This is a genomic window from Rhodococcus sp. IEGM 1318 (assembly GCF_033142465.1).
Lineage (GTDB): Bacteria > Actinomycetota > Actinomycetes > Mycobacteriales > Mycobacteriaceae > Rhodococcus_F > Rhodococcus_F qingshengii_B.
The window spans coordinates 227,561-284,643 of sequence record NZ_JAWLSC010000002.1; the positions used below are offsets into that span (position 1 = coordinate 227,561).

Annotated in this window: 54 protein-coding genes and 1 pseudogene (2 of these 55 running past the window's edge); 21 read left to right on the forward strand and 34 right to left on the reverse strand. The window is 61.4% G+C overall.

The annotated features are described in order from the left end of the window. The 4 genes from R4P65_RS05300 to prpD form a co-directional block, all read right to left on the reverse strand. Positions 1 to 568, reverse strand: the 5' portion of a protein-coding gene (locus R4P65_RS05300; protein WP_317825715.1) for an enoyl-CoA hydratase. The gene continues 215 nt to the left of window position 1, outside the view; 568 of the gene's 783 nt are visible here — the first part of the coding sequence; the start codon lies at positions 566 to 568; its stop codon lies off the left edge, out of view. Between the two features lie 188 nt (positions 569 to 756). Continuing rightward, entirely contained in the window at positions 757 to 1,878 is a 1,122-nt protein-coding gene (locus tag R4P65_RS05305) for a bifunctional 2-methylcitrate synthase/citrate synthase (protein WP_019745266.1), read from the reverse strand. Beyond that, on the reverse strand, positions 1,875 to 2,792 hold the full coding sequence (gene prpB / locus R4P65_RS05310) for a methylisocitrate lyase (protein WP_317825716.1): 918 nt from the start codon (positions 2,790 to 2,792) through the stop codon (positions 1,875 to 1,877). Before prpB ends, R4P65_RS05305 begins: the two co-directional genes overlap by 4 nt. After that, a complete protein-coding gene (prpD, locus tag R4P65_RS05315) occupies positions 2,792 to 4,294 on the reverse strand; it encodes a 2-methylcitrate dehydratase PrpD (protein ID WP_317825717.1) in 1,503 nt (500 codons plus the stop codon). Before prpD ends, prpB begins: the two co-directional genes overlap by 1 nt. Positions 4,295 to 4,461: 167 nt before the next feature. Here prpD and R4P65_RS05320 point away from each other — a divergent pair, with 167 nt between their 5' ends. Beyond that, positions 4,462 to 5,883, forward strand: a complete 1,422-nt coding sequence (locus R4P65_RS05320; RefSeq protein ID WP_317825718.1) for a short-chain fatty acyl-CoA regulator family protein — start codon at positions 4,462 to 4,464, stop codon at positions 5,881 to 5,883. Between the two features lie 67 nt (positions 5,884 to 5,950). Continuing rightward, positions 5,951 to 6,946: an endonuclease/exonuclease/phosphatase family protein gene (locus tag R4P65_RS05325; protein ID WP_317825719.1), complete on the forward strand. Its 996-nt coding sequence runs from the start codon at positions 5,951 to 5,953 to the stop codon at positions 6,944 to 6,946. Positions 6,947 to 7,016: 70 nt separating this feature from the next. Here R4P65_RS05325 and R4P65_RS05330 read toward each other — a convergent pair whose 3' ends face one another. The 6 genes from R4P65_RS05330 to R4P65_RS05355 form a co-directional block, all read right to left on the reverse strand. Beyond that, positions 7,017 to 8,255 (reverse strand): HNH endonuclease signature motif containing protein, encoded by a 1,239-nt coding sequence (locus R4P65_RS05330; RefSeq protein WP_317825720.1) that lies wholly within the window; start codon positions 8,253 to 8,255, stop codon positions 7,017 to 7,019. Positions 8,256 to 8,369: 114 nt separating this feature from the next. Next, positions 8,370 to 10,274: an alkyl/aryl-sulfatase gene (locus R4P65_RS05335; protein ID WP_317825721.1), complete on the reverse strand. Its 1,905-nt coding sequence runs from the start codon at positions 10,272 to 10,274 to the stop codon at positions 8,370 to 8,372. A 67-nt stretch (positions 10,275 to 10,341) separates the two neighbouring features. After that, on the reverse strand, positions 10,342 to 10,653 hold the full coding sequence (locus R4P65_RS05340; RefSeq protein WP_230815350.1) for an SHOCT domain-containing protein: 312 nt from the start codon (positions 10,651 to 10,653) through the stop codon (positions 10,342 to 10,344). A gap of 24 nt (positions 10,654 to 10,677) precedes the next feature. Further along, positions 10,678 to 11,103, reverse strand: a complete 426-nt coding sequence (locus tag R4P65_RS05345; protein WP_317825722.1) for a DUF6325 family protein — start codon at positions 11,101 to 11,103, stop codon at positions 10,678 to 10,680. A gap of 70 nt (positions 11,104 to 11,173) precedes the next feature. Continuing rightward, positions 11,174 to 12,445 carry an MFS transporter gene (locus tag R4P65_RS05350; protein WP_317825723.1) on the reverse strand — a complete coding sequence of 424 codons (1,272 nt, stop codon included), beginning with the start codon at positions 12,443 to 12,445 and terminating at the stop codon, positions 11,174 to 11,176. A gap of 45 nt (positions 12,446 to 12,490) precedes the next feature. Continuing rightward, positions 12,491 to 13,486: an aldo/keto reductase gene (locus R4P65_RS05355; RefSeq protein ID WP_019745276.1), complete on the reverse strand. Its 996-nt coding sequence runs from the start codon at positions 13,484 to 13,486 to the stop codon at positions 12,491 to 12,493. Between the two features lie 101 nt (positions 13,487 to 13,587). Here R4P65_RS05355 and R4P65_RS05360 point away from each other — a divergent pair, with 101 nt between their 5' ends. After that, complete coding sequence (locus R4P65_RS05360) at positions 13,588 to 14,145, forward strand: TIGR03086 family metal-binding protein (RefSeq protein ID WP_317825724.1); 558 nt, start codon at positions 13,588 to 13,590, stop codon at positions 14,143 to 14,145. Here the strand turns inward: R4P65_RS05360 and R4P65_RS05365 are convergent. The 3 genes from R4P65_RS05365 to R4P65_RS05375 form a co-directional block, all read right to left on the reverse strand. Then, positions 14,142 to 15,416 (reverse strand): alkaline phosphatase family protein, encoded by a 1,275-nt coding sequence (locus R4P65_RS05365; protein ID WP_317825725.1) that lies wholly within the window; start codon positions 15,414 to 15,416, stop codon positions 14,142 to 14,144. The two genes, R4P65_RS05360 and R4P65_RS05365, sit on opposite strands and share 4 nt — an antisense overlap. Then, positions 15,413 to 17,101 (reverse strand): alkaline phosphatase D family protein, encoded by a 1,689-nt coding sequence (locus R4P65_RS05370; protein ID WP_317825726.1) that lies wholly within the window; start codon positions 17,099 to 17,101, stop codon positions 15,413 to 15,415. The genes R4P65_RS05365 and R4P65_RS05370 overlap by 4 nt, the downstream gene beginning before the upstream one ends. Before the next feature lie 103 nt (positions 17,102 to 17,204). Then, positions 17,205 to 17,546, reverse strand: a complete 342-nt coding sequence (locus R4P65_RS05375) for a hypothetical protein (RefSeq protein WP_317825727.1) — start codon at positions 17,544 to 17,546, stop codon at positions 17,205 to 17,207. A gap of 142 nt (positions 17,547 to 17,688) precedes the next feature. Here R4P65_RS05375 and ilvD point away from each other — a divergent pair, with 142 nt between their 5' ends. Next, on the forward strand, positions 17,689 to 19,383 hold the full coding sequence (gene ilvD, locus R4P65_RS05380) for a dihydroxy-acid dehydratase (protein WP_317825728.1): 1,695 nt from the start codon (positions 17,689 to 17,691) through the stop codon (positions 19,381 to 19,383). A gap of 13 nt (positions 19,384 to 19,396) precedes the next feature. Here the strand turns inward: ilvD and R4P65_RS05385 are convergent, their stop codons facing one another. Next, the gene (locus R4P65_RS05385) at positions 19,397 to 20,053 is read right to left on the reverse strand and encodes a S1 family peptidase (RefSeq protein ID WP_317825729.1); all 657 of its coding nucleotides are present in this window, start codon (positions 20,051 to 20,053) and stop codon (positions 19,397 to 19,399) included. Positions 20,054 to 20,127: 74 nt separating this feature from the next. After that, positions 20,128 to 20,856 (reverse strand): DUF6319 family protein, encoded by a 729-nt coding sequence (locus tag R4P65_RS05390; RefSeq protein WP_317825730.1) that lies wholly within the window; start codon positions 20,854 to 20,856, stop codon positions 20,128 to 20,130. Between the two features lie 326 nt (positions 20,857 to 21,182). On the opposite strand from R4P65_RS05390, the gene R4P65_RS05395 reads away from it, so the two are divergent. Further along, positions 21,183 to 22,163, forward strand: a complete 981-nt coding sequence (locus R4P65_RS05395; protein ID WP_317826128.1) for an adenylate/guanylate cyclase domain-containing protein — start codon at positions 21,183 to 21,185, stop codon at positions 22,161 to 22,163. A gap of 3 nt (positions 22,164 to 22,166) precedes the next feature. Here the strand turns inward: R4P65_RS05395 and R4P65_RS05400 are convergent, their stop codons facing one another. Then, on the reverse strand, positions 22,167 to 22,802 hold the full coding sequence (locus tag R4P65_RS05400; RefSeq protein WP_317825731.1) for a TetR/AcrR family transcriptional regulator: 636 nt from the start codon (positions 22,800 to 22,802) through the stop codon (positions 22,167 to 22,169). A gap of 56 nt (positions 22,803 to 22,858) precedes the next feature. Between R4P65_RS05400 and R4P65_RS05405 the strand changes: the two genes are divergently transcribed. Then, the gene (locus R4P65_RS05405) at positions 22,859 to 24,403 is read left to right on the forward strand and encodes an MFS transporter (protein WP_317825732.1); all 1,545 of its coding nucleotides are present in this window, start codon (positions 22,859 to 22,861) and stop codon (positions 24,401 to 24,403) included. Here the strand turns inward: R4P65_RS05405 and R4P65_RS05410 are convergent. Next, positions 24,391 to 24,903 (reverse strand): Lrp/AsnC family transcriptional regulator, encoded by a 513-nt coding sequence (locus R4P65_RS05410; protein ID WP_269590737.1) that lies wholly within the window; start codon positions 24,901 to 24,903, stop codon positions 24,391 to 24,393. The genes R4P65_RS05405 and R4P65_RS05410 overlap by 13 nt on opposite strands. A 195-nt stretch (positions 24,904 to 25,098) precedes the next feature. Between R4P65_RS05410 and hppD the strand changes: the two genes are divergently transcribed. Continuing rightward, on the forward strand, positions 25,099 to 26,304 hold the full coding sequence (gene hppD / locus R4P65_RS05415; RefSeq protein WP_317825733.1) for a 4-hydroxyphenylpyruvate dioxygenase: 1,206 nt from the start codon (positions 25,099 to 25,101) through the stop codon (positions 26,302 to 26,304). A gap of 6 nt (positions 26,305 to 26,310) precedes the next feature. On the opposite strand, the gene R4P65_RS05420 is transcribed toward hppD, so the two are convergent. The 5 genes from R4P65_RS05420 to R4P65_RS05440 all read right to left on the reverse strand — a co-directional run bounded on the left by R4P65_RS05420 (position 26,311) and on the right by R4P65_RS05440 (position 31,264). Beyond that, positions 26,311 to 26,961, reverse strand: a complete 651-nt coding sequence (locus R4P65_RS05420; RefSeq protein ID WP_317825734.1) for an NUDIX hydrolase — start codon at positions 26,959 to 26,961, stop codon at positions 26,311 to 26,313. After that, positions 26,958 to 28,247: an adenylosuccinate synthetase gene (locus tag R4P65_RS05425; RefSeq protein ID WP_411742513.1), complete on the reverse strand. Its 1,290-nt coding sequence runs from the start codon at positions 28,245 to 28,247 to the stop codon at positions 26,958 to 26,960. The genes R4P65_RS05420 and R4P65_RS05425 overlap by 4 nt, the downstream gene beginning before the upstream one ends. 9 nt (positions 28,248 to 28,256) lie before the next feature. After that, entirely contained in the window at positions 28,257 to 29,243 is a 987-nt protein-coding gene (locus R4P65_RS05430; protein ID WP_317826130.1) for a hypothetical protein, read from the reverse strand. A gap of 5 nt (positions 29,244 to 29,248) precedes the next feature. Continuing rightward, positions 29,249 to 30,280 (reverse strand): hypothetical protein, encoded by a 1,032-nt coding sequence (locus R4P65_RS05435; RefSeq protein ID WP_317825735.1) that lies wholly within the window; start codon positions 30,278 to 30,280, stop codon positions 29,249 to 29,251. An 84-nt stretch (positions 30,281 to 30,364) separates the two neighbouring features. Next, positions 30,365 to 31,264, reverse strand: a complete 900-nt coding sequence (locus tag R4P65_RS05440) for a LysR family transcriptional regulator (RefSeq protein WP_317825736.1) — start codon at positions 31,262 to 31,264, stop codon at positions 30,365 to 30,367. A 188-nt stretch (positions 31,265 to 31,452) separates the two neighbouring features. Here R4P65_RS05440 and R4P65_RS05445 point away from each other — a divergent pair, with 188 nt between their 5' ends. Then, positions 31,453 to 32,091 (forward strand): hypothetical protein, encoded by a 639-nt coding sequence (locus R4P65_RS05445; RefSeq protein ID WP_230815323.1) that lies wholly within the window; start codon positions 31,453 to 31,455, stop codon positions 32,089 to 32,091. Beyond that, positions 32,088 to 32,864 (forward strand): SDR family NAD(P)-dependent oxidoreductase, encoded by a 777-nt coding sequence (locus R4P65_RS05450; RefSeq protein ID WP_007732641.1) that lies wholly within the window; start codon positions 32,088 to 32,090, stop codon positions 32,862 to 32,864. Before R4P65_RS05445 ends, R4P65_RS05450 begins: the two co-directional genes overlap by 4 nt. A 15-nt stretch (positions 32,865 to 32,879) precedes the next feature. Here R4P65_RS05450 and R4P65_RS05455 read toward each other — a convergent pair whose 3' ends face one another. Continuing rightward, positions 32,880 to 33,641 carry an SDR family NAD(P)-dependent oxidoreductase gene (locus R4P65_RS05455; protein WP_020909130.1) on the reverse strand — a complete coding sequence of 254 codons (762 nt, stop codon included), beginning with the start codon at positions 33,639 to 33,641 and terminating at the stop codon, positions 32,880 to 32,882. A gap of 198 nt (positions 33,642 to 33,839) precedes the next feature. Between R4P65_RS05455 and R4P65_RS05460 the strand changes: the two genes are divergently transcribed. Beyond that, positions 33,840 to 34,616, forward strand: a complete 777-nt coding sequence (locus tag R4P65_RS05460) for an SDR family oxidoreductase (RefSeq protein WP_003940546.1) — start codon at positions 33,840 to 33,842, stop codon at positions 34,614 to 34,616. Between the two features lie 110 nt (positions 34,617 to 34,726). Here the strand turns inward: R4P65_RS05460 and R4P65_RS05465 are convergent, their stop codons facing one another. The 6 genes from R4P65_RS05465 to R4P65_RS05490 are packed head-to-tail and all read right to left on the reverse strand — an operon-like array spanning position 34,727 to position 40,391. Beyond that, positions 34,727 to 35,548, reverse strand: coding sequence for a MaoC/PaaZ C-terminal domain-containing protein (locus R4P65_RS05465; RefSeq protein WP_317825737.1), 822 nt, complete (start codon positions 35,546 to 35,548; stop codon positions 34,727 to 34,729). 14 nt (positions 35,549 to 35,562) lie between these two features. Beyond that, positions 35,563 to 36,741: a lipid-transfer protein gene (locus R4P65_RS05470; protein ID WP_230815313.1), complete on the reverse strand. Its 1,179-nt coding sequence runs from the start codon at positions 36,739 to 36,741 to the stop codon at positions 35,563 to 35,565. Next, positions 36,741 to 37,169 carry a MaoC family dehydratase gene (locus R4P65_RS05475; RefSeq protein ID WP_317825738.1) on the reverse strand — a complete coding sequence of 143 codons (429 nt, stop codon included), beginning with the start codon at positions 37,167 to 37,169 and terminating at the stop codon, positions 36,741 to 36,743. The genes R4P65_RS05470 and R4P65_RS05475 overlap by 1 nt, the downstream gene beginning before the upstream one ends. Next, a complete protein-coding gene (locus R4P65_RS05480; protein ID WP_030537002.1) occupies positions 37,166 to 38,281 on the reverse strand; it encodes an acyl-CoA dehydrogenase family protein in 1,116 nt (371 codons plus the stop codon). Before R4P65_RS05480 ends, R4P65_RS05475 begins: the two co-directional genes overlap by 4 nt. Continuing rightward, positions 38,281 to 39,228: a bifunctional MaoC family dehydratase N-terminal/OB-fold nucleic acid binding domain-containing protein gene (locus R4P65_RS05485; protein ID WP_317825739.1), complete on the reverse strand. Its 948-nt coding sequence runs from the start codon at positions 39,226 to 39,228 to the stop codon at positions 38,281 to 38,283. Before R4P65_RS05485 ends, R4P65_RS05480 begins: the two co-directional genes overlap by 1 nt. Beyond that, positions 39,225 to 40,391: an acyl-CoA dehydrogenase family protein gene (locus R4P65_RS05490; protein ID WP_317825740.1), complete on the reverse strand. Its 1,167-nt coding sequence runs from the start codon at positions 40,389 to 40,391 to the stop codon at positions 39,225 to 39,227. Before R4P65_RS05490 ends, R4P65_RS05485 begins: the two co-directional genes overlap by 4 nt. A 130-nt stretch (positions 40,392 to 40,521) precedes the next feature. Between R4P65_RS05490 and R4P65_RS05495 the strand changes: the two genes are divergently transcribed. From R4P65_RS05495 to R4P65_RS33115, 4 genes are all read left to right on the forward strand, one after another. Then, positions 40,522 to 40,980 (forward strand): nuclear transport factor 2 family protein, encoded by a 459-nt coding sequence (locus tag R4P65_RS05495; protein ID WP_317825741.1) that lies wholly within the window; start codon positions 40,522 to 40,524, stop codon positions 40,978 to 40,980. Between the two features lie 238 nt (positions 40,981 to 41,218). Further along, positions 41,219 to 42,148 carry a hypothetical protein gene (locus tag R4P65_RS05500; RefSeq protein ID WP_317825742.1) on the forward strand — a complete coding sequence of 310 codons (930 nt, stop codon included), beginning with the start codon at positions 41,219 to 41,221 and terminating at the stop codon, positions 42,146 to 42,148. Positions 42,149 to 42,163: 15 nt separating this feature from the next. After that, a complete protein-coding gene (locus R4P65_RS05505; RefSeq protein WP_317825743.1) occupies positions 42,164 to 44,047 on the forward strand; it encodes a hypothetical protein in 1,884 nt (627 codons plus the stop codon). Next, a complete protein-coding gene (locus R4P65_RS33115; RefSeq protein WP_411742514.1) occupies positions 44,040 to 44,423 on the forward strand; it encodes a cytidine deaminase family protein in 384 nt (127 codons plus the stop codon). The genes R4P65_RS05505 and R4P65_RS33115 overlap by 8 nt, the downstream gene beginning before the upstream one ends. A gap of 401 nt (positions 44,424 to 44,824) precedes the next feature. Here R4P65_RS33115 and R4P65_RS05510 read toward each other — a convergent pair whose 3' ends face one another. Next, the gene (locus R4P65_RS05510; protein ID WP_317825744.1) at positions 44,825 to 46,045 is read right to left on the reverse strand and encodes a fatty acid desaturase; all 1,221 of its coding nucleotides are present in this window, start codon (positions 46,043 to 46,045) and stop codon (positions 44,825 to 44,827) included. Positions 46,046 to 46,180: 135 nt separating this feature from the next. Between R4P65_RS05510 and R4P65_RS05515 the strand changes: the two genes are divergently transcribed. Both R4P65_RS05515 and R4P65_RS05520 read left to right on the forward strand, forming a co-directional pair. After that, a complete protein-coding gene (locus tag R4P65_RS05515) occupies positions 46,181 to 47,386 on the forward strand; it encodes an enhanced intracellular survival protein Eis (RefSeq protein WP_317825745.1) in 1,206 nt (401 codons plus the stop codon). A gap of 65 nt (positions 47,387 to 47,451) precedes the next feature. Beyond that, positions 47,452 to 48,015 (forward strand): GtrA family protein, encoded by a 564-nt coding sequence (locus tag R4P65_RS05520; protein WP_317825746.1) that lies wholly within the window; start codon positions 47,452 to 47,454, stop codon positions 48,013 to 48,015. A 77-nt stretch (positions 48,016 to 48,092) separates the two neighbouring features. Here R4P65_RS05520 and R4P65_RS05525 read toward each other — a convergent pair whose 3' ends face one another. From R4P65_RS05525 to R4P65_RS05535, 3 genes and pseudogenes are all read right to left on the reverse strand, one after another. Continuing rightward, complete coding sequence (locus R4P65_RS05525; protein WP_317825747.1) at positions 48,093 to 48,974, reverse strand: LLM class F420-dependent oxidoreductase; 882 nt, start codon at positions 48,972 to 48,974, stop codon at positions 48,093 to 48,095. Next, positions 48,971 to 49,823, reverse strand: a pseudogene (locus R4P65_RS05530) (SDR family NAD(P)-dependent oxidoreductase). Before R4P65_RS05530 ends, R4P65_RS05525 begins: the two are co-directional and overlap by 4 nt. Continuing rightward, on the reverse strand, positions 49,820 to 51,451 hold the full coding sequence (locus R4P65_RS05535; RefSeq protein WP_411742522.1) for an AMP-binding protein: 1,632 nt from the start codon (positions 51,449 to 51,451) through the stop codon (positions 49,820 to 49,822). The pseudogene R4P65_RS05530 and the gene R4P65_RS05535 overlap by 4 nt, the downstream one beginning before the upstream one ends. A gap of 254 nt (positions 51,452 to 51,705) precedes the next feature. Between R4P65_RS05535 and R4P65_RS05540 the strand changes: the two genes are divergently transcribed. From R4P65_RS05540 to R4P65_RS05555, 4 genes are all read left to right on the forward strand, one after another. Next, a complete protein-coding gene (locus R4P65_RS05540) occupies positions 51,706 to 53,367 on the forward strand; it encodes a class I adenylate-forming enzyme family protein (RefSeq protein ID WP_317825749.1) in 1,662 nt (553 codons plus the stop codon). Beyond that, positions 53,364 to 53,834: a nuclear transport factor 2 family protein gene (locus tag R4P65_RS05545; RefSeq protein WP_230815292.1), complete on the forward strand. Its 471-nt coding sequence runs from the start codon at positions 53,364 to 53,366 to the stop codon at positions 53,832 to 53,834. Before R4P65_RS05540 ends, R4P65_RS05545 begins: the two co-directional genes overlap by 4 nt. Before the next feature lie 78 nt (positions 53,835 to 53,912). Then, entirely contained in the window at positions 53,913 to 54,428 is a 516-nt protein-coding gene (locus R4P65_RS05550) for a nuclear transport factor 2 family protein (protein WP_317825750.1), read from the forward strand. 76 nt (positions 54,429 to 54,504) lie between these two features. Beyond that, entirely contained in the window at positions 54,505 to 56,001 is a 1,497-nt protein-coding gene (locus R4P65_RS05555; RefSeq protein ID WP_317825751.1) for a DUF222 domain-containing protein, read from the forward strand. A gap of 42 nt (positions 56,002 to 56,043) precedes the next feature. Here R4P65_RS05555 and R4P65_RS05560 read toward each other — a convergent pair whose 3' ends face one another. Then, a complete protein-coding gene (locus R4P65_RS05560) occupies positions 56,044 to 56,199 on the reverse strand; it encodes a hypothetical protein (RefSeq protein ID WP_230815289.1) in 156 nt (51 codons plus the stop codon). Positions 56,200 to 56,626: 427 nt separating this feature from the next. Here R4P65_RS05560 and R4P65_RS05565 point away from each other — a divergent pair, with 427 nt between their 5' ends. Continuing rightward, positions 56,627 to 57,083, forward strand: partial view of an SHOCT domain-containing protein gene (locus tag R4P65_RS05565; protein WP_317825752.1) — the 5' portion only. The gene runs 143 nt beyond the window's last position; 457 of the gene's 600 nt are visible here — the first part of the coding sequence; it begins with the start codon at positions 56,627 to 56,629; its stop codon lies off the right edge, out of view.

Sequence of the window (57,083 nt, forward strand, 5' to 3'; positions counted from 1 at the left end):
TCTCTGTTGCACAGTCGCTGAGGAAGCCGTTCCGCAGAGCCTCGTCGCTCGACATGACCCCCGCCCGAGCGACCAACGACATCAGACGCGAACTGCCGATCCTGTCCGCCAGCAACGCCACGGAATGGACCGACAACGAGTTTCCGAGTGTGCGCGCGATCGGGAGGCAGAAGCGGGACCCGTGCGTCGCGATCCGCACATCGCACGCTGCCGCTAACAACAGCCCGGCTCCCGCGCACACACCGTCGATGACCGCCAGCGTGGGAACCCGCACTTTCTCGAGTTCGGTCAGCACGCCGACGAACCGACTTTCGTAGTCGAGCCCGTCGTGAAAACTCGAAAAGGTCTGAAAGTGGCGTATGTCGGAGCCCGCCGAGAACGCCTCTCCCCCAGCTCCGCGGAGGGTAAGCAACCGGATCTCGCGGTCGGAATCGGCGCACCGGCAGGCTCCGGCAATAGCGTCGTACATCTGCGGGGTCAGTGCGTTGCGCTTTTCCGGCCGGTTGAACACGACGTCAAGCGTATCGCCATGACGGATGATCGAGATGTCTTCGTGCGTTTCAGTCATGACACTGACGCTATTACCGGCAAGGAACAAACGAAACACATTGCACTCGAGTATCTTTGCGAATATTCGGTGCGAAGTTGCAGATAGTGCGAACGGAGAAGCGTCGACGAGGCCAGGAGACGGTGATGCCAGAACCGAACCTCGCCGACGCAGCATAGTGGGGTGTCATGCCACGACTGCCAAAACTGTCATGCCACAACGGTCCGCTGCGGCACACCGGAGTACTGACTCAGCGGCCTGATCAGTGCGTTCGACTGCCCCTGCTCGATGATGTGCGCCGTCCATCCGGTGATGCGGCTCATCACGAAGATCGGAGTGAACATCTCGACGTCGAAGCCCATGAGGTAATACGCAGGGCCCGTGGGGAAATCGAGATTCGGCTTGATTCCGGTTGCACTGACCATCGTCTTCTCGAGGATCTCGTACATCTGCACCCACTTCTCGCCGTCCGTCGCCGCCGCGACGTCGAGGAGCGCCTGCTTCATGGTCGGAACACGCGAATCGCCGTTCTTGTAGACACGGTGCCCGAAGCCCATGACCTTCTCTTTGGCAGCCAACTTCTCCGACATCCAGGCTTCTGCGCGGTCGGGGTCGTCGATCTCGAGCATGTCGTGCATGACAGCTTCGTTTGCGCCGCCGTGCAGCGGGCCCTTGAGCGTGCCGATCGCAGCCGTCACTGCGCTGTATATGTCCGAAAGTGTGGACGTCACAACACGAGCGGCAAACGTCGAGGCGTTGAAGGAGTGCTCCGCATACAGGATCAGCGAGACCTCGAAGGCCTTCACGATCGCCGGCTCCGGAACAGCACCAAAGCACATGTTCAAGAAGTTTTCGGCGAAACCCAGGTCCGACTGCGGCGCGATGGGATCCTGACCACGCCGGCGGCGGAAATCGGCTGCGACGATGGTCGGCAGCACGGCCGTCATCCGCAGTGCCTTGGCTAGATTGGCCTTCTCGGAGTTGTCGTCCTCCGCCGGATCCTCAGCGCCGAGGTAGCTGATCGCCGTACGGACCACATCCATGGGGTGGCAGTTGTCCGGCATCTTGGTCAGGAGCGAGAGCAGCGATCGATCGGCACGACGGGCCGCACGCTCACGCAGGCAGAGTAATTCGAGCTGCTCGGGAGTCGGCAGTTCGCCGTACCAGAGCAGGTGCGCAACTTCTTCGAAGCTGCAGTTCGCGGCAAGGTCCTGCACTGCGTAACCGCGATACGTCAACGAATTCGTCTCGGGCACTACCTTGGAGATAGCCGTCGTGTCGACGACAACCCCGGCCAAGCCCTTGTAGATCGTCGGAATCTGTTCGGTCATGTCCTACTCCCCTCCAAGCTGAAATTGAAAATGCCACTGTCGAATTCGTTGTAGCGCTCGTACTCGAGAATCTCGTACAACCTGCTGCGGTGCTGCATCTCACCGAGCAACCCTTCTTGCGTGCCCTCCGCAAAAATCTCGCGCAGACCCTTTTCGATAGCGAACATCGCCAACCGAAGAGTGGTCACGGGGTAGATGACGGCGTTGAAACCGATCTCTTCCAACGTCTTCGCCGAAATGAGATTCGACTTCCCGAACTCGGTCATGTTGGCGAGGAGCGGAGTGTCGACTGCTGCGCGGAACTTCTCGAAGTCTGCTTCGGTGGCAAGAGCTTCGGTGAAGATCAGATCGGCACCGGCATCCGCGTAGGCCTTTGCTCGCTCGATCGCTGCGTCGATACCGTCGATTCCGGCAGCATCGGTGCGCGCGCAGATGACGAAGTTCGGGTCACGACGTGCCGAGGCTGCAGCACGAACTCGGCGAACCATGTCTTCGGTAGGCACGATCGCTTTGCCGTCGAGGTGCCCACAGCGCTTGGGGTTGATCTGATCCTCGAGGTGCAGACCGGCTATACCGTCGTCCTCGAAGATCGTGACCGTGCGGGCAGCACTCATGGGTTCACCGAAACCGGTGTCGGCATCGATCAGCGTCGGGAGGTCGGTGACCCGCGCGATCTGCTTGCTGTGGGCGGCGACCTCGGTCAACGTGGTCAGCCCGATGTCGGGAAGCGCCAATCCGGCGGAATACGCACCACCCGAAACGTAGACACCTTCGAACCCGATTTCCTGAATGAGCTTGGCTGTCAACGGATTAATCGCACCGGGGAGTCGTTGAATCTTTCCGGACGTCAGCCCGGCCCGGAAGGCAATCCGCTTGTCGGCTGCAGACGTCGATGCGGCAATGAGACCCGTCATCAGAAGAGTCCCTTGGCGACCTTGGGGGCCAGAGCGAGAACGTCTTCGGAAACGGTGAAGGTCAGCTGATCGAGTTCGCCTGCCTTCAATTCGGCGGTGCGCTGTGCCGCGTCGAGGAAGCGATCCTGTTCGCTCGGCTCGATGACGCCCTCGGCGAGGGTGCGGAACTTCGCGACGTACTGATCGCGAGCGAACGGACGTGCGCCGAGCGGGTGCGCATCGGCCACCGCAAGCTCGTCGACGATGACCTCGCCGCTCTTCAAGGTGATCTCGGCGCGAGCACCGAAAGCCTTCTCGTCGGGATCCGTCGAGTGGTAACGGCGTGTCCATTCGGGATCTTCGCGCGTGGAGATCTTGTTCCACAGCTCGATCGTGTCGGGGCGCTGTGCACGCTCGGGCGCGTAGGAATGCTCGTGGTGCCACGTACCGTCCTGCAGCGCAACGGCAAAGATGTACATCACCGAGTGATCGAGAGTTTCGCGTGACGCGGTGGGGTCGAACTTCTGCGGATCGCCGGAACCGGTGCCGATGACGACGTGGGTGTGGTGACTGGTGTGCAAGACGATCGAGGCGATCTGGTCGAGATCGCCGACACGAGACCGCATCCGACGAGCTAGGTCGATCGGCGCCTGGCTCTGGTATTCCGCGGAGTGTTCCTTGGTGTACGAGTCGAGGATGGCGCGCTTCGCCTCACCCGAACCCGGAAGCGGAACGTGATACTCCTTGTCCGGACCACCTAGCAGCCAGGCGATGACGCCGTCTTCGCCTTCCCAGATCGGTGAAGGTGCACCTTCACCGCGCATCGCACGGTCGACTGCCTCGACGGCAACCTTGCCGGCCAGCGCAGGCGCGTATGCCTTCCAACTGGAGATCTCGCCCTTGCGAGACTGCCGTGTCGCCGTCGCGAGGTGCAGCGCCTGACCGATTGCCTGGTAGACCGTCTCGGTGTCGAGACCGAGCAAAGTTCCGATACCTGCCGCAGCCGAGGGGCCGAGGTGTGCGACGTGGTCGATCTTGTGCTCGTGCAGGCAGATAGCCCGAACCAGGTCGATCTGAATCTCGTAGCCGGTTGCCAGACCGCGAATCAGGTCCTTTCCGTCACGGCCGGTGTGCTGAGCGACGGCGAGGATCGGCGGGATGTTGTCACCGGGGTGCGAGTACTCGGCGGCGAGGAACGTGTCGTGGAAATCTAGTTCACGAACCGCGACGCCGTTGGCCCAGGCGGCCCATTCAGGCGAGAACGTACCGGGGATACCGAACACGGTGGAGCCTGGCGTATACGGATGCGACTGTGCTTGCGCCCGCGCATTCACCACGGGACGGCGCACCAGGGAGGCGGCAGCAACCGCCGCGTTGTCGATGATCCGGTTGACGATCATGTCGGACGTGGCATCGGTGACGTCGACGAAATCCGTCGCAACCTCCGCGATCTTCCACGCGAGGTGGTCTTCCTTGGGGAACTCTTCGGCAGAGCGGTGGGTGCGTACGAGATGCGTCTTCATCGATCCTCTTCTCACGTGCTTCGGTATCTATTTGCACGCTACGCAGCTCATTCACCTCGGGATAGGCCCTCGCAATTGCCTATTTGTGCAATAGCGATCCTGCAATGTTGCGAATGTTGCGAATGGCTCCTCGGTAGGGTGAACGCGATCGGCACCGAGGAGATTCGATGAAGAAGATGTACGCGGGAGCGCGGCTGCGACGGCTGCGGGAAGAACGAAACCTGTCACAGTCCGCACTGGCGAAGGCACTCGAACTCTCCCCCAGCTATGTCAATCAACTAGAGAACGATCAACGACCGCTGACGGTCCCCGTCCTCCTCAAGCTCAACGCCGAGTTCGATCTCGACGTGCAATTCTTCGCCTCCGATTCCGACGCACGCCTGGTTGCAGACGTTCATCACGCCCTGGCCGAAACCTCGGAATCCGGGGACGTATCGCTGGCGGAGGTGGACGAACTGGTGGCACGGATGCCGGCGGTCGGACGCACCCTCGTGATGTTGCACCGCCGCCTTCACGCCGCAACAGAGCAGTTGGACCAGTTCTCGACGCAGTTGTCCGCCGAGACAGCATCTGATGTGTCGCTCGTGCCCATGCCCTACGAGGAAGTTCGGGACTTCTTCTACGACCGAAAGAATCACATCGCCGTACTCGACGACGCTGCTGAGCGGATGTTCGTGGACAACGAATTGTCCGTGGGCGCAGTAGATCTGCAACTGGCACGACTGCTTCGCGATCAGCATGGCGTCACCGTGACGATCCGCACGGACGAACCAGACAAGCTCGGCCCCAAGCGCTTCTACGATCCGGACAAGTCGATCCTCACCCTGGCGCGGCGTCTGTCTGCAGGACAACGCGCGTTCCAGATCGCGATGCAGCTGGCCTTCTTCACACAGGCTGACGTGATCGATACCCTTGTCGCCGAGGATGAATCGTTGAGCGCCGAGTCCGCAGCACTGGCGCGCATCGGACTCGCGCACTACTTTGCCGGCGCACTGCTACTCCCGTACACCCAATTCCTGGAATCCGCCGAGGCCCTGCGATACGACATCGACCTGCTCAGCCTCAAATTCGAGGTCGGCTTCGAAACCGTCTGTCACCGGTTGTCCACCCTGCAGCGACACGGACAGCGCGGCGTTCCCTTCTTCTTCGTCCGAACCGATCGCGCCGGAAATATTTCGAAGCGTCAGTCTGCTACCGCCTTTCACTTCTCCCGAGTTGGCGGCAGTTGCCCGCTGTGGGTCATCCATGAGGCCTTCGCGAGCCCCGGACGTATCCTCACCCAGGTTGCGAAGATGCCCGACGGCCGGACATACCTCTGGGTGGCGCGCACTACCCACAGCGGCGGACTCGGATACCTCGCACCGGAGCGGAACTTCGCCGTCGGGCTCGGTTGCGACATCGGCTACGCCGATCGCATGGTCTACTCACACGGAATCCAGACGGACGACCCCGCGACCATCGTGCCGATCGGGGCTGGTTGCAAGGTCTGCGACAGACCGGCGTGCTCTCAACGCGCGTTCCCCCAACTCGGCCGCTCGATCTCCGTCAGTGAGAACAGCAGCAGCCATCTGCCGTATCCGCAACAATAGGGCGCAAACAATCGGGCGCACCGACTCCACCTGCGGTTCCCCTGAGCTACGACGCTCTTCTGCTTCCATGGACGTCATGCAACCCGATACCGTGCCCCCTCGTCGACTGGTTCTTCGCCGCCTTGCGGCCGTGGTCGGCGTTGCCGGAATCGTGACTGGTGTGGTTGCCTCGATCGCAACTCAGTTGGACGTCGATCACAACATCGTGATCGTTCTGGCGTCGGTGGCACCCTTGTTGATGATTGCTCCGCTGATCGGTGCCGTCGTCTCGGGTATCGGGCGTCAGTGGATCGTATGCGCCGCATCCCTTGTCGTCCTTGCACTGTTCGGATGGTCTGTGAGCCCGCTGTACATCGGCGGAACTGGGGAGTCGACGTCTGCGAACGGTCCATCGATTCGGTTGATGCAGGCCAACTTGATGGTCGGTGCAGCGGATCCGGAGTCGCTTGTGGCGATGGTCCGCGAACGCAACGTCGACGTGGTGACGGTCCAGGAGTTGACGTACCAGGAAGTCGAAGCGCTCGAAGCCGCCGGGCTTGAAGAGGTTCTGAGCCACCAGTTCCTGATCCCCTACGCCGACGGCGGTGGCGGGGCCGGAATCTACAGTCGCTTTCCGCTCTCCAATCCACGTAGCCTCGACGGGTTCTCACCCGAAACGCTGTCCGCAGAGCTGAATGTCGGCTTGGCGCAGCCAGTCACACTATTCGCCGTGCATCCGGCACCTGCGTACATCTCGCCGGCTTCGGTGTGGGCGGCCGAGCAGCGAAGGCTTGGGTCTTACATGGACGAAGCCGCCGGGATGGACAATGTGATAGTCAGCGGCGATTTCAATGCGTCGTACTCGAACAAGCAGTTTCGGAATCTCCTCAGAAACGGATATACCAGCGCCGCCGATCAATTGGGTTCCGGTCTGATCCCAACCTACCCGACCGACAAGTCGTATCCGGCGATGGTCGGTATCGACCACATCATCACCAAAGGCGCTGTGGTGACGTCCCTCGAACGGATCGAGATCAGGGGATCCGATCATCACGGCCTGATCGCCGACATCACGTTGTCTTGAGTAAATACTGGATTGAGCGAGCACCGGGGCACGACTGTGCCCCGGTGCTCGCGTCTTCAGTTGTCGCGGTTCACGCCGCTGTGGGCGGGCTGTTCCCGCCGATCGGATGCTGATACGGGTCAACGGACATCGGCGGATAGAACACCGTCTTTCGATCGGGGCCGATCTCGACCCGCCATTCGGTGTGGTGCAGTGTCCGGTGGTGATGACCGCACAACAAGATCAGGTTGTCGAGATCTGTTGGGCCACCATCATTCCAGTGAACGATATGGTGAGCGTCGCACCACCCCGAGGGTGTTCCGCACCCCGGAAACGCGCACCCGCCATCCCGAACTGCCAACGCCCGCCGCTGCGGAACTGTCGCTGTTCTGGCTTCCTTGCCGCAGTCGAGCGGAACACCATTTTCATCCAACAGAATCCGGGTGACCGTGCAGTCGCAGGCCAGCATCCGGGCAGTGTCGATACTGATGGGGCCCACCCAATCCGTCCACGCAAATCCGAGTTCCTCCGTCGACGGCAGGAGGTCTTTCAAAGCTTGCATATCGGTCATGTCTTTTGCGCTGGCGGTGACCGTGATGTGTGGTTTCACCCCGCCCTCGATTGGACCCAGTCCCGCCCGCTCGTACCGGCGCAACAACTCACAGAACCCGTCCGCACGTCGTAGTGCCGGAGTGCGGGTGTCCTTGACGCCGTCCTTCTCCGGCGTCGGCGCAGACAGACTCGACAGCAACGTGATCAACCGCGCCCCGTTCACAGCATCCAAATCACCCTTCACCGTGACCCGTCCGTACAGGCCTTTCGAAGCGTAGAACTCGTTCCGCTCCGAATCCTCACCGACAGGGACACCGTCCTCGCGTTTTCCGCACTGCTTCTCGATCCGCCGGATCGCCGCCCGCACCGCATCACAATCGGCAATGTTCTTCGACGCCAACCCCAACAGGATCCCGCGAGCTTTGTCGACATCGGCCGGCGTCATGTTCTTGGGTGGATGCTGACAGAACGACGCCACCTGCCGGGCTTTCAACGCATCCACATCACCACGATGAAACGCATCCGCGACAACAGGTTCGAGCATCAACAACCGCGCCAAACCGACCAGCAGACTGCACTCACCGATCTCCAAATTCGTCGAACCATGCAACCACTGCGCGATCGCCCGAAAACCCTTCCCACCGAGAACCTCCCGGGAAAACATCTCCACGATCAGCAACACCATCCGCGACTGCAACTCGTGCCGGACACGCACCAGATCGAGAACCTCGCTCTTGAGGCTCTCACCATCCAGTTGCCACGCATCCCGACTGTCCATTCCCAAAGTTTAATCGAACATACTTTCGATAACCAGAGACAAAACGGACAACTTCAGGAGCGCCCAGAACTCGAGACTCGTTGAAATACATCATCATTGAACTGTCCCACGCTGCTAGGTCGGAGTGACCATCGCAAAGTTCGGGTCCGGCTCGTCGAGGTACCCGGCAAGTTCTGCGAGCTTCGCCGGGTCGCCGGCAACCGAGATAGTTCCATTCGCAATCTCGGCACCCAAGTCCGCACCACCGAGCAGCACACCGAGTAAGTCGCGCCGACTCAGAGCAAAGGTCGCATCCACAGACCCTGCTCTCTCGAGTGGATCGATATCGAAATGAATCAGAACTCCGTTGCTGAGTTCCGTTCGATGAACGATGTTTTCGTCAGTGATGTTCCAATCGATGACGATGTGCGATCCCGCTGCGCGCACTCCGTCCACGCGCAGCGATACTGCATCGAAGACTTGACTCACCGACAGCGCCGCAGTGATGTCGGGCGCCGCGGCAACCGCGGGCGTTCCCACTGAGCCGTTCCGCAGTTCGTATGCACCGGTGAGGTAGAAGTTCCGCCATGTGCCGTTCTCAGCGCCGTACCCGAGTTGCTCGAAGGTATCGGCCTGCAGGTTCTTGGCCTGGACGTTGTCCGGTTCAGCGAACACCACGTAGTTCACCACCTGGGCAACCCAGCGAAAGTCGCCGCGCTCGTATGATTCCCGAGCTTTCCGTAACACTTCTGCTGATCCGCCCATGAACTCCACGTGACGCTTGGCCGATTCGACGGGTGGATGCTCCCACAGATGCGCAGGGTTACCGTCAAACCAACCCATGTATCGCTGGTAGATGGCTTTGACGTTGTGACTGACGGAACCGTAATACCCATGCGTGTGCCAGGCCTGCGCCAAAGCGGCTGGCAGTTCAATCGATTCGGCGATCTCGAGACCGGTCCACCCCTGATTGATTCGACGAAGTGTCTGATCGTGAAGGTACCCGTAGAGGTCGCGCTGCAATGACAGGAACTCGGTGAGCCGCTCCGTCCCCCACGTCGGCCAGTGGTGGGACGCAAACACGACATCGGATCGCGAGGCGTAACGGTTGATCGATTCCGTCAGGTACGCAGACCAGACGTGAGGATCTCGTACCAGGGCACCGCGAAGTGTGAGCAGGTTGTGCAGATTATGAGTTGCGTTCTCCGCCATACACAGTGCGCGCAAATCCGGGAAGTAGAAGTTCATCTCGGACGGCGCCTCGGTGCCTGGGGTCATCTGGAACTCGATCCGGACGCCGTCGATCGTCTCCGTGTGCCCTGTCTTCGAGATCGACACCGTCGGCGAAATGAGCGTCGGCGTGCCGGTTGAGGTGGTCTGCCCCAACCCTGCTCCGACGGCACCGCGAGGACCTCGGGGTAGTGCAGCCCCGTACATATAAGCCGCGCGTCGAGCCATTGCCGTTCCCGCATAGACGTTTTCCTCGACAGCATGCTCCACGAGTCCAGTGGGGGCTACGATTACGCATCGCCCGGCAGCGACGTCGTCTTCGGTGGTCACGCCTTTGACCCCGCCGAAGTGGTCGATGTGCGAATGCGTGTAGATCACCGCGACTACTGGTCGATCACCACGGTGCTCCCGGTACAACGCGAGCCCGGCGGCAGCGGTTTCCCGGGAGATCAGTGGATCGATGACGATGATTCCGGTCTCTCCCTCGATCAACGTCATGTTCGACAGATCAAGTCCGCGAATCTGATAGATCGAATCCGTCACCGCAAAGAGTCCTTGCTTGGCGACCAACCTCGACTGACGCCACAAGCTCGGATTGACCGTTGGCGGGCAGTCCTCATCAAGGAAAGCGTAGGAATCGTTGTTCCACACGACTTTCCCGTCCGAATCGGCAACCAGTCCCGGATCGAGCGCGGCGACAAAACCTCGCTTCGCATCGGTGAAATCGGTGTCGTCGGAGAACGGCAGAGTCTCGGCGACTCGGAAGTTCGCCGCTTCGATTGCGGCCGATGCTGCGCGGGGGTCGATCATGAGCCAGCCTTTCATGCAGAATTACGGCAATGCCGTATTGCCGTTCGAATGGAGGAAAACAGCAGGGCTAGCTCAGCAATTGCGCCTTTGCAGCCGCAAACTCTGCGTCCGTCAACAAGCCGGACTGATGCAGCTGCCCCAGTTCCTGCAATTTGGAGACCAGATCGTCGGCGCCGGAGGGGGGAACGGACTGTACGGGAGCGACCTGGGCCGGCGGGGCCTGTTGCTGCTGGTACTCCTGCTGCTGATCGTCAGCCTTGCGCTGGCTCCGTCGATCCATGGCGTTGGACGTCGCTTTTGCGGTTCCAGCCACTACCGCAGTGCGCGCTACCGTGCCGAGCAACCCCGGCCGCCCTCTGCGTCCACCTCGAAAAACCATGCCGAACTCCTTAGATGATTGTCGCTACTGAAATGCTGCTTCGACCGCTGCGACGACTACCTCGCGCGGGATCTGAACGTGTAGGACTACGTCGCCGCCGCCGCGAACCGTCGACGCGAGTTCACGCGCCCACGTCTGCTCGTAGACGATGACTGCGGCGGACGTGCCTGGTTCGAGTGACTCGCGGACCACGTCCAGATCCTCGTCACTGATCAATGCCTTGGCTTCGATGGACAGTATCGCCAGTCCGATGTCGGTGAGATCTTCGTCGACGTCTATCTGCGACACCTGTCCGTCTGCGTCCTTGGCGATGTAGACGAGGTCGAGCAGAGTGACAAAACCTCGTTCCACCACGTTCTGCAGCGCGGCAACCGCTTCGGGATCCACACTAGAGCCTGGGAATGCCAGCACCACGAGCTCGACCGGTCCGATGTTCATTGCGTCGTTCATCCATCAAGCCTGGTGGCTCGGACGCTTGGGAACCTCACCCGCAGGGGATGAATTACCCGATGCGATCGAGTTATTTGTTGCGACGAATGACTTCACGGATCGGGCGTACGTGTACGCCTTCTGCTGCGAGGGCGCGCCGGGCTTTGCCTCGGGTGACGAGCACGCCGACGATGCCGAGAACCCAGACCGGATATTGCACCATCCAGGCGACGCGGAAACCGTCGAACGTGTATCCGCCCATGTGTCCGAGGATCACGCCCATCACTTGAATCACGATGAGCGAAGCGAGGAATCCGCCGATGTTGACCATGCCTTGCGCTGTGCCCATCGCCGAACTCGGATTGGACGTGCGCGCGTAGTCGAAGCCGATCACCGAACCCGGCCCGCCCACCGAGATGACGACCACCAGGATCGTCAACAACCAGAGCGGAGACGGTTCGCTGCGTGAAAGAACGATCGTCCACATGAGCGCGCTGGCCACCATGATGGTGAGAACCAACCACGATCGACGCATAGGATAGCGACCGGTGAGGATGCCCAGTATCGGACCGGCCACGATTGCCGAGATGACCGACAACGTCAGCAATGAGCCGACCGTCGCAGAATCGAGGCCTTGAGCCGATTTCAGATACGGCACACCCCACAGCAATGCAAAGGTCGTGATCGAGAACTGTGTCCCCATGTGACTGAAGAACCCGAGACGTGTGCCGGGCCGCATCCACACCGTCTTGATCTGTCGCCCGATCTCCCTGGCGCCGGCCGGAACGGCCACCACTTCGGCGCCCGGAGGAGCGTCGCGGATGACGCTCAACGCCAGTGCAAACGCCAACAGTCCGACGGCGGCAGCGCTGCCGTAGGCAAAAGTCCAGCCCGGACCGGACAAAATCAACATGAACGGGAGCGCAGACATCACCTGGCCCAGCTGACCGAGGATGCCCGTGAACTGCGAGACCAACGGCACCTGCCGGGGCGGGAACCACTGCGGTACCAACCGCAGCACCGAGATGAAGGTGAGTGCGTCGCCGGCGCCGACGGCAATACGTGCACCGATCGCGACGGGCAGCGATTCGGTGAAGGCGAGTGCCAACTGCGCGGACATCATGATGAACGCACCGACTGCGATCATGATCCGCGAACCGTAGCGGTCGAGGAGGACTCCCGCCGGAATCTGCATACCGGCGTACACGACGATCTGCAGCACGACGAAGCTCGACAGAACGCTGGGCGAGATCGAGAACCGATCAGCAGCAGACAGACCCGAGACACCGAACGAAGTGCGGTGAAGCACGGCGATCACGTAGGCAAAAACACCGACACCCCAGACCAACCACACTTTTTTCATCGGGTCTGTATGTTACTCCTGTCTTTCGCAAGGCTCAGGACATGATTATTCGCGGCCCTGAGAGACCCAATTCAAATCTGCTGAACGGAAGCCTTCCGTAATCGCGGCGAGGGAGTCGAGGCGAGCGATCTGGTCTTCGCTCAGAACGATGTCCAACGCTCCGGCGTTTTCGGTGACTCGTGCAGCGAACCGCGTGCCGGGAATCGAAACAGAAGGCAACCCGTACTGCCGGCCCTTGGCATCGAGCCATGCCAGGGAAACCTGTGCAGGCGTCGCGCCGAGCTCCTCACCGACGGCGCGGACCACGTCGAGAACCTTCTGATTAGCAGGTAGCGCGGAGTCCGAGAAGCGTGGGAAGCGTCGGCGCAGGTCGTTGTCACCGAGCGTCTCCGCATCGAACGATCCCGCCAGGAAGCCTCGGCCCACAGGTGAGAAGGGCACGAATCCGACTCCGAGTTCCGCGGCGGTGGGTACTACCTTGTTCTCGACGTCCCGACTCCAGATGCTCCATTCCGACTGGATCGCCGCGATCGGATGCACCCCGTACGCACGACGCAGTTCATCGCCGGTCGCCTCGGACAGGCCGATGTTGCGGACCTTGCCCGCCTTCACCTGCTCTGCGATCGCGCCGACGGTGTCTTCGATCGGGACGTTCGGGTCGACCCGGTGTAAGTAGTAGAGGTCGACATGATCGACGCCGAGTCGTCCCAGAGACTCGTCGAGTGCCTGCGGTACGTAGGCCGGGTCTCCGTTGATCCCGCGCTGACCGTTGGCGATGTTGCCGACCAGACCGAACTTCGTCGCCAACTGCACTTCGTCCCGGCGGTCTTTGAGAAGCTCTCCCACCGCACGCTCGCTCGAGCCCTCGCCGTACACGTTGGCGGTGTCGATAAACGTGATCCCGATGTCCACCGCATGGTGCAACGTGGCGAGCGCCTCGGCCGGATCAACGGGGCCGTAGACAGGGGCGACGGACATCGCGCCGTATCCCTGGGCACTGACGGTGAGACCTTCGGCCAGAGTGACGGTGGGGACGGTCATGAAATCTCCTCGATTCGGCTAAGCGACAACCTCGACAGTCTTCACCGAATCGACGCCTCACGCACCGATTAACGTCACGCTGATCGGGTTACCCTCGAGTGATGGCATTCGATTGGCTCGAACTCGTGCTCACCGCCCACCGCGAATTCGGTTCACGACTCGCCGCAGTCGAGGACTGGAACGCACCCACGCCTGACTCCGACTGGCAGGTCGAACACCTTGTTCGCCACGTCATCGAGGAGCAGCAGTGGGTACCGCCGCTCCTGGCCGGACTGACTGTCGGCGAGGCAACTCCGGACATCGTTCCCGTCGGGGACGATCTGTGGACGGAATGGCAGAAGTATTCCGATGCCGCCATCAAGGCGTGGAAATCGACGGACCTCAGTGCCCACGTTCACCTCTCGTACGGCACGGTGAAGGTGGAACCGTATCTACGCCAACAGACCTCGGACGTCACGATCCACACCTGGGATCTCGCGCGAGCGGTCGGCGGGGACGAGCGACTCGATCCCGACCTCGTCGAGGCCGTCTGGTCCGACCTCGACGGGCAGCGCGACATGCTCGCCGAGAGCGGGCTGTTCTCCGCTCCCGTCGAACTTCCTGACGATGCGTCGTTGCAGGACAGGCTGATTGCCCTGACCGGTCGCGACCCTCGCTAGACGTTCAGCGACACACCCGCTGTGCGGGCGACGCCGTCCCAACCACCGGCAGGTGCACCGAGGCCGAGCAGAGCCGCAACCGTCGGCGCGACGTCGATCGTGCGAGCCTGCGTGTCGATCTTCCGTCCGCCGTCGAGAGCGGGATGCCCACCACTGAGGAAGAACGGGATGGGCAGTGTCACGAAGTGACCGTGGTTGCCGGGAATCGGGTTGGACAGTGGAGTCGGATCACTGAATCGCCAACCCTGAGCGCAAAACGCAACGACGTCACCGGCATTGGTACCGAGATCGAATTCGGCCGGAAGGTGGCTGGATTCGACGCCGTCGACTCCGTCCACGATCTGCTGAATCCGGCTGACGGCTTCCACCCGTTCGCCATCGGGTCCGATGAAGTAGATCAGGTCTGCACCACCGTTCTGGGCGATCCGAATCTTGCCTGCCAGCAACGGGTCCGCGTTCAGCGGTCGATCCAGGCCGATGAGCCTCGCGGGCTCCGACCAGTCCATGGAGTGGTCTGCCAACACGATCAGAATGCTCCGATTCCAACGACCGGTGTCGTGAAGGAAGTCGACGAAGCGGCGAACCTGGCTGTCGGTGTTCTGAAGTGCGGCGGTGCGGGCGATACGGATGGACGGACCGGACAGATCAAGGTGGCCGACGCGATCGACGTCACCGAGATTCGTGAACGACAGTCGCGGCGAGTTCCCACCGACGATACGGATCAGGGCGTCGATCGTGAAGTTGTCCGGCGCATGCTCTGTACCAGGAACAAGCGGCTGAGGATCCCACACCAGTGAGGCGCGATCACCGAACAGCCCGTGCAGGTAGCGCTTGGACAGCACACTCGCAGTGGTCAATCCGAGTTCGGTACGCACCCGATCCAGAACCGTCGAGGTCTGCAGGTCGGAAGGCCGATCGAGGTCGCGCTTCTTGTCGATGGACGGATCGTAGACGGAGTTGGCGGGTACGCCCGAACGCGCCGGCAGCACTCCCGTCATCATCGCGGTGTGGTTCGGCAGCGTCTCCGCGATCGGGATGGCGCTGGCGTCCGGGTAGTGAATACCGCCGACCGCAAGCCCGGTCAGCGTCGGGGTGAGCTCCGATCGCAATTCGTCCGGACGCATGCCGTCGACGACGATGACATGCACGTCCAGGTCTGGGATTCCGGCGCTGGTGGGAACACTCGCACGAGCCGGCGTTCCGAGCAAAGCCGTTCCCGCAACAACACTTCCACCGATCAGAACGCTACGACGCGAAACTTCGATACTCACTGGTCGACTCCTGGTCGGTACGAGGCCTGATCGAGGGCGGCCGAGGTGGGTGAGACTCTACTGCCCGCGCCTGCCGGTAGACGGTAGCTCACGGCGTAGTGCGCATTGCTCTGCGGATTGGTGAGATCGTCGACGTAGTACCAGTCCATCTGAGTACCTTCGCGGGCGATTTCGAATACGCCGTAGCCGTGCGAATCCAGTTCGACGTACCGCACATGTCGGTTCACGGCCTTGAATGCCTCTTCTGCCGCAACGGTTACCGTGCGCGGCGGCACTTTCAGCATGTCGTCGATGTTGGGCGAGGTCACCGACGGGACGACGAACTCGGCGCCGACGGTCGTCCCACCCGGATAGTTGGCGGCGTTGGTCGGTAGGTCGCACGCCCACGACGTGTGGATGTCACCGGTGATGAAAACGGTGTTGTCCACACCGTTCGAGGTGATCGCGTCGAAAAGCCTGGTGCGGTCGGCGGTGTACCCGTCCCACTGATCCGTGTTGTACGGGACACCGGCCTGCGGCACTCCCACCAGTTCGGTCAACGCCGAGGTGGTCGCCGGCTCCAGCGGCGGGAACACGCACGGCGTGATCATGACCGGATTGCCGACGATCTTCCACTGCGTCGGGGAGGTGACGATTCCGTTGGTCAACCAATCCATCTGTGCGCGTCCGGTAATGGTGCGCGACGGATCGTCGACCTGCTTCATCGTCGGCTGCTCGTCACGGTAGGTACGCAGATCCAGCATCGAGATCTCGGCCAGATTCCCGAAGCGGAACCGTCGATACAGCTGAACATTCGAACCACTACCCGACGGGCGGACGGGCATCCACTCGAAATATGCCTTGGCCGAGTTCGCCTTTCGATCAGCCCAGTCACCTTCGACACCGGGAGTGTGGTTTTCGGCGCCGTCCAGGTACGCGTTGTCGGCCGATTCGTGATCATCCCACGTGGTGATGAACGGGAGCTTCAGGTGCAGAGCTGCCAGATCCGGGTCGGTCTTGTACTGCGCGTGCCGAATTCGGTAGTCGGCCAGCGAGATGATCTCGTGGGCCGGCTCGTGAAGGCGAACGGATCCGTTTCTCGCGCCGTACTCCCCCTGCCCGTACTCGTAGATGTAGTCACCGAGGTGGATGATCGCGTCGAGGTCTTCGCGAAACGCGAGGTGACGATAGGCACCGAAATACCCCGCCTCCCAGTTGGAGCAGGACACCACGCCGAAGCGGAGACGATCAAGATCTGCCGAGTTCGACGGAGCCGTGCGGGTGCGGCCCACCGGAGAAACGGCCGAACCCGCAGTGAATCGGTACCAGTACGCCGTCGACGAATCGAGGCCGGTGACGTCGACCTTCGCGGTGTGATCGGAATCTGCCGAAGCAGCAACACTTCCGGACGCAACGACGCTCGCGAACCCCTCATCGGTCGCGACCTGCCAATTGAGCGTCACCGCCGGCCCGACGCCGGAACCGGGCGTCGCGTCTGCCGTCGGGGTGATGCGGGTCCAGATGATCACCGCATCCGGCAACGGGTCGCCGGATGCCACGCCGTGCGCGAAGCCCGGGCTGCCACCCGGAACCTCAGCACCGGCGTGGCTCGCCGAAGCGACACCGAGACCTACTGCGCCGGCGAGGGCCGCCGATCCCTGCAGCAGGCCACGTCTGGATATTCGATCGAAGGCATTCGTGTGCACGCTAGGAGTGAACCCGCACCTGAACAGCCGTTCAAGAGAGCTTCGGGATGTTCACCCAGGCTTCGCCTGCGCTTCTCTGGAAGTTTGATCGAGTCGATCCCGTTCACAACCGGTAGTCGAGGGCCGAGCCTCGAACCACACCGACCTTGACTCCGATGTAACCGCCGAGTGCGCCCCCGGCCGCGATCAGGATCCAGAACGCCGGCGGAATCAGAGCCTCGGACCCGTCGACCTCGGAGAACGCGGAATAGCCGGCGATCAACGCACCGAACAGCACGGGCAGTGTCAGCAGTGCAGCAAAGAAAGTCACCCACACCGATACGAAGCGCCCCTTCCACCGGGCAATCTCGTGCAGAACCGTCAGAACGACCAGGAAGACACCACTACCGGTCAAGAAGGCGGCCAGAACTGCAAATCCGAAAGCCGAAGTCGGTTCCGACTCCACGTGAATCCCCCTGTACGTCAATCACCTGCACACTCAGCCCCAACTGCGATGCGACGAGTCTATTCACGACGGACAACGTTTGTGGGCAACTCGAGTCGCTCGTCTGCCGGAAAGACACCCCGCTGACGCCTATGCTTGGAAAATGACCGAACCCGACATCAAGCCCAGAAGTCGTGACGTCACCGACGGACTCGAAAAGACCGCAGCGCGCGGCATGTTGCGTGCAGTAGGAATGGGCGACGACGACTGGGTCAAATCGCAGATCGGCGTCGCCTCGTCCTGGAACGAAATCACGCCGTGCAACCTGTCCCTCGATCGCCTGGCCAAGGCCGTCAAGGAGGGCGTACGGGAAGCCGGCGGGTTCCCTCTCGAATTCGGCACTATCTCCGTTTCCGACGGCATTTCGATGGGTCACGAGGGCATGCATTTTTCCCTCGTCTCTCGCGAGGTGATCGCCGACAGCGTCGAGACCGTCATGCAGGCCGAACGCCTCGACGGATCGGTTCTTCTTGCCGGGTGCGACAAGTCGTTGCCCGGCATGATGATGGCGGCGGCCCGCCTCGACCTGGCCAGCGTATTTCTCTACGCCGGTTCCACTCTCCCCGGCGTCGCGAAGCTTTCCGACGGCACCGAGCGCGAAGTCACCGTCATCGACGCGTTCGAGGCCGTGGGCGCCTGCTCGCGTGGGCTGATGAGCCGCGCCGACGTCGACACCATTGAACGAGCGATCTGCCCGGGCGAAGGCGCGTGCGGCGGCATGTACACCGCAAACACGATGGCCAGCGCCGCCGAGGCCATGGGAATGTCGCTGCCCGGCAGCGCTTCACCACCCGCACCGGACCGTCGCCGAGACGGATTCGCCCGCGAGAGCGGCAAAGCCGTGGTCGAGCTCCTGCGTCGAGGCATCACCACCAGGGACATCCTCACCAAGGAGGCGTTCGAGAACGCCATCGCGGTGGTCATGGCTTTCGGCGGTTCCACCAATGCGGTGCTCCATCTCCTCGCGATCGCGCACGAAGCGTACGTCCCGCTGACGCTCGACGACTTCGCTCGCGTCGGCGCGAAGGTCCCGCACCTCGCCGACGTCAAGCCCTTCGGAAAGCACGTCATGACGGACGTCGACCGTATCGGCGGCGTCCCCGTCATCATGAAGGCATTGCTCGACGCGGGACTCATGCATGGAGATTGCCTGACCGTCACCGGCAAGACCGTGGCGGAGAACCTGGCGCACATCACCCCGCCCGATCCCGACGGCAAGGTTCTGCGGGCGATGAACAAGCCCATTCACCCGACCGGAGGCATCACGATCCTGAAGGGGTCGCTCGCTCCCGGCGGAGCAGTCGTTAAGTCGGCCGGATTCGAATCCGACGTATTCACCGGAACTGCACGGGTTTTCGAACGCGAGCGCGCCGCAATGGACGCACTCGAAGACGGAACCATCACTGGTGGTGACGTTGTCGTCATCCGCTACGAGGGCCCGAAGGGCGGCCCCGGAATGCGCGAGATGCTGGCGATCACGGGCGCGATCAAGGGTGCGGGTCTCGGCAAGGACGTCCTGCTGCTGACGGACGGACGATTCTCCGGCGGCACCACCGGCCTGTGTGTCGGACACGTTGCGCCCGAGGCCGTCGACGGCGGTCCCATCGCGTTCGTTCGTGACGGCGATCAGATCCGGCTCGACGTGGGTACCGGACAACTCGAATTATTGGTCGACGATTCCGAATTGGAAGCCCGCAAGAAGGGCTGGGAGCCGTTGCCGCCTCGCTACACGCGCGGTGTGCTGGCCAAGTACTCCAAGCTCGTGGGATCAGCCTCGGGTGGAGCAGTGTGCGGCTGATCCCAGCCCGCTGCTAGATGGGCCGGTACCCGGCGCCAACTCCTCCGTGGGCATTGATCGTGTCCACGATGGAGGTCATGTTGGTGCCGAGTTCCGGCCCCAGGCACGGCACCCAGAGATAGGCGTTCACCATCGCGACCAGTGTCGTACCGACCGTGACCGGAGCTCCCGAATCACCGTGGTCGACGCAGATCTGAGTCCAGGTGGATGCGTCTGCGCTCAGGTCTCCCCAGACGACGCCGCAGGTGGTGCCCGTCGTACGGCCTTCCTTGCAGGCTGTGGCCGGGAAGCTGGCCGGAGCGCCGATCGAGGTGATGGTGGCCGCGCCCACCGTTCGAACTGGCGTGACCTTGCCCGGATCGAACTGTATGACGCCGTAGTCCAGCTCCGGGTTCGACTCGACGAACGTGCCGACCACGCCCGCGCCCTCATTGCTTTCCGGGATCACGGAAGATCCAGGGCCACCGCAGTGACCTGCGGTGATGCCCACAAGTCTGCCGCTGTTGTCATGACCGATGGTGGTCAACGTACATACCAACTGGTTGTCGATGATGATGCCCGAACCACCGCCCATGGGCGTGGGTGCAGCAACCGCGTTACTGCTGACGATGAAGCCGAGTCCGAGTGCCAAGACCAACGCTGCCAGAGCCGAAACAATTCGCTGCAACATCACAATCTCTCCGCCGGTAATCTCCCCGCTGCAAAAAACGCATACCCCGGAAAGTGGAGACTTACGCAGCGGTTCTAGTCGGTAGCTCCGAGCGCCTCGAGCATCTTGCGAGCCTCTTCGAGTTGACGACTCAACTCGTCGACTCGCGCCGCAGCCATGTCTCGCGCAGCGACGATGATGGACTCGACGGCTTCGATGGCGGTGGGCTCACCCAACTCGCGGACAGCTCGCTCGACTGCATCGGGTGCGACCGGAACCGCTTTGCCCGGACGCTTCGCGCCCTGTGTGACCGTCACACTCCAATCGTTGTCCGCACCCGCATGGATGGTGACGCTGATGCCGGCGGGCAGTTTCTTCGCACGCTTGACGGCCGGGCGAGGTGTCGCGGCAGGAGTAGCCGGGGCGGTCGACACCGGGGCGGGTGCAGACTGTGCCCGGGGCTTGGGCCGAACGGGCTCTACGAGTGGCTCCATCGGCTCCATCAAGGGTTCGGACTCCACAACTGGTTTAGGCCGCGGCGCCGGTTTGGCCGGCGACGCGGACACACGGTTGATGCGCAATTCTTCTGCCTCGAAAGGCAATTCGTCGTTGACACCTTTGGGGCGGATGAGCACGGTATTGCCGTCCACCGACACGACTTTCGCCGAGGTACCGGCTTCGATCCCCAGGCTGGGGGTTGCCTCGCGCAGATAGACGGTGGCGCGCTTGCCTTCGGCGACAGCCGTGGCGAGCGCTGCCAGATTTTCCGCAGTGAGGTGATCCGGCGTTGATGCGGCAGCGCCGGAACGTCTACGGGGTGGCATGCGCAAGTCCTTTCAGAAGAATGTGGTGCATTTCAGTATCGATAGTGCTTTTCTCGGGGCAACTCTTGCACAAGCCACCGACGTGTTCGCTCTCACCGCCCGCATGAGCCCGAGGATTCGGAGGCGGTTCAGCCGATTCAGTACTGTTCTCGGGGCACCGCGTGGAAGATGGTGGACAGTAATTCGTTGCGGCAAGAAGGAGCACGGTGAGCAGTTCGGAGTCAGAGTGGATCGACGAGGTCACCGAACCCGCACCTTCTGAATCTCACGCTGCCGAACCTCACACTGCTGATCCGGTCGACGTCGATGCTCATCTACTCAGCAGAATTCAAGCCGACATCGAGGAGTCCCTCCTCGGCGGACCGCGCTGCTTCACGCAGTCGCAGATCGCGGAATTCGCCGGTGTGACACGCGAGCGTGCCGATCGTTTGTGGGTCGCGATGGGCTTTGCCGTCGACGAGGATCCCGACGCGGTCATGTTCACCCAGCAAGACGCCAACGCACTCAAGACGATCATCGACATGGTCAATCGAGGAGTCATCTCGCAGAACAGTGAGGTGGCAGCCGCTCGTTCTCTCGGACAGTCGATGTCGAGGTTGGCGGAGTGGCAGGTCTCGCTGATCAGCACCCACATCATCGATCAGCTTGCGGACTCGGTGGATCACGAACCCGACGCCATCAGAAATGTCGTTCTACGTCTGGGCGCCGAAATCATTCCCGCTGTCGAATCACTCCAGACGTACGTCTGGAAGCGCCACGTCGCGTCGTCGACGGGCCGCAACGTGGGAAACCCGGGCGAAGAAGTCGCGAGTCGTGTTCTGGTCGTGGGTTTCGCCGACATCGTCGGGTACACCTCGCTGACCCGCGGCCTCGACTCCGCCGAACTCAACGATCTGCTCGAGCGGTTCGAGTCGGCGTCCACCGAAATCATCGGGCGCAACTACGGCTGGGTGGTCAAGACCGTCGGTGACGAAGTCATGTTTGCCGCCGAAAGTCCCCACCACGCCGCCGAGATCGCTTTGCAGATCCAACAAGCCGTCCTCGCCGATCACGACGATCCACAGCTTCGGGTGGGTCTGGCCATGGGGCCGACGTTGGTTCGCTTCGGAGATCTCTACGGTTCGGTGGTCAACAAGGCCGCGCGCCTCACCAGCTCCGCTCGTCCCGGCACCGTGCTGATCGACTCAGAGCTGGCCACCCAGCTCGGCTCGGACGCCAATTTCAAACTGCGACACCTTCGTCCGCGACGAGTGCGCGGCATCGACCGCCTCGAGCAGTACGTGCTACGACGCAACCTGGAGCCGTGAGCGTCAGCTCGACACTCCGCGTGCAGCCAGAAAGTCGTCTACGATCTGCTCACACGCAGCCTCCCCGAGAGGCGTCAGCGTGGCCAGCTTGGTGAGCACCAAAGGTCCGACCAACTGAGCAAGTGCGACGTCGTAGTCGTACTCCCCCAACGCGTCGATCGCGTCCGGCGCGCGCAGGATCCGATCGAACGCGTGACGGTACTGCTCGAAAACCGTCTGGCGCAGCGATCGCAATTCGGGCTTGTCCGTGGACAGGGCATCGACGCTCGAGTAACCCTTCAGCTCCGGCCCCAAGCCGAGCCAGCACATCGCCGTCACCTGGATCGGTGCGCTTTCGATGGCCTTGGCCTGACTGGTCAACAACTCGAGCAATTGCGCGCGGAGATCGCCTTCACCGGACATCTCCGGCACGGGCGGTAGTAGACGTGCAAATGCCGCGGCGAGTAACTCCGTGCCGCTGTCGAAATGGCGATACAGCGTCGCACGGGCGACGTTGGCCAACTTGGTGACGGCATCGATCGTCACGGCGTCGACGCCGCCTTCTGCCAGCAGCTTGGTCGCTGCGTCGAGCAACCTGGACCTGGAACGCTGTTTGCGCGGGTCCTCGTCGTTTCCCTGCTTGTCGATTCCCACCGTCACAACTTCAGTTATACCCACTTGGGGGTTGTGGAACTGCTGGTCTTGTAACAATACTGATGGTCTTGTTTCTATCGGGAGGTTTCGTGAGTAGCGATACGACGCTCGAACAGTCCACGTGGACCATCCGACAGATCTGGATGCTGACGGTCGCGTGCTGCGCCGTCGCGCTGGTCGTCGCAGCGATGGCCGCGCTCAACACGGCCCTTCCCGACTTGGCCCGCGATACCGGTGCAACACAAAGCCAGCTCACGTGGATCGTAGACGGGTACACGCTCACGCTGGCTTGTCTCTTGTTGCCGGCGGGCGCGCTCGGCGATCGTTACGGTCGACGCGAACTGCTCATGTTCGGACTACTTGTTTTTGCTGCCGGCTCGTCGATTCCGGTCCTCGCGGACGAACCGTCGTGGATCATCCTCTCCCGCGTGATCTCCGGCGTCGGCGCCGCATTTGTCATGCCGGCGACGTTGTCTCTACTCACTGCAGGTTTCCCGCCGGCGCAGCGTGCCCGCGCCGTCGGAGTCTGGTCCGGCGTCGCAGGGTCCGGTGCAATCGCCGGACTGGTCGTCTCCGGCCTGCTCCTCGAAAAGTGGTCGTGGCATTCGATATTCGTCAGCCTGGCCGTCGTCTCCGTCCTGATCCTCGCAGTATCGTTCACGATCGTGACGTCGAAGGACTCGGAGGCAACTCCACTCGATCTTCCAGGCACCGCACTGATTGCCGGCTCGATCGGACTGTTTGTCCTGGGGATGATCGAGGCACCCGCCCGTGGTTGGTTCGATCCGGTGGTTCTTGCTCTGCTGATCGGCGGAATTGCCATGACGGCAGTCTTCAGCTGGGTCGAATTACGCACTCGCCATCCACTTCTGGACGTCAGACTGTTTGCCAATCGCGCATTCGGCAGTGGCGCAGCGTCACTGACCCTGCAGTTCCTGGCGACCTTCGGCCTGTTCTTCCTGATCGTGCAGTATCTGCAACTGGTACTCGACTACTCCCCCCTGCAATCGGCGCTAGCCCTCATGCCGATCGCCGTGCCGGTGATGGCCCTGTCCGTGGTTGCGCCCCTGATGATTCCGCGTATCGGTCTACGCGCCCTCACCGCCACCGGAGTCGCCTTCCTCGGAACCGGAATTGCACTCCTGACTCGCTTGGACGCCAATTCGACCTATGCCGAAGTCTGTGTTCCCTTGGTAGTGGCCGCCATTGGATTGGGTTTGTCGACAACCCCCGCAACTGCTGCCATCGTCTCCAACGCACCGGACTCCAAACAGGGAGTTGCATCAGCAGTCAACGACGCAACCCGTGAGATCGGCTCCGCCATCGGCGTTGCACTGGCGGGAAGTATCCTCGCCGCAGGCTACGGAAATCACGTCCAGCCCGCGGTCGACTTGCTACCCGAACCGGCCAAGGAACCGGTCTCCGGTTCTCTGGCCGCTGCTCTCCACGTCGCCGAAGCAGCCGGGCCGCAGGGTGCCCAGTTGGCCGACTTCGCCCGTGAAGCCTTCATCAAAGGCATGGACCAAGGAGCACTCACACTCGCCGCGATCATGTGGGTATCCGCGATCGTTCTGGGATTCTGGGCTCCGGGTCGTCAGCGAGACTGACCGCCTCGTCGATACGCCGGGGCCTTGGTCGCCTGCTTCGACTGCAACGTCTGCAGCAGGGGCATCGACCGGAGCGGTACCACCACCGAGAGAACCATGACGCTGGTCGACCGGGTGGCTATCCCCGACCGATTCAGTTCGAGCAGCGTCGCTTGCAAATCCTCGTGCGAAGCAGCGGCAATCCGGCACAGCACGTCGCCGGAGCCGGTGGTGGCAAAGGCTTCGAGCACACCGGGGATTGCCTCGAGTTCCGCTGTGACGGTGTCGAGCGCCCCCTGGGCGATCTGCAAAGTCACGAATGCCTGTACTCCGAAACCCGCTGCAGCCAAATTGATGTGCGGCGCGTATCCGGCGATGACGCCCGCATCTTCCATCCTTTTCAATCTCGCCTGCACTGTCGCCCGCGCAACCTTGACCTGACGCGAAAGCTCCAACGCACCGGCTCTCGGGTGCTTGTTCATCGCGTCCAACAGAGCCAGATCCACTGCGTCGAGATTCACGTCTGCTCCACTCGTCGTTCAACTATGCAAATTGTCTACAAAATAGTGCCACCATCTTCGCATTCCGGCGCTGTGTCTACTTTCAACTACCTCCGTTGACTACCCAACCTTTGAAGGACTTATCTGTTTGTACTGGCAGTGCCGAACATAACTCGAGCACCGCGCTGTGTACATCGCACTCAGAGGGGACTCATCATGACCGTCGAACAGACTCTCACCGACGACGAACAGTTGGCCGGCCTGGATCTGGAGCAATTGCGCCAGTTGGTCGGCTTGGTCGAGTACGACAGCGATCACGATCCTTTCCCCGTGAGCGGTTGGGACGGCCTCGAATGGATCGTCGGAAATGCCACGCAGACTTCACATTTTTTCCAGTCCGCGTTCGGCATGGAATTGGTGGCCTATTCAGGCCCGTCGACGGGAAACCGCGACCACCACGCGTTTGTACTCAAGAGTGGGGCGGTGCGGTTTGTCGTCAAGGGTGCTGTGGATCCGGCAAGTCCGCTGATCGAACATCACAGCCGTCACGGCGACGGTATCCGCGACATCGCGCTCAGCGTCCCGGACGTGGACAAGTGCATCGCACACGCCATCGCCCAAGGTGCGACAGTGTTGGTCGAACCGCACGACATCACCGACGAGCACGGCACCGTTCGCCTGGCCAGCATCGCGACGTACGGCGAGACTCGGCACACCCTCGTCGACCGTTCCCGCTACACCGGCCCTTACCTTCCCGGATACGTCGAACGGACGTCGTCGTACCGCAAGCGTGACGGCGCGCCCAAGCGAATCTTCCAGGCCCTCGACCACGTGGTCGGCAATGTCGAACTCGGCAAGATGGACCAATGGGTCGACTTCTACAACCGGGTCATGGGATTCACCAACATGGCCGAGTTCGTGGGTGGCGACATAGCCACCGACTACTCCGCGCTGATGAGCAAGGTCGTCTCGAGCGGCAATCACCGAGTCAAGTTCCCACTCAACGAACCTGCCATCGCGAAGAAGCGGTCACAGATCGACGAGTACCTCGAGTTCTACCAAGGTCCCGGCGCTCAGCATCTCGCGCTTGCGACCAACGACATCCTCGGAGCAGTCGACGCTCTCGTCGACGAGGGAATCGAGTTTCTCTCCACTCCTGCTTCGTATTACGAGGATCCCGAACTGCGCGCGCGTATCGGGGAGGTAAGAGTTCCCATCGAGGAATTGCAGAAGCGAGGCATCCTCGTCGACCGCGACGAAGACGGCTATCTTCTTCAGATCTTCACCAAACCGATCGGAGATCGTCCCACCGTGTTCTTCGAGATCATCGAACGCCACGGCTCACTGGGATTCGGGCTGGGAAACTTCAAAGCTCTGTTCGAAGCGATCGAGCGTGAGCAGGCCGCGCGGGGCAACTTCTGAGGTAGGTCAGCTGGCTTGGGTCCATGCCCAGACCACCGCGGGTCGCCCGGTGGCACTGACCCGGACTCGTTCGTCCGTACGTTCCAGCCCTGGCAACGCTTTGAGTGTCCGGTTCAAGTTGCCCGGGTCCGGACGCACACCGGAAAGCTCCTCCGCCACTGCCAGCGCGTACGACGCCGGAAACGACGGTCCCAGTAGTGCACGCGTGAAAGCCTGATCACGCCACAACAGGGTGTCAGCGAGGATCGGGCGGGTATCGGCGACTATCCGATTGTGGTCGAACGCGAGGTCCCCCGGGTTGTCCCAACTCACCCATTCGGCCGAACCCGGCACCTCGTTCGACGAGATCACTGCCCACATGGTCACCGAGAGCGTCGGACCGCGAGGGTCGCGATTGGGCTCGTCGAACACGGTCAGTTGTCCACCGGCCAGGATCTTCTCTTCGGGAATTCCGAGTTTAGTGGTCACCGCTCGCCTGGCGGCATCCTGCAATCTCTCACCGGCGCCGAGAAGTACACCGGGCAGCGCCAATTGCCCGGTGTACGGCTCCGCTTGCCGCGGCGTGACGGCAAATCGCAACATCCCGGGCTCCGGATTGCCGAAGCGGAGCGCGATGACATCGATCGAGACAAGTGACTGGTCCACACTGTCCATCATGCAGGCACTGGGCATCGCACCTGACGATCGGCCCGGTCGGCACCGTCCGCGGTCAGAACCACCGGCGCCCCCATTTCCTCGCTCAGATACCGGGCGAAATCGTCCGGGTCGGCCGGAAGTTCCTTCGGCACGACCCCTACGGCTTTCAAGGAATCTGTCAGCTCCTGTTGGTGATCGAGATCCTTCCACTCTCCGACGGGAACGGACGGCAGTCCTTCGTATGCCTGCACTCCGTGTACCGGGGTGCCGGCAACCCGCGCACGATCCATCGCATCGAGATGAGTGAGCGCCAATCCGTCGACACCGCCGCTCACCTCGATTGCGTAGCGCAACAACAATTCGTCGAGGTGCCCCACCCGGAATCCGCCTTGATACTCACCGGCCCCGTTGTGCAGCTCGGGCAACACCTTCGCCAGCTCCAGATCCTCGGTCGGGAACGGTCCAGCTCCGTGTCGTGTCATGTACGTGCGGGTGACGCCGAGTACATAACTGTCCCGGCCCAACTCATCGATCATCGCTCGCACGTTGGACGGCTCGACAGTCGACCACGTGGTGTGTGGGTGAAACCCCCGCCACTCGTCGAGAAGGACACCTTGTGCCCCCTCGAACACCAGACGACCACCGGCTCCCAACGCAGCCAGCGCATCCGGGTCGGCGATGTCCACTACATCACCGAATTCGGCATACATGTCGACCATGTCGTCGATCGGCGGAAAACCGTGGCGACTCTCCGCGATCAACGGTCCGTAGAATGTGGCCAACGCCGACAACTTAAAACGCAAGGAATCAGGTCGCCGGCAGTCTCCCACCGTAGGCGCATTCGCAACTTCGAGCGCATACGCCGCAGTCTCACCGATCCCCTTGCCACACGAGCCGTGCCGGTTACCGCCGCGAGCATCCTCGCGGGCCCTGTTGGCGGCCACGTGAATCGGCGTCGTCAACAAAGCGCGCGCGTCGATCCGTATCAGATCGAACGGATTTCGAACTCCGAGCGCTTCCAGAGCACGCGTCTCCCGGGCGAGCGCGATGGGCTCGACCAACACGAATCGCGAAAGAAACGTCGGGACGCCGGACAGCGTTCCCGAGCCGAACTGCGAGAACGTGTGGTGGCGCTCGCCGACCGTTACGTTGTGCGCTGCCTGTGCCCCACCGTTGAACCGAACCACTGCGGCCACATCCAGATCGGCTTGATCGGAGCAAAGCCAATCGACCGTTGCTCCCTTCCCTGCATCTCCGAACCCGAGGTCTACGACGACGATATCGCGGTCTTCGAATGGCTCCATCATGATCTCCTTCTAGGCGAAATCGACATCGTCCGTACCGGTTCCGAGATCGTGGGGCAACCCGGCCACCGTCGCGGTGCTGCGCCCTGGAATCAGAGCGAGAGCCTTGCCGACAGTCTCCGCTTCAGCCCTGGAACCGATGTCACGGAGATCCGCCAGTCCATCACGCAGGTCGATACGGTCCTCGCCGATTCCGACCGTCAGCGCGATCAGTTCGCACACCGCGGCGGGGCCATCGAGTTTGACGAAGCGTTCACCGAGCAACTTCTTCCAGTGATCCGCGATTTCCGGATCGTTGAAGTACGACGACTGATCCGGCAGAACGAAGTAAACATTCCATCTTTCTTCGAGTTCACGGTAGATCGACGGTACCGATACGTCCTGACGAACCTTGTCACCGATCACCGAACGGATGTGACGAGTCGAGAGTCTCGGCTTGTTCAACTCGTCGCCGATGACGAAGAGGTAGCCCTTCCGTCCCCGCTTCTCCCAGGCGTCGGTACTCGTGTGACGCGCCATGAAATATGCCGCCAATTCATAGCTTTCCGATTTCTGACCGCCTCCGTTGCCTTCGAGAAAAATGGTGCGTAGCTGTTCGTCCATCGCGTTTCCCGACTCGAACTGTCCCACTTGAAGCGGCACCCGGTCGGAATCTGCGTCGCCGATACCGCCGAACAGAATCTGCGGATCATCCGCATATCCCTTCCGTTGCAGCAGGCCGTGCAGCTTCCCGAGCTTGTCCTGCATGATGCGAGGGACAGCACCCATCGAACCGGTGACATCGAAAAGCACTGCTATCGGCAGAGAATCGGGGTGTCCGTCCGAATCTCGGCATTCACGCTTGTCGACGCCGAAGGGGTCGAGGGTCGGGTCCGCTTTCCAACTGCTTCGTGGACGCGACCGAAGCGAATCGGTGTAGCCGAAGTCATCGACACCGCGCGCGGCACGGAAAGTCTTGCCCGCCAAATAGGTGTTGTCATCCCAGTATCCGTAGCCCATGACGATCACTGTCCTTTTGTGGAGGGGACGGCGAACGGACGAAATGTCCGCCGGCCGTAGAGGAGATCGAGGAGTTCGTCGAACTCGTCAAGTAGGTCGACCGCGTCGGGACGCAGTCTGGGGTTGTCCTGCAGGCAGCCCCGAGCAAAAGCCTTCATTCTCTCGTGAGCCTGCTCGCCCAGCATTCGCAGCATCAAGCGATGAGCCATGTAGACGTCCCACGCGGGAGACGCTGTTTCGCCGACTTCCGTTGGGTAGGAATCACGATCGGAACCGATCGTCGCCACCGGGCGGTTGCCGGTGCGGGTGGCAAAGGACCACCCGACCAGCACCACCCCGTGCCGATCAGGCTCGATCAGCACGTTCTCCGCAGTGATCGCGGTGTGCACCCAACCAGTCGCATGCGCCGCTGCCAGAGCCCGAAGCAGCCGTCGGTGCATCCACGCCCAGTCACGTGGATCGAGGCCCCCTGGATACGCCTCACGAACGTCGGCGAGGCTCACGAAACCTTCGGTCAGATCGTCCAGCACGTCGATCTGGCGTCGCGCGCCGGCGTCCACATGAGTGATTCGGTCGATCAACCGCGGGAAGTACGGCGCTGCCCAACCGGCTTCGCACGAATTCTCGATGTCCGTCAACACATTCCGTTCGGCCTCGATCATCGAGTTCGCCCGAGGGTTTCGCGGAATCTTGAGTACGACACCGGCATCGGACCGGTACAGGTTGGCGACCGAGCCTCGGGCTACCAGTCCACCCAACGAATACTCTCCCCGCTCGCCCACATATACGGGACGAGAATCTGCGGACTCGAACTCTGCCGACCAACTCCGGTACAGCTCGTTCAACCGAGATGTTGCCGCCGAGTACCGCACCCGATCTTCGGGCTTCGCCCGGTCCGGATGAATGGCGGAGGCGATCCGATGAAAACGACGCTTTGCAGAGCGACGGGTGTCGAGATCGCTGGAGTCTCCCCCGAACACATCGGCCGAAACTCGTGCTGCCTCGACGATTTCAAGTGCCGTGCTGATCGTTTTCATAGTTTTAGTCTAACTGACTAAAACGAAGACGGCAAGAATGCGTATTACATCCGAGTACATGCGCATCACATCAGGACACGGCAATCACCTGGCGGCACCGAGGGCTGAAACAGCTTTGCGTAGCTCGATCACTGCCGGACTGCTGTCGCCCTCGCGGGTACACAGATCGATCGAACACTGCTCGATGTCGGAAATGCGCACGAAACTGATATCCGAGCGGGTGTAGTACTCGGCAATGGTTGCTGCCGTTATCACCACCGCCCGACCGTTGGCGACAACCTCGAGCGCTTCGTCCATCGTGCGGACCGAGGGACCGTACCGGACAGGTACACCACTCGGGCGCGGGTCCACCGACCACCATTTCACCCATTCGGGTGGTGCGCCGTCACTCGAAACCTGCACAGTCCCATCTATTTCAGAAATCTCGATGCTCGCGCGACCCGCCAACCGGTGCCCCCGAGGCAGGGCCACCACCCGCGGTTCGACGCCGATCCGTTCGAGCACCACACCGTCGAGCACCGGCAGCGGCGGTCGCACGAATGCCGCGTCGACGGTCGCGCTCGCCACCGCCGAAACCTGTTGGGACCAGTCCAGTTGGACCAGCTCCACCTCCGCATGCAACGAATCGATCACCGCACGCCCCAAACTCCCGGCAGCCCCGTTGATAAATCCGATCCGAAGCCGCCTGGCCCGCCGACGCTCGAGTGCGTCGAGACCGTTCATCGCGCGAACGGCAAACTCGAGAGCGGGCCGCGCATCCGCGACGAACACCTCACCCGCGGCGGTGAGCACCACCGGATGCGAACTGCGATCGACCAACTCGACTCCCACCTGCTCCTCGAGTCGACGAATCTGCTGACTGAGAGCAGGCGCCGTGACGAACAACCGGTCTGCCGCTCGTCCGAAGTGCCCTTCCTCCACGACGACGAGCAACGAGGACACCAACCGCAGATTCAGATCTTCACCTCTCCTCGCCTTTTTCATTACCGTCCATTCGGTTGTTTTTTGCCGCGGTGAATCCACAAAGTGACGACCATCACGGTATCTGAACAGCGGAGTTAAGCAAACCGGCAATTTTCGAACGAAGTTCTACATGTACAGCGAATGCCTCGCGAGGTCACAGTTGTCGCAGATCCGGACAGCCCGCCGAATCTGCGAAACCAGGAGATGTGATGAGCAAGTACGAGCACGAATTCGTCCACATGATGGATGGCGTCGAAAAGCAATTGGAAACCATCGACAATCCGCGGCACCAGAAGATCCTCCGAAACTACCGGCGCCACGCATTGCTCGAGGTCTCCGGTCGTTACAAGGAAATCCTCTCACCCGACATGACCGTCGAAGAACCCGTCTACCGGTTGTTCGAAGACGGGCAGTCGATTGTTCTGGACGGCATGGACGCCGTCACCAACTTCTACCAGTCACTCGCCGAGACGGACACCCTTGTCATGTGGACCGGACAGTCCGACTTCGCGGTCTCCGACAGCGGGTTCTCGGGTGAGACCCTCTTCAGTCAATTCGTCCCAGGATCGATTCTGGGAGACGGGGTGTTCGGCGCGGTGCACGAATCGAGTGGATCCACGCCCGCAGCCCCCGAACAGTCGTCGGACATCGACCCCGACGGTTGGTATCTCGTGCGTCGGACCTTGGCATTCGTTTGGCCGTACGACGAGCAGGGGCGACTCATCGGTGAGCATGTCTACGAAGATTCTGCTTCGAAAGTCGTGACCAAGGTGGACCCGAGCGAAGTCATCACGGCGGCGCGCGCAGCCGAACTGCTTGCCCCACTGCTCGAAACGCACCTGCCGTGAGCGCGCCCGTAGCCATTGTCACCGGCGCAGCTGCCGGGTTGGGCGCCGCTATTGCCGAGCGCCTTGCAGAGGACTTCGGCACCCTGCTTCTCCTCGACATCGAAGAGGCTGCACTCGCCGACACCGCAGCACGCCTGGAAAGCCTAGGCGTAGCAGTCCACACGGCACGATGCGACGTTCGACGTGAAGGTGACGTCAAGAACGCGTTCGACGTGGCTGCGTCGGCCGGAAGTCCGACTGCACTCGTCAACGGTGCCGGAATCGGCGTCTTCACTCCGTTTCTCGAGATCACCGAAGACCAGTGGGACAACACCTTTGCGGTGAACACCAAGGGCAGCTTCCTGATGTGCCGCGAATTCGTGAGTAGAACCGAGGGTCCGGCAGCGATCGTCAACATCGCGTCGATCGGTGCCCGCTTGGGCGGTGACATGCTCGCGCACTACGGACCGTCGAAGGCCGCCGTGATCGAGATGAGTCACAGCGTCGCCCGGATCGGCGCGACTCGAGGACTCCGTTCGAACACGGTCATGCCCGGACTGATCCTCACCGACATGTGGCTTCGAACCATCAAGGAACTGCGTCGACGCGATCCCTCGCTCACAGATGTTTCCGATGCTGACGTCTTCGATTCTTTTGTCGCCCAGATGGTTCCGATGGGTCGAGCTCAGACGCCCGGAGACATCGCCGAGATGGTCGCGTTCTTGCTCAGCGACAAGGCTCGCAACGTCACCGGGCAGACGATTGCCGTCGACGGCGGCGCCGTGATGACCTGATCGGGTCGATGGCGGTCAGCCCCAGCGCGACTGGCCGCCGTCGAGCGGGATCGTGGCACCCGTGAGGTACCCGGCGTCTTCGCTGACGAGGAAGACGACGGCACGACCGATGTCGGTCTCGGGGTCTCCGACGCGTCCCAGCGGGATACCCGCGACAAATGCCGCTGCCTCTTCAGGATTCTTGTCCATCCACCACTGCAGTGCTGGGGTCTTGGCGTGCGGGGCGACGTTGAGAACGCGGATGTTGTCCTTGCCCCATTCGCAGGCCGCGGCGCGGGTCAACGAGCGCATGCCTTCTTTGATGGAACCGTAAGCGCCGTAGTTACTGGCATCCCAGCGCACGGCCGCCGAGGTGACCATGTTGATGATGACGCCGCCCCCACGACTGTTCATGTGCGGGTACGACGCCTGCATCATGCGCAGGGTGGCGAGTGGCCCCGTCGCGAAGGAACGCTCGAAGTCTTCGTCGAGCACGCTCAAGAGCGGGCCTGGCTTGCAGTCGTTGGCGTTGTTGACCAGGATGTCGATTCCGCCGAACAGTTCGACGGTTCGGTCCACGGCCGCCGTGATGTCGTCCTTCTTGCTGACGTCACAAACCACGGCCTCACCGCGCGCACCGATGTCAGCGAGTAGTCCGCAGGTGGTGTGCAACTTGGATTCGGTGCGACCGGCAACGGCGATCACGGCGCCCTCTTTGGCCAAGGCCAGGGCAATCCCCTGCCCGATTCCCTGACCCGCACCCGTGATGAGTGCAACTTTGCCTTCGAGCTTGCCCATGTGACTACTCCAATGTCTGTCGACGCAGAGGTCCCTTTGCGGGAAGGACCGGTCGATTCTGGTGACTGCCGCCGTTTGTCGTCTACACTCGACCTACAAAACAACCAAGCACTTGCTTGACCCTAAGGTGTGCGACCACGCCGCGTCAATCACATTGGGCGGCAATTCAGCTCGGCACCGCACCAGGAAGGCTCCACCGTGACACTGCCCAACCCCGTCGATTTCAGCGGACGCTCGGTGATCGTCACCGGCGGCACCAAAGGCATCGGCTACGTCATCGCCGAAACCTTCCTCGCCGCGGGTGCAAACGTGCTGGTCTGTGGCCGTAACGAGCCCGAAAACCTACCCACCGCCGACGGCCGTAGCGCAGCCTTTCGCGCCACGGACGTCCGCGATCCCGCCGACGCCGCAGCCCTCGTCCAGGATGCCGTCGAGCGCTTCGGCCGTCTGGACGTCCTGGTCAACAACGCCGGCGGCTCCCCCGATGCCGATGCTGCGACGGTGTCACCCCGCTTCGTCGAGAAGATCGTGGCCCTGAACCTGTTGGCACCCTTCAACGTTGCCCAGGCTGCCAACGCAGTGATGCAGACTCAGGACGACGGCGGTGCCATCATCAACATCGGCAGTGTCTCGGCAATCGATCCGCAGCCCGGAACCGCGGCGTACAGCGCAGCCAAGGCAGGCCTCCTCGTTCTTACCAAGGCATTAGCCCTCGAATGGGCGCCGAAGGTGCGGATCAACCACATCACCACCGGCCTGATCCGTACCGAGGCTGCCGCCGAGGTCTACGGCGCCGACGGCGGCGCTGCGGTCACCAGGACCATTCCGATGGAGCGCATGGCCGTCCCGGCCGATATCGCCAACTCCTGCCTGTTCCTGGCAAGCCCACTCTCCTCGTACGTCAACGGCGCCGACATCGCCGTTCACGGCGGCGGTGAGTACCCGGCTCGCTACATGGCGACCCACCAGGATTGAAACAAATACAAAGCAGCCCCTGAGCGGATTCGTTCAGGGGCTGCTTCTTCGTGCGAACAACTGCGGGGTGCGACGAGGGGTCAAGCACCCCGCAGTTGAGTATGGAGGGACTAGTGGGCGGAGAAGCTCACTCGTGCACCGGAAATCGCTACCTGACCATCCTTGGTGACCTGGAAGGCCAGGTCATCGGGAGAACCCCACGCAACGATGGACGGCGCTTCACCCGGATGGATTGCCGCAGCGAATCGACCCTCGAGGCTCACGAGGTCCGCCGGATGCACTCCGGCGACCCGGGCAAGCTCGAGCGTGCTCGCAGCCAACGTGCACAGGCCGTGCATGATCGGACGCGGCTGGTTGATCCGCGCTGCAGCCTCGGGATCGATATGGATGTGGTGCTTGTCGCCCAGGAGCCGGTACATCGCCGTCTGGTTCTCCGCTGTGGTCAGCACACCGGTCAGCGAAGGCTCGCCAGACGGCTCCGCCGGACGTGAGGGTCCACGTTCGCCGCCGAATTCGCCGGAACCGGGAGCAAAAAGTGACCAGGTCGCGACGAAGTACTCGCACTGCACCTTCACCTCGAACACCGCAGCAGCACCCTTGTCCCACACCTCACCGACCGAAGCCTTCAACGTCACGTCACCGCTACGCGGAAGCGGAGCAAGCACTTTCAACTCTTGCGAGCCGTGCAGTGCCGTCGAGGTGTCGAAGGCGCCCGCCGAACCCAGAGCGTCGGGAGCCCACTGCGCCAGTGTCAGAGCAAAGGTCGGCAGTACCCGAAGCTGATCCTCGAAGACGAGGTCCAGCTCGGTTGCCTTGGCGCCCACGGCAAGTGCGTACAGGATCGCGTCGCGCTCGGTGTACGACACGGTGCGGGTCCCGAGATCGGCTCCGCGCCAATCGCCGGCGGTCTTCGCAGCTTCCGAAGTTGTCACTGTCTTTTCCTCTCTCAAACAGCGCCGAGAACGAGACCGCTGGTGGGTACTGCTGTTCCGGCTGTGACCAATACGTTCTCGACGCCCTCGGGCTGGTTGGTCGACGTGCCTCGCACCAGTCGCACACCTTCGGCAATTCCGTTGACGCCGTGCAGGTACGCCTCGCCGACCTGACCACCGTGAGTGTTGGACGGCAGGCGTCCACCGATCTCGAGGTTGCCTTCGCGGATGAAGTCCTTGGCTTCGCCTGGCTTGCAGAAGCCCAGTTCTTCGAGCTGGGGAAGCACCAGCGGAGTGAAGTGGTCGTACAGGATCGCGGCGTTGATGTCGTCCGGTGTCAGGCCACTCTGGCCGTACAGCTGACGAGCAACCAAGCCCATTTCCGGGATACCGGAGATGTCGGGCCGGTAGTAGCTGGTCATCATGTGCTGATCCTTGCTACTGCCCTGAGCAGCACCCTTGATGATGACGGGTTTGTTGGCCAGATCCTTTGCGCGCTCGGCAGAGACGATGACCAGCGCCTGGCCGCCGTCGGTTTCCTGGCAGCAGTCGAGCAGGTGCAGCGGCTCGGCGATCCAGCGCGAGTTCTGATGGTCCTCGAGCGTGATCGGACGCTCGTAGAACCAAGCAGCCGGGTTGTCGGCGGCGTGCTTGCGCGCCACCACTGCAACTCGTCCGAAGTCCTCACTCGTCGCACCGTACTGGTGCATGTAGCGGCGGGCGAACATGGCGACCCACTGAGCGGGAGTCGACAGGCCCTGAGGGGTCATCCACGCATATGCGGCGCGGTCAGCCGTACTGTCCATGGGGCGATCGTGCTGGCCCAGGCCGTAGCGCACACCGGAGCGCTCGTTGAAGGCGCGGTAGCAGACCACGACGTCGGCAACACCCGTCGCAACTGCCATGGCTGCCTGCTGCACAGTGGCACACGCAGCGCCGCCACCGTAGTGGATGCGCGAGAAGAACTTGAGCTCGCCGAGGCCACAGTTGCGAGCCACGATGGCTTCGCCGTTGGTCTCCGACGTGTAGGTGGACAGACCGTCGACCTCGGACGGATCGATACCGGCATCCGCGAGCGCGGCCACGATGGCCTCACACGCCAACTGCAGTTCGGTGCGGCCGGAGTTCTTGGAGAACTCGGTGGATCCGATGCCGACGATGGCAGCGGCACCCGAGAGTGGGCTGATCGCCATCAGGGCCTCTCCTCTTCCTTGAAAGCGACTGCGACGGTGCCGGATGCATGGTTGCCGAGGCTGTTTGCACCCTGCACCTTGACCACGACCACTCCGTCTTCCTTGGACACGACCTCACCGGTCATCGTCATGGTGTCACCCGGGTAGTTGGGCGCCCCGAGACGAATGGCGATGCGGCGCAGGGTCGATGCAGATCCGGCCCAGCCCGTGACGTATCGACCGACAAGACCGTTGCTCGTGAGGATGTTCATGAAGACATCCTTCGAGCCACGCTCCTGGGCCAGGCTCGGATCGTGGTGCACGTCCTGGAAATCGCGGGTGGCGATTGCGGTGGCGACGATCAACGTACGGGTCAACGGGATCGCCAACTCGGGCAATGCCTCTCCGACAACGACGTCTGCGTAACTGCGACCGGCAAGTACGGTCATGCGAGCACCTCCACACCGGATGCGAGCTGCGCACCCAGACGCGCTAGATCGGAGCTGGAACCACCGAGGGTGGCAGCAATCTGCTTGCCCCACAACAGGTGACGGTGAACCGGGTAGTCGGTGTCGACGCCCATGCCGCCGTGAACATGCGTGGTGCGATGCACGACGCGCTGTCCGCCGTCGGTGGCCCACCACTTGGCGACCAGTACCGAGGTGCCGAGATCCAGTCCCTCGGAGATGCGCCAGGCAGCCTGCCACAGTGTCACGCGCATCGCTTCGAGATCGATGTAGCAGTCAGCGAGTTGATGATTGACGGCCTGGAAGGTCGCCAGCGGACGGCCGAACTGCTTGCGGCCGTTCAGGTACGTGACGGCCTGCGCGACTGCACCCGACCCGACGCCCCATTGGATTGCGGCCAATGCCAGCTGAACGCGGTCGATCAGCCACGGAACCGTCGTACCGTCGGCCGCACCGATGAGCTGCGCCGGTGCACCGGCAAAGGTGACGTTGGCACAGATCTCCCAACTGGTGGACTGCGTCTGTTCGAGCGTCACTCCCTCGGCACTCAGGTCGACCAGCAGCAGTGCCGTACCAGTGGAAGCGGTTGCCGAAACGAGAGCAAGGTTCGCGACGTGAGTCATGGGCACTACTGCCTTCTCACCCGTCAGAGTCCAGTTGCCGTCGGCGTCCTGCTCAGCCGTGGTCAGTGGGTCGCCGCCAGTGTACGGACCGAACTCTTCGAGACCGACGGTCAGGAATCGACTGCCGTCGGCAACTCCCGGAAGGAGTTCGGCGCGAAGGGAATCAGAGCCGAATTCGTTGACAGCCAATGCTGCAAGGGTCGTTTCCCAGATCGGCACGGCCGCAACGTGACGTCCCTGCTGTTCGAGCAGTGCGTACAGCTCGGACAAGCCGAGGCCACCGCCGCCGAACTCCTCCGGCAGGGCGATTCCGAGCAGGCCGGTGCTCGCGAGTTCGCGCCACAGTTCACGGTCGACGCGCTCAGCGGAGAGTTCGATCTCCTTGGTGCGCTCGATCGTTGCCTTGCTGGTGAAGACCTCGTCGGCCAGTGCGCGAATTGCTTCCTGCTCTTCGCTGAAATTGAAGTCCATCAGTGCTCCTCGCGTACGGCCGGCCGGAACGCGGGAAGCGTCAGATCCGGGTCGGCGTCGATCCAGTCAAGTTCCACGGGCATGTCGACCACGACATCTTCGGGCGCGATACCCATCATGTTGGCGATCAATCGGGTTCCCTCTTCGAGTTCGATTACCGCAACGATCAGCGGGTAGTCGAACGCGTCGATCTTGGGGTGGTGATTGACCACGAAGCTGTACACCGTGCCCCGGCCCGACGCGTCGATCGTGTCCCACTCGAGTGACCGGCACTCCCCGCACATCGGGCCGGTGGGATGACGCAGCGTCTTACAGGACGTGCAGCGCTGGATCACCAGACGGTGCTCCCTGGCTGCTTCGAACCAGAAAGCGTTGTCCGCGTTGAGAGCCGGACGCGGACGCAGTGCACGAGGAGCTTCGGGCTCAGCAGATTCCTGAGGCTTGAACCGCAGCGTCCGCCACCGCTGGGTGCCGACAACTTGGTCGTCACCGTTGCGGTAGGTCTTGAGCGTCGTGACGAAGTGCCCGACGCCGAGGCCGGTCTTCTTCTCCGGTGAAATCGACTCGATGACCTCGGTGTAGTTCACGCGATCGCCGGGGCGCAGTTCGGTGAAGAACTCCTGATCGGAATCGGTGGCCACGACGGAGGAGTATCCGGCCGCGTCGAGGGTGGCAATCAGATCGGTCCACACCTGCGAGGGGTCGTTGCCTGCCATCTTGTCGGTGAACGTCCGCATGATCCAAACCTGGAGCATCTGAGCGGGAGCGACGACGCCGTCACGGCCGGTGGCGCGGGCGGCTTCGTCGTCGAGGTAAACGGGGTTGGTATCGCCCATGGTTTCGGCCCAATGCCGGATCATGGGGATGTTGACCTCGTCGGGCCCCCAGGTGGTGGGAACCAAAGTCTGGCCGACAAAAGCGTCGAGTTGCGCCGAAATGTCGCTCATTTGACCCTCTTCTCGCGAACGAGTCCCAAGCCGATGGTGCCGACCATGTCACGCAGAACTTCGTTGACGCCGCCGCCGAAGGTGTTTACGACACCCTGACGCGAGATCTGTTCGATCTGACCGGCAAGCAGCGCACCCGGAGACTCGGGGCGGATGCGTCCGGCGGAGCCGAGAATTCCGAGCAGGGTGCGGTAGACGTCGACGTGAGTTTCGGTGCCGTATGTCTTGGTGGCACCGGCGTCGGCTCCGGAGAGCGTGTCCTGCGCGACGGCTGCCGTCATCTTCCAGTTCAGCAGTCGCATGGCCTCGAGCTTGGCGTGTGTACGAGCGAAGTCCTGCTGCACCCACGGGATGTCGATGGCGCCGTTTTGCTTGGCCCAGTCCAGGACCAGGTTCCACAGACCGTAAGTGCGACCACCGATGGCTGCCAAGCCGATTCGCTCGTGATTGAGCTGAGCCGTGATGAGCTGCCAGCCGCCGTTGACCTCGCCGACAACATCCTTCGACGGGACGCGAATGCCGGAGTAGTACGTGGACGTCACCATCAAGCCGCCGACGGTGTTGATCGGTGACCAATCGAAGCCTGCGTCCTCGGTGGGGACGATCAGGATCGAGATGCCCTTGTGCTTGGGGGCATCCGCGTCGGTGCGGCAGGCCAGCCACACGTAGTCGGCGGTGTTGGCGCCACTGGTGAAGATCTTGTTGCCGTCGACGATCCACTCGTCACCGTCGAGAACCGCGCGAGTCTTGAGTGATGCGAGGTCGGTGCCGGCCTCGGGCTCGGTGTACCCGATTGCGAAGACGATGTCGCCGGCCAGGATGCCGGGCAGGAAACGTTCCTTCTGTTCTTCGGTGCCGTACTTCATCAACGTCGGTCCGACGGTATTGACCGTCACGAAGGGGAACGGCAGACCTGCGCGCTGAACCTCGTCGAAGAACACGAACTGCTCTTCGATGGAGCGACCCTGGCCACCGAATTCCTTGGGCCAGCCGATACCGAGCCAACCATCCTTGCCCAGCAACTTCACGATCTCGCGGAAGTACTCGCCACCCACACCTTGCTCGCCGGCCGCGCGACGCTTCTCTTCCGGCAGCAGCGCCGCGAAGTACGCGCGCAACTCCTTGCGGAGCTCCTGCTGCTCAGGCGATTCCCTCAGATCCATCGCTGTTTCTCCTATGGCATTCATGGCTGGCAACTCTTGGCCTGGACGCTAACCAGATGCCTAGGTGGGCGCTGTGAATGTCTCGATGAGCGGGAAGCCGAAACATGAGCGGCGTCACATAAGGTGAGATATGCGCATGGACTCCTCGGATCGCGTCGCTCTCACCGACTTGGCCGCCAAGTACGCACAGGCCGTCGACCGCCGAAACACCACTGCACTTGCGGCTCTCTTCACTGACGACGTGGCATTCGTCCTGCCGCCGGCACTGAACGGAACGGATGCACCGACGGAGATACGTGGGAGCTCCGTCGTCAGCAGTTCGGTGATCGGTGCCGTCTCACACCTGCACTCGACCCGGCACATCGTCGAGCAGCAGATCCTCGACCTCGACAGCCCCACCACCGCGCACGGTGAGGCCTACTGCTCCGCCCACCACATCTATCCGCGGGGCGAGGGCCACCGGGACAACCGGATCGAGATTCGTTACCAGGACAGCTTCGAAAAGATCGACGGCACCTGGCTGTTCTCGCGTCGCGAACTGGTAGTCGATTTTGCCGAGGACGTTCCGGTCATCCTGCTCGATGCGTAAGAAACACCAATCTAACGAATTCGATATCAAGAAAACCACTTAGTTTGCACTTTCTACCTTAGCAACCCGCGCTTGGGATTCGTGCGGATGCAGCCATTGAATGCGCAAGAAGCCACTATCTAAGAGCCAATTCGTCCCGCACGCACGCGCTGCCCGAAGCGACACCGTAGTCTGACCGCAAGCAAAACTCGGATGATTGGAAGACTTGTTGCCTAAGGGACGAGAGGGTCATGCACGCGTGGCTGTTTTGACGGTCATTCCTGAGGAAATGGACGCCGTGATCGCCGTACTTGGCGCAGACCGCGAAGCAGGTTACACCGGTGCAATGACTTCGGCAGCGGCCTTGTGCAGTGGCCTTGATGCTTTGCCCTTTGTTGTTGCGCGCTGCGACGAACGGTCGAACGGTCCTGCGGGAAGCAGTGCACGACAACTACTTGAATCCTGGCGTCCCGAAACGATCATCCTGACAGGGATCGCCGGTGGCATCCGGAGGACAGAGTCCGACCCGACCGGAGGGATCAAATTGGACGACGGCCCAGAACTCGGTGACGTAGTCATCGCGGAGATGATCCACTTTGGCGACTACGGAAAAGATCTACCTTCAGGCTTCTTACCAAGATGGTTTCCCCTCGTCCATCCACCGACTTCACTCGTACGACGCCATACGGAAGCCCTTCGGCTTACAACCAACTGGGCAAACGAACTTGCAGATCAACGACCTGATTCGACTGGCGTTCCCAAGGTTTGGACCGGAGAACTTGTGGCGGTCGAGGCTGTTGCGGGGAACCCTTTTGCACCGAGGCAACAGGCAATCCTCAACTATTTCGACAAGGCAATAGCGATTGATATGGAGTCCATGGGAGTTGCACGGATGCTGCACGACTACGAGGCAGACGTCGGAGTGCACTATCACCCACGGTGGCTGTGCATCCGCGGTATCAGCGACCTCGTTGTGGGCAGCGACGATGCGGTGGCACTGCTTGACGAAGGCGACAACAACGCTCAAAGGACTCAGTGGAAAGGGTACTCCGCACACACGGCCGCACTAGTCACCAAGATCATCCTTGATCGCCTCCTACAGCAACCCCTCCCTCCGTACCCCGCGCAACCAGGCGTGCCGCCTTGGAATGCGTCAGCAAGCCCAAGTATCGATCGTGTCGGTCCCTGATGGGAGATTGACAGCATGACAACGTCCTCGACCGTACAGACACCAGATTTCGACTACAACGTCGTAAGCGCCTCGACCTTCGAGGACTTGGTCGCCCACCGAGGTAATGTGATTAGCGACCAAGACCTCATCGCTGAAGCATTACGTCGCGGACGAGTGCTTTTGCAGGCGCCCGGCGGCGCTGGAAAGACAACGACGCTCAAGCGACTCAAACGACTCGCGGAGGATAGCGGGCTTCGAGTTGGTTTCGTGCCTGTCCATCGCATCAGCATCGACAGAATCGAGCAAAGTAGTATTGATGGGCTACTGGAGGCCTCAATCCCTCGACTAAGTCGAGAAGAGCTTGCAGGTGGTGAATCTTTGCTACTTTTAGTAGATGGGTTGAGCGAAGTTGACCGTAGTACCGCCTCAATCGTCCTAAACGCGGTGGATGATTGGGCGGCCCTTGGTCCAAACTCAGGTACCATTGTTGCCGATCGACTAGTACGACGCGATATTGACACTCGCCGTTGGGCGCTAGCCACCTTACAATCCGTTCAATTAGAAAAAGTGCAAGAGTTACTCGGATTCAATGTTTCCGGAGCTGAACGCGAGCTCTTGACCAATCCCGCCCTCCTCGATCGGGCACTTGCGCTCTCACGCCCTTTCAGATCCAGAAGCGAGGCATTCGCTGCGAATCTGAAGTTCAATACCAATTTCGATGAACCAACATTGTCCATCTTGGCCAATCATGCCCTTAATCACTATCGCAAGTCGAGCAGTCGTATTTTTCTGTACGACACAATCGTTGATGCCGTTGGATCTGACGCTACGAATCAGATGTTTGAACTCAAACTTCTTTCTCCATCGCTCTCAGATAACCGCGGCCAACAGTTCGTGTGGTACCGCCACCACCTAATTCATGACTACCTTGCCGCCCGGGCAGCGTCAGCAGATCCCTCAGAATGGACGCACGAACTCTTCGATGCTCTTAGTTTTCGCGGTTCTTCTTACGACTCATTGGCAATGCTTCTCGAATTGTCACCTGTTGAATCACGCGATCTTTTAGTACGCAAAGTATATGACTGGAATCTGTACGCTTCAGCATACCTTCTCGCACATGATCGCCATTCAGACGGCACGGTCACCGAAGCCACGGAGCACGAGGTATTAGCGTTACTCGGCGAACGACGGTTCGACCGATTCGTCGCATCTGCCCAGCAGGTATCAGACGCTCTCACGATGCACGGCAGCGACCTGTCAGCCCGGTATCTCTCGGCTTCCACCCCAAAAGAGACGAACCAAATCGCAAGCGAGCAGCTACCGCTCGACCCGATGTACCAGAAGTGGCTGACACTGTTCTCAAATTCTACCGCTCAGTCACAATCACAACTGGTCGAATATCTGACTGAAGCTGATGGAGTCGATGGATGGACAGCTACCAATGTGGTCCGGCGCTCAGAAATTGACGATAGGACACTGATCAAACTAATTAACCTCACGTCAGACCCGACGCCGGTAGTCAGATGGCGCGCAGTCCATGCGCTCGGAATGGCCAATAAACAAGCAACGGACCGGCTATTCGAAGTTCTCACTTCTGACATTGATTTATCGGTCCGCTATGGCGCCTTACGCTGCATAGTCGAACACGCATTGCTGTCCCTTGATGAAACACGACGAGATTCTATATTTCTTCGCCTCAGAAAGGAAGTCAATATCCTCCGTCAGTACCCTAAATTGGCACGCGAGTTCGCCCGCGTCCTGGAGGTACAGGCCCCTCCAAGCCATTGGGCAGAATCTGCGAGCGTCGTCATTGAGGCTCTGCTTGAGCGAGCAGAGACTACTGAACAGCAGGACTTTTGGCGTAACATAAGCTCCAACCTCAGACTCGTATGGCCCAAAGAACAGCAAAATGTCTGACCAAATTCTTAGATTAGCCAACGCGGCATGGCAAGTCAGGAAAAACGCGAGACTAATAGGAACGACTGCCGTCGGTTGCGCGGTCCTCTCCGACTCCGGTGCAATATGGAGCGGATGTAATATCGAGCACCAGTTCAGATCACATGATATTCATGCAGAAGTAAACGCAATTGGAAACATGATTAGCGGCGGCGAAAAACGCCTCCGGATTGTTCTGATCGCGGCACAACGTGAACGGTTCTCACCGTGCGGCGCTTGCCTCGACTGGATATTCGAATTCGCCGATCCAGAATGCCGGGTCATTTGGCAAGGCCAACCAGGGGGACCCCTCAATTCTAAATACGTAAGAGAGTTGATGCCCTTCTATCCTAAATAATTGACTCCGAAATCAAACCTGCTGTCGCAGAGAGACACATTTATCCACAAATTAGAATGCGAAAATTCAAATCCAGAAAATCAGATAGGTCACATTTCAGAAAATTCGGGAAACTCGAATTCAACCGAATGGATTTATCGGTCGACCGCTCGAAGCAATATCGCCGACCGTCGGCGTCGAATTCAATGATTTCATAGCCCAGCAGTCGAAGATTGAATGTTGCACCGCTATTCACGAAAAACGGCCTGCGCGGAGTTAGCTACCCCGTAACTGTGATGTATTCGCAAACGCCCGGGGAGGAAGGCTCGAAGATTCACCGTAATCGACAGTCCCTTGGGCCGCTGTTCTAGAAGGTCGACGCCAGCTTAGACCGCAAGCTGTAACTGCCAACGCTCATCTGATCAGCTCGACACCATCGCGATCGCAGTTCGCAAGCCACGCCGCCTACCGGTCTGCGGATCGACGCCGAACACTTCCTTGATTCCGCCTCGGATGCGGAACTTCAACTCCGAGTGTGTCTCCGGAGCATCGTCCTGGGAAGCCGAGAGAAACCTGTTGGGCAGCGACAACTTCCAGATGGTGCGCAGCGTCAATCCGTACTGCTTCCACAGCGGCCCGGTCGTGTACGGGAGGTCGTACTTGTCACACAGGTCGCGCAACGGCACCGCGATTTCCGAGTACCGATTGCTCGGCAGATCCGGGAAGCAGTGATGCTCGATCTGGTAGCAGAGGTTGCCGCTCATGAAGGCCATGACCGGGCCGGCGTGAAAGTTGGCGGAGCCCAGCATCTGTCGTAGGTACCACTGAGCACGCGATTCGTTCTCGAATTCCTCGAGCGTGAACTTCTCGGCACCGTCGGGAAAGTGCCCGCAAAAGATGACGGCGTAACTCCAGTAGTTTCGGATGAGGTTCGCAACGACGTTCGCCGTCAACGTGGTCTTCCACGCCGGGCCGGTCAGGGCGGGGAACAGGATGTAATCCTTCGCCACCTGACGCGCGATCTTCTTACCGACGTCCTTGGCCATCTCCGATTTCTCGGACCACTTCACCTCACCCTTGCGGAGTTTGTCCGTTTCGAGGTGATGCAGTGCCACTCCCCACTCGAAGAGGGTCGCGAGCACAAAATTCGTGATCGGTTGAAAGAGGTAGTCGGCATGCCACTTTTGATCGCGCGTGACGCGCATGATTCCGTAGCCCACGTCGTTGTCCAGTCCGACGATGTTGGTGAACTTGTGATGAGTGAAGTTATGCGAGTGCTTCCATCCCGAGGACGGGCAGGTGTTGTCCCACTCCCAGTTGCTCGAGTGAATCTCGGGATCGTTCATCCAGTCCCACTGGCCGTGGATGATGTTGTGGCCGAGTTCCATGTTCTCGATGATCTTGCCGACCCCCAGGAGCGCAGTCCCCAGAATCCAGGCAGGCTTCTTCTTGCTGGCGAACAAGACGATGCGGCCGGCCACCATCAGAGAGCGTTGAAACGCGATTGTCCGCTGGATGTATCGAGCATCGTGCGCGCCGCGCTTCTCCTCGATATCGACCCGAATGGCGTCCAGTTCACGCCCGAGCGCCTCGACGTCATCCTCGGTGAGGTGGGCATATTCTTTGATGTCGGTGATCGCCACAGTGTTTTCTCCGTATCGGTTTTTCTCCATGCCGCAGGACTGGTCCGTCGGGCGGTACCCCTGGGAGTCGGTGAAGAAACGTCGGCTCCGATATTCATGTGCGTCTTCGTGCAATCTATGCCAGAGTCGATATACGTGAGCCCCGAAAACAAGATCACCATCCGCACCGCTACCGAGAGTGACTGGCCGGCTCTCCAACTACTCGACTCGGTGGGGTTCGGTTTTCATCCGTCTCCCGCAGTCAGCGAGCTGACAAAGGCGCTCTACAAGCCCGAGGACATCATCCTTGCCGTCGACGGTGACGTACCTGTCGGCGTGGCTATCGAGATCGACATGGAATTCACCGTGCCCGGCGGACGCCAACTCCCCACGCGCGGTATCACCTGGGTATCCGTCGCCCCGACTCATCGTCGTCGCGGCGTCCTACGCTCGATGTTCACTGCACTTCACGCCCATATCGAGTCGACCGGCGCTCCGCTTGCAGCGCTGACGGCCAGCGAGGCCGGCATCTACAACCGCTTCGGATACGGCCCGGCAACCGTCAGTGAGGGCATCACCCTCGATCGACGCTTCGCGCAGTTCCGCCCGGAGGTACCCGACAACGGCGGTGTGTCGATTGTCGACGTCAAGGCTGCCACAACGCTTCTTCCCGAAATCTACGACCGCTGGCGACTGCAAACCCCCGGCGCGCAGGTACGTCCGCAACCACTGTGGGATCACATGTTCGCCGACCCGTCCGAGGATCGTGACGGCGCCTCCGGACTGTTCTTTCTGACACACGCGGACGGATACATCGCTTACCGGCACACGAGCGAGGGCCGCGACAGCATCGCCCGGATCGACGAGTTCGTGACGATCACCGAAGATGCGCACGCGGCGCTGTGGCGCACGATCTGCGGCCTCGACCTCGTCACCCGGATCGAGACACGCCAACATCCCGCTGATCCCCTACGGTTGATGCTCACCGACTACCGCCTCGCCCGGACCACTGCGCGTTCCGATCGTCTGTGGCTTCGCATCATGGACGTGCCCGCGGCGCTCGAGGCTCGTGAATACGCTGCTGACCTGGACACCGTCATCAAGATCGATGATCCGTTCCTGAAGGCCGGCGGGACTTTCACACTTCGAGTCAAGGGTGGCAAGGCCACCTGCACGGCCACCGACGCCGAGCCTGCGATCACGATGCCCGCCGACGTTCTGAGCAGCCTGTACCTCGGCGAGCACCAGGCCAAGGTCTTTGCTGCGGCGCACAGACTCCAGGCAACTGATTCGCAGGAGATCCAGAATCTCGACTTCGCGTTCAGCACGTCGAAGCCGGCTATCCTCGGGTACGGATTCTGATGATCTTGCCGACACGAGCGTCGACGATTTGTGCCCTCGACCGTATTCAGGGTTAGCCTCGAACAATGGCGTTTGTCGAAAAGATGGTCAATAGGCTTCCTGAGCGGGTTCTCGTGCGCGTCCTGCCGCACGCAGAAATGCTCAAGTTCCTGGTGGTCGGCGGCATCGCCTTCATCGTCACCACGGTGCTGTTCTTCGGCATCAAGTGGACGGTTCTGCCTCAGCACCCGGTGACGGCCAACATCCTCGCGGTCCTGATCGCGACGGTTCTGTCCTACGTCCTGAACCGCGAGTGGTCGTTCGCTCAGCGCGGTGGTAGACAGCGCCATCACGAGGCTGCGCTGTTCTTCATCGTCGCGGGTATCGGTTTGGCCATCAACCAGGTACCGCTCTGGACCTCCAGGTACGTGTTCCACCTGCGTCAACCCGAGGTATCGGTGTTGATGGAGAATTTCGCGGACTTCATCAGCGGATCGATCATCGGGACCCTGCTGGCGACGGCCTTCCGCTGGTGGGCCATGCGCCGGTACGTCTTTCCCGAAGACGCCACCGACAGCCAGGTCGTTCTCGACATCGAAGCGACTCCTGGCGCCAAGACGCCGACAACCGACGCCACCACCCTCGACTGACTTCCCCGACCGACAACGCGGCCTTCGTCAGCGCGATGGTCCTGAATGGGCTGGCGCATCCCTGATCAGACGAAGGACTACGCTCCGAGCCCCAAGCGCTTCGAGCATTCGACCATCTCGTCGATGATCAGTTCCAACGACGTGCCACGACGGCTGGCGGACAGCACGATTCGATCGGCTCCCAAACCGCGTGCCCAGTCCAGCTTTGCTTCGTCGAGTCTGGGTAATGTCGCACCGAGAACGAGCGAGACGTCGGCGGGATCTCGGTCGACCTTGACCGCAGCAGCTTTCATCGCTGCAACGGCCTTGTCGAGGTCTTCACCAACAAGTCCCAGCGGCTGGAAACCGTCACCCAACCGGCCTGCTCGCCTCGCGGCCGCGAGACTGTGTCCACCGATATAGAGCGGAACTCCCGACTCGCAGTGAGGCTTCGGCCAGCTGTATGCACCCTTGAACGAGAAGAAGTCACCGTCGAAGTCGACCGCTTCCTTGCCTGCCCAGAGTGTGCGCATCACCGCGATTGCCTCGTCGGCAACCTTGCCACGACGCTCGAAGTCACCGCCGCACGCTTCGATCTCTTCCTTCATCCAGCCCAGTCCGAGGCAGATGCGCAGGCGCCCCCCCGAAAGTCGATCAAGCGTCGCCAAGCGCTTGGCAAGCACTACCGGATTGTGATTGGGCAGCACCAGAACTCCGGTCGACAGACCCAAAGTGTTTGTGGCGCCGGCCACGAACGAGAGCAGTTCAAGCGGATCCGGGATGTCGCAGTCATCGGGAAGATGCGACTTGCCGGTCGGAGAATAGGGGTATTCACTCTCGGTGTCGGCGATGACCACCGAGTGCTCCACAGCCGAGATCTCGTCGAAACCCAACGATTCAGCCGCACGGGCGAATTGCAGAATCCAATCAGGGTCTCCACTTCGACCCAATTCGACCGGAACGACTACGCCGAGCTTCATACCGTTTCCTCCAGTGTCGCCATCAATTTCGGACCGTCCACGACGCGACCGAGGAACCGGTCCGCATCGATCTGTTGCAAGCCACACCGCCGCTGCAGCGGGTACGGATGCCGGTGTGGCCGCAAATCCGGCTTCCACTATTGCTTCCGCGCCACCGCGGGCTTTCCCTGATTCCGTGATGACAAATCCCGGACTCAGGTTGAACGCTTTGATTCCGGCGTTTCGATACTCGGAGTTGATCGCTCCGGCGATACGTCCGAACGACGCCTTCGACGCGGCGTACGACAAACCCCAACCACCCTCGCCGGGCGGCGCAGGCGGATCCATGGTCGCCGAGCCCGATGCCAAGTTGACCACTACGCCGTTGCCACTTTTGATCATCGACGGGAGTATCACCTGAACCAGAGCGAGTTGGTGCAGATAATTCCCGATCACCATCGCCTGAGCGTCGTCGATCTCGATGTCGAGCACCCGGTCCATGTTTCCGACCGTCTGTGCGTAGGCGTTGTTCACCAACACGTCGACGTGTCCCCACTCCGTCAGAACCCGTGTTCCGGCAGCTCGGACGGAGGCCAGATCGAGCAGGTCCATCGGGACGGCCAACGCTCGCACACCGAAGGCCTCGATCTCGGCGACCGTCGTCTCCAGGCTGCCGGGCACCGGAATCACTTGCTCGCCCTGCCTCGTTCGCGGAGCAGCCCGCCCCTCTCCTTCACGAACGGTGCGAGCAGTGATTGCAACGTCGAATCCGGCGCGCGCGAAGGCAAGCGCGCACTCTCGGCCGATCCCTCGGGAAGCGCCGGTGACCAGCGCAACTCCACTCACAGGAACCGCGTGCGGCCGTGTCATAGGAACCGCGTGCGGCCGTGAGTCTCGAACTCCTTCTCCAGGTTCACCACGTCAGCTTCGGTCATCAACGTGTATTCGGGGGTGCCACGGCCCACCCAGTGGAACACCGGTTCGTCGGTACGCCAGCGGTCGGCCTGCAATTCACGCTTGAGCACCTTGTTGGACCCTGTGACCGGCAGGTCCGTCGAAACGCGAACGAACCGCGGTGCCGCCTTCGTACCCAAATCCGCCTGCGCGGCAAGGTAAGCCGCGAACTCGACCGGGTCGAAATCAGCAAAATCGGCGACCTCGATCGCAGCCATCACCTGATCACCCGATCGCGGATCCGGCACCGCGAAGACACCCGTTGCAATCACCTTGGGGTGGCGACGCAAGATGTGCTCGATCATCAACGCCGACGTGTTTTCACCGTCGACGCGGATCCAGTCACCCTTGCGACCAGCGAAGTAGATGAACCCGGCCTCGTCGACGTAGCCGAGATCGCCTGTCCAGTACCAACCGTGGCGAATCTTCTCGGCTATCGCGTCTTCGTTCTTGTAGTACCCCTCGAACTTCTTCGATCCGGCCTTGTCGACCATCTCGCCGATGGCTTCGTCGGGGTTCAGCACGTGAGAGTGCTCGTCGAGGATTGCGCGGGGTCGCTCTTCGCGGGTATCGGGATCGACGATGACGATGTTCTCGTTCGCGGGACGGCCCAGTGCGCCGGCAGGCTGGTTCGGATCGAGCACCACCGAACCGGCACCTTCACTCGAACCGTATCCCTCGAAAAGCTGTGCACCGAAACGGCGGATGAACTCTGCCTTGTCTCCCGGCGACGCCTCGGTCCCGAAGCCGTGAGTGAGGGTGTTCTCGATGTCGTCGGGCAGTTCCGGCGTCGCCATGAGATACCCCAACGCCTTACCAACATAGGTGAAATATGTTGCGCCGTAGAACCGGACGTCCGGCATGAATCCCGAGGCGGTGAACTTACGAACGAGGCAGACCGTAGCTCCCTGCGAAAGGGCCGGCGCCCACAGAGCCATCAATGCGTTGCCGTGGAAGAGCGGCATGCAGCAGTAGCAGATGTCGTCGCGGTCGATGTCGTACTTGGCGCAGTTCGCGTAGGCCAACCGCGTCAGACGCCCCTGACTGCACCGCACTGCCTTGGACATTCCGGTGGTGCCCGAGGTGAAGAGAAGCAAGAACAGCGTCGACGCGTCGACACCGAGGTCGACCTGAGGCGACTCGACCTGGTGAGCGGAAATCTTGTCCGGGTATGACGCGTCGTCGACCAGAACGAAACGGTCTTCGGTCAGTCCGAGGTCAAGGCCGGACAACTTCTCGTAGCCCGCTTTGTCGGTGACGATCAGCTGGCAGTCGACGTACCGAACCTCGGCCTCGAGTTCAGCTCCACGCCTGGTCGGATTGATGCCGACGATCGTGGCCCCGGTCAGGGCCGCGCCGCCGAGCCAGAACAGGAACTCGGGATCGTTCTCGAGAAGTACTCCGATGTGAAACGGTCCGGGCGCGCGAAGCGACTTCGCCAGCGAGCCGCGCGCTGCGCTCTCGCGCACCACCTCGTCCCAGCTCCAGTCCTGCGTCCGCGTCCGCAGGCCCAGGTGCTGATCACCGAGACGGTCGATCAACATCTGCGCGACGTCCTCGCGCTGAGGAGCTGCAAGAGCTGCATTCGAAGATGCTTCGGTGGCGGTGTTCGTCATCGTGTCCTGTGTCCTAGTCGATATCGGAATGTCGATTACTCCAACTGCGATACGACTCGAACGTATCGACGCCTCAGAGCCGGAACCGTCCCAGTCTCGCTCAGTGGTAACCGCCGCCACAGATATGATTTTCTCGTGAGATTTTGTGACGTGAAAAGCGCCACAATACGAAAGGCCATTCCATGACTGCCCCCGCAGATCCGCAGTTGCTTCTGGACCAGGCGGTCTCACGCCTCACCGGTCCAGGTGGGCCATTCGAGATCGTCGAAGAAGAGGTTCTCGGCACCGTCATGCCTGTGATGAAGAACCGCGGTCACGCCATCGGTGAACTCATCTCGGCATCTCGCGCCTGGGGCGACGGCGACTATCTCGTCACCAGCGATCGTCGAATCTCTTTCACCGAGCATGCCGATTCCGTTGCCGCGCTGGCAACTGCTCTGCGGGACAAGTACGGAGTCTGCAAGGGCGACCGTGTGGGCATCCTCGCTGCCAACACTCCCGAATGGGTCATGACGTTCTTCGCGACGCAGGCGCTCGGCGCGATCGCAGTCGGTCTCAACGGTTGGTGGGTTCCGCGCGAGGTCACTCACGGGATCGAGCTCTCACGTCCGAAGGTTCTGGTCGTGGATGCCAAGCGCGGCGCCGCCCTCCCCGAACTGCCGGCAGACATCACGGTCCTCACCATGGAAGAGGATCTGCCCGCGCTCATCGCGGAGTATGCAGGCTCCGACGTGCCGAGCACCGACATCGACGAGGACGACCCCGCCGTCATCCTGTTCACCAGTGGTACCAGCGGCCGCCCCAAGGGCGCACTCCATTCGCACCGCAACGTGATGGCCGTCGTCGACTACCACAAGTACAGCGACGCGATCGGCGCCGCATTCACCGGCCGTGAGTACGACGCTTCCAAGCCGAGCCCACTGCGTTATCTACTCACCTCCCCGCTCTTCCACATCGCCAGCCTGCACAATCTGGTGGTCCCCCGTCTCGCGACCGGCAGCGCCGTCATCCTGACAGAGGGCGGCTTCGACGTCGACAAGGTGCTCGGACTGGTCGAACGCGAGCGCGTCACCAACTGGGGTGCTGTCCCCACGATGGCATCGCGGCTACTCGAGCACGGCAACATCGCCAAGTACGACGTCTCTTCGTTGACCGCATTCTCGCTGGCGTCTGCGCCGTCGTCGCCCGCGTTCAAAGAACGCCTCAAGGAGCAGGTGCCGTTCGCACGCAATGCTCTGGTCGACAGCTACGGTCTCACCGAATGCAGCACCGCCATTGCGGTCGCCGTCGGCGCCGAACTCGAAGAGTTCCCAGGCACTCTCGGACGTCCGATCATCACCGTCTCGATGGAGATTCGCGATCCCTTCGGCGAGTGGCTGCCGGACGGCATCGAAGGTGAAGTGTGCGTGCGCAGCCCGTTCGTCATGCTCGGATACTGGGAGAACGACGAGGCGACCGAGTCTGCAATCGCACCCGGACGCTGGCTCCGCACCGGCGATTTCGGTGTCATCGAGAACGGACGTCTCCGTCTCACCGGTCGTCGTTCCGACCTGATCCTGCGTGGTGGCGAGAACGTCTACCCCACCGAGATCGAGCAGACGCTCGACGAGCACCCCGACGTGATCGAGTGCGCTGTCATCGGCATGCCACATCCCGACCTCGGCCAGGAAGTGTCCGCCGTGGTGGTCCTGCGTCCCGGAGCGGAGACCACGGAGGCGGAGCTGCGTGACTACGCCGCCGAGCGACTGTCCTACTTCAAGGTGCCGTCGAAGTGGCGCATCACCAGCGATCTGCTGCCTCGCAATGCAACCGGCAAGATGGTTCGGCGCGAGATCACCGTATGACCGCGGAGCTGTCACGGATCGTTGCCGAGTCGGCGATCCGCGACCTGCTCTGTGAGTACACGCATCTGATCGATCAGGGCAGATTGCGTGAAGTCGCCGCACTGTTCGCCCAGTCCGACTACGGGCAGTGCGGACCGGACGGGGTTGCCACCACAGTCATTTCGTCCGACGCCGAGGCAGTGTTCGCAGCCTGCAGCGGCTTCATTCGGATGTACGACGAGCCGCCGGTTCCACGAACCAAACATCTGCTGACCAACACGCGGATCGCGGTCGACGGCGCATCAGCGACGGCACTCTCGTACGTCACGGTCATACAAGGTACCGAAGATCTTGCCCTGCAACCCATTTTGTCGGGGCGCTACTTCGATCGCTTCACCTGCGTCGACGGAACGTGGCAGTTCAACTCGAGGCTCTTCTGTATGGACAACATGGGCGACATGTCCGCCCACGCCAAGCGGGCACTGTAGAGGAAGGACTGTGAGAATCTGCGTCAACGTTTTGGGTCTCGAGACTCGACTGGACGACCAGCATCAGGGAGGCGTGACATGGACCGGGCACTGCAGGATCTCGTCGACAAGCAGGCTATTCGTGAGGTTGTTTTGACGTATTGCCGCGGCATCGATCGCCTCGACTTCGATCTCGTCCGCAGCGCGTACCATCCGGATGCGGTCGACCATCACACCGGCTTCGACGGCAACATCGACGAGTACATCGCCTGGGTCACACCGAAACTCTCGGCGATCGGCGGCACGATGCACCACATCGGCAATCATCTGATCGAACTGCACGGCGACCAGGCGATCAGCGAGGCCTACTCGATGTCCACACATTGGGGCGGCTCCGAAGATATCGGGATGGTCAACTTCACCAGCGGTGCGCGATTCATCGACCACATGGAGCGACGTGAGGGACGTTGGGCTATCAAGGAGCGATGGGCCGTACGAGAGTGGACCCGCTCGGACGAGGGTCGCTTCGTCAACCCCGAGGGGCCTGGTCCGCGCGGGCGACGAGATGCCTCGGATCCTCTGACAGAATTACGGCAAACCCTTGTGATGCACTGAGATTCAGAAATCGGACTTTTCCGACTGATTTGAGGATTCGATTCTATTCGAACACTTATTCGAATAGAATGAAGGGATGTTCAACCCCGCGACGGAGCTTTTCGGTATCTCAGCACAGCTGACAGGTACCGAAACTGATTGTGCCCTGGTTGATCTCATGACCGATCTGCATGCATGCGAGGCGATGCTGGTCGAACGCAAGCTCGCAGTCGTTGCCGAATTCTTTTCGCGGCGAAGCTCAGAGCATGTAGCCAGTGGGACCTGGTCGTCGACCGCGCACGAGCTGGCGGAATCGGAAATCGGTGCGACGCTCACGATGGGTCGCGCAGCTGCCGGGAAGTTGATCGGGTTGGGTTTCTCGTTGAAGACCCGTTTGCATCGCACTCGAGCGGCGATGGCGCGTGGCGAGTTGGATCTACACCGCGTGGGTTTGATCGATTCGGCAACGGCGAACGTGAAAGACGAGTTGATCGACGAGGTCGAACGACTACTGCTCGAACAGGTTCTCGCACCAGCGGTTGCCGGCGGAACCGGCTTGACGGGAAGGCGACTGACGGCGGCGATCGATCGGATCGTGGCGATGGTGGACCCGGAAGGCATGCGAGAACGTCGACGTCGCGCTCTCACCGATCGGTTCGTCGGGGTCAGTGCCGCCGAGGACGGGATGGCCAAGATCTTGGGAAGCGTTCCGGCCGAGCAGGCTCGGGCATTCGACGGCCGGTTGCGCGAGTTGGCAATGTCGGTGTGCCGACACGACTCGCGAACCTACGAGCAACGGCGAGCCGACGCGCTCTTCGAGTTGACCAACGGATCACCGTTCTTGCCGTGTAACTGTGGCCGAGCTGATTGCCCACAGGATCGTCGGGGTGCTGTTGTCGTTCGTCGCCCCGTGGTCCACGTTGTGATGACTGATGCGACTCTGCACGGTGGCGGCGAGCCCGCCCACCTGGACGGGTATGGAGTGATCAGCGCTGAGCATGCCCGCGACATCGCACAGGACGCCGTCATTCGAAAGGTCCGCGTTCCCGCTGATGTCGCCACCGAACCGGTGGCGGCGTCGGCACACGTCTACCGGCCAGGTGCAGTACTCGATACGTGGTTGCGGATCATCGCGGGCAGCTGCCAGTGGCTGCATTGTGATGTCCCGGCCTGGAATTCCGACCTCGACCACAATGAACCGTTCCATCATGGCGCCCCCGAGCGCGGCGGCAAGACAGTCGAGTCGAATATGAGTGCGTTCTGCCGCAATCATCATCGCCTCAAGCATTCCGACCGGTGGCGGTTCGCGCCGAACGAAGATCGAACCATGTCACTGACGTCGCCGACCGGGCACAGTTACCGAACGCGACCCGCAGGGTTGATGGCCGGCCTGCACGAACTGATACCGCCGCAAGGTGGTCGAAATCGGCGGACTCGAGCGGAGAACAAGGCTGCCCGTATCCAGAGCGAACGCAATAACCAGCGCGGACGGATTCAGAAACGAGCAGAGAAGCACGTTCAAAGTAGGCTGCGGAATTCACCGCACGTCAACCATGAACCCATCGATTACGGGGACGACCCGCCACCGTTCTGAATGCCAAGCGGCCGGAAGGAGTACCGAGGCGCGTCGCCAGGATCAGTCTGACGTCGGCTTGGTGTCGTCGTCTGTGGCCGGATCGTCTTCGGCAAGCGGATCTATGGTGTCGACACCTTCGAGGACGGTCAGCTCTTCTTCTGCCTCGGCGAGGAGCCCCTTGGCTTCAGCTTCGACCTTCTTCACCCATTCGGACATTCCGAGCCTCTTCTCCTCCGAAGCGAGTTCCCGCTGTATCTGAACTCAGACTACGTCGCCGGCGACGAGTTTCGCCGTCCCCCCGAGTCGGTATTTACGCCACTCGCCAAGAAGGTAGCGATGGAGCGATGGTCGTCGTGGGATCAGCGCCACGCGCCACTGGACTCCGCGCGAGCCGCCGGGAGAAGTATCAGAATGCGCAAACTCGACCGACCTAGCTGTAACGAACCTCCCGTCTGGTTTGATACCGGAAAGACGCAACTTCACGAACAGAGGGCAGCACATGGCACCGCGATTCAACCCAGCCCCCGGATGGCCCGGCGCCCCTGAGGGCTGGCTGCCCTACGAAGGGTGGGTGCCAGACCCGTCATGGCCGCCAGCACCCGGCGGGTGGCAACTGGTAGTCGACGATCAAGCGACTTCCTGAATGAACGGATTTGCCAATCGAATCAGGTCAGCGACGCAGGATTTCACGGCTCGGTCATCCTCTGAGGCGTCCGCCCTCGAAGGTGCGCCGGGAGTTCTCTGGTCTGCGAAGGGGCAGCCACTCACGGGCATCGGCGGCGGTCGCTACCGCCTGACCGCAACGACGCTCTTCTTTGAGCGAGGAACACTCACAACAAATGCACAGCAAGTGCCGACGAATCAGCTGTTCGACATAGATCTCAGGCAGTCACTCACTCAGAAGACGCGTGGCGTTGGCGACGTCGTCGTGCATGTCCAACGTGCGTCCAGGGTCGAGCAGGTGATCTTGAACGACGTTCCGAACCCGCGCGAGGCGGTGAACATCATCAACGAGGTCGCAAACCAGGCACGCATCAACGCGCACACGATGGCCAACACCCGGCATTTCACCTCCAACCCCGCACCCGCGGTGCCTGCAT

Excerpts from the sequence above, each read along its gene's own strand:
- R4P65_RS05305 (WP_019745266.1), bottom strand. The coding sequence starts at position 1,878 with ATGACCGAACAGATTCCGACGATCTACAAGGGCTTGGCCGGGGTTGTC.
- prpB (WP_317825716.1), bottom strand. The coding sequence starts at position 2,792 with ATGACGGGTCTCATTGCCGCATCGACGTCTGCAGCCGACAAGCGGATT.
- prpD (WP_317825717.1), bottom strand. The coding sequence starts at position 4,294 with ATGAAGACGCATCTCGTACGCACCCACCGCTCTGCCGAAGAGTTCCCC.
- R4P65_RS05320 (WP_317825718.1), top strand. The coding sequence starts at position 4,462 with ATGAAGAAGATGTACGCGGGAGCGCGGCTGCGACGGCTGCGGGAAGAA.
- R4P65_RS05325 (WP_317825719.1), top strand. The coding sequence starts at position 5,951 with ATGGACGTCATGCAACCCGATACCGTGCCCCCTCGTCGACTGGTTCTT.
- R4P65_RS05330 (WP_317825720.1), bottom strand. The coding sequence starts at position 8,255 with ATGGACAGTCGGGATGCGTGGCAACTGGATGGTGAGAGCCTCAAGAGC.
- R4P65_RS05335 (WP_317825721.1), bottom strand. The coding sequence starts at position 10,274 with ATGATCGACCCCCGCGCAGCATCGGCCGCAATCGAAGCGGCGAACTTC.
- R4P65_RS05340 (WP_230815350.1), bottom strand. The coding sequence starts at position 10,653 with ATGGTTTTTCGAGGTGGACGCAGAGGGCGGCCGGGGTTGCTCGGCACG.
- R4P65_RS05345 (WP_317825722.1), bottom strand. The coding sequence starts at position 11,103 with ATGAACGACGCAATGAACATCGGACCGGTCGAGCTCGTGGTGCTGGCA.
- R4P65_RS05350 (WP_317825723.1), bottom strand. The coding sequence starts at position 12,445 with ATGAAAAAAGTGTGGTTGGTCTGGGGTGTCGGTGTTTTTGCCTACGTG.
- R4P65_RS05355 (WP_019745276.1), bottom strand. The coding sequence starts at position 13,486 with ATGACCGTCCCCACCGTCACTCTGGCCGAAGGTCTCACCGTCAGTGCC.
- R4P65_RS05360 (WP_317825724.1), top strand. The coding sequence starts at position 13,588 with ATGGCATTCGATTGGCTCGAACTCGTGCTCACCGCCCACCGCGAATTC.
- ilvD (WP_317825728.1), top strand. The coding sequence starts at position 17,689 with ATGACCGAACCCGACATCAAGCCCAGAAGTCGTGACGTCACCGACGGA.
- R4P65_RS05385 (WP_317825729.1), bottom strand. The coding sequence starts at position 20,053 with ATGTTGCAGCGAATTGTTTCGGCTCTGGCAGCGTTGGTCTTGGCACTC.
- R4P65_RS05390 (WP_317825730.1), bottom strand. The coding sequence starts at position 20,856 with ATGCCACCCCGTAGACGTTCCGGCGCTGCCGCATCAACGCCGGATCAC.
- R4P65_RS05405 (WP_317825732.1), top strand. The coding sequence starts at position 22,859 with ATGGTCTTGTTTCTATCGGGAGGTTTCGTGAGTAGCGATACGACGCTC.
- hppD (WP_317825733.1), top strand. The coding sequence starts at position 25,099 with ATGACCGTCGAACAGACTCTCACCGACGACGAACAGTTGGCCGGCCTG.
- R4P65_RS05420 (WP_317825734.1), bottom strand. The coding sequence starts at position 26,961 with ATGATGGACAGTGTGGACCAGTCACTTGTCTCGATCGATGTCATCGCG.
- R4P65_RS05425 (WP_411742513.1), bottom strand. The coding sequence starts at position 28,247 with ATGATGGAGCCATTCGAAGACCGCGATATCGTCGTCGTAGACCTCGGG.
- R4P65_RS05430 (WP_317826130.1), bottom strand. The coding sequence starts at position 29,243 with ATGGGCTACGGATACTGGGATGACAACACCTATTTGGCGGGCAAGACT.
- R4P65_RS05435 (WP_317825735.1), bottom strand. The coding sequence starts at position 30,280 with ATGAAAACGATCAGCACGGCACTTGAAATCGTCGAGGCAGCACGAGTT.
- R4P65_RS05440 (WP_317825736.1), bottom strand. The coding sequence starts at position 31,264 with ATGAAAAAGGCGAGGAGAGGTGAAGATCTGAATCTGCGGTTGGTGTCC.
- R4P65_RS05445 (WP_230815323.1), top strand. The coding sequence starts at position 31,453 with ATGAGCAAGTACGAGCACGAATTCGTCCACATGATGGATGGCGTCGAA.
- R4P65_RS05455 (WP_020909130.1), bottom strand. The coding sequence starts at position 33,641 with ATGGGCAAGCTCGAAGGCAAAGTTGCACTCATCACGGGTGCGGGTCAG.
- R4P65_RS05470 (WP_230815313.1), bottom strand. The coding sequence starts at position 36,741 with ATGGCGATCAGCCCACTCTCGGGTGCCGCTGCCATCGTCGGCATCGGA.
- R4P65_RS05475 (WP_317825738.1), bottom strand. The coding sequence starts at position 37,169 with ATGACCGTACTTGCCGGTCGCAGTTACGCAGACGTCGTTGTCGGAGAG.
- R4P65_RS05480 (WP_030537002.1), bottom strand. The coding sequence starts at position 38,281 with ATGGACTTCAATTTCAGCGAAGAGCAGGAAGCAATTCGCGCACTGGCC.
- R4P65_RS05485 (WP_317825739.1), bottom strand. The coding sequence starts at position 39,228 with ATGAGCGACATTTCGGCGCAACTCGACGCTTTTGTCGGCCAGACTTTG.
- R4P65_RS05490 (WP_317825740.1), bottom strand. The coding sequence starts at position 40,391 with ATGGATCTGAGGGAATCGCCTGAGCAGCAGGAGCTCCGCAAGGAGTTG.
- R4P65_RS05495 (WP_317825741.1), top strand. The coding sequence starts at position 40,522 with ATGCGCATGGACTCCTCGGATCGCGTCGCTCTCACCGACTTGGCCGCC.
- R4P65_RS05505 (WP_317825743.1), top strand. The coding sequence starts at position 42,164 with ATGACAACGTCCTCGACCGTACAGACACCAGATTTCGACTACAACGTC.
- R4P65_RS33115 (WP_411742514.1), top strand. The coding sequence starts at position 44,040 with ATGTCTGACCAAATTCTTAGATTAGCCAACGCGGCATGGCAAGTCAGG.
- R4P65_RS05520 (WP_317825746.1), top strand. The coding sequence starts at position 47,452 with ATGGCGTTTGTCGAAAAGATGGTCAATAGGCTTCCTGAGCGGGTTCTC.
- R4P65_RS05525 (WP_317825747.1), bottom strand. The coding sequence starts at position 48,974 with ATGAAGCTCGGCGTAGTCGTTCCGGTCGAATTGGGTCGAAGTGGAGAC.
- R4P65_RS05535 (WP_411742522.1), bottom strand. The coding sequence starts at position 51,451 with ATGTTGATCGACCGTCTCGGTGATCAGCACCTGGGCCTGCGGACGCGG.
- R4P65_RS05540 (WP_317825749.1), top strand. The coding sequence starts at position 51,706 with ATGACTGCCCCCGCAGATCCGCAGTTGCTTCTGGACCAGGCGGTCTCA.
- R4P65_RS05545 (WP_230815292.1), top strand. The coding sequence starts at position 53,364 with ATGACCGCGGAGCTGTCACGGATCGTTGCCGAGTCGGCGATCCGCGAC.
- R4P65_RS05550 (WP_317825750.1), top strand. The coding sequence starts at position 53,913 with ATGGACCGGGCACTGCAGGATCTCGTCGACAAGCAGGCTATTCGTGAG.
- R4P65_RS05555 (WP_317825751.1), top strand. The coding sequence starts at position 54,505 with ATGTTCAACCCCGCGACGGAGCTTTTCGGTATCTCAGCACAGCTGACA.
- R4P65_RS05560 (WP_230815289.1), bottom strand. The coding sequence starts at position 56,199 with ATGTCCGAATGGGTGAAGAAGGTCGAAGCTGAAGCCAAGGGGCTCCTC.